Annotated in this window: 56 protein-coding genes, 4 pseudogenes and 2 riboswitches (2 of these 62 cut by a window edge); of the genes and pseudogenes, 44 read left to right on the top strand and 16 right to left on the bottom strand. The window is 38.4% G+C overall.

Annotation, left to right across the window (positions count from 1 at the left end):
• The 3 genes from PCY10_RS08710 to trxA all read left to right on the top strand — a co-directional run.
• Window positions 1-368 carry the 3' portion of an endonuclease MutS2 gene (locus PCY10_RS08710; RefSeq protein WP_021002397.1) on the top strand. 1,966 nt of this gene lie to the left of the window's left edge, so 368 of the gene's 2,334 nt are visible here — the last part of the coding sequence; its start codon lies beyond the left edge, outside the window; the stop codon is at window positions 366-368.
• A 61-nt stretch (window positions 369-429) separates the two neighbouring features.
• Window positions 430-1,851 (top strand): C69 family dipeptidase, encoded by a 1,422-nt coding sequence (locus PCY10_RS08715; protein ID WP_021002398.1) that lies wholly within the window; start codon window positions 430-432, stop codon window positions 1,849-1,851.
• A 104-nt stretch (window positions 1,852-1,955) separates the two neighbouring features.
• Complete coding sequence (trxA, locus tag PCY10_RS08720; protein WP_021002399.1) at window positions 1,956-2,270, top strand: thioredoxin; 315 nt, start codon at window positions 1,956-1,958, stop codon at window positions 2,268-2,270.
• A 161-nt stretch (window positions 2,271-2,431) separates the two neighbouring features.
• Here the strand turns inward: trxA and PCY10_RS08725 are convergent, their stop codons facing one another.
• Window positions 2,432-2,950, bottom strand: coding sequence for a DUF4865 family protein (locus tag PCY10_RS08725; RefSeq protein ID WP_021002400.1), 519 nt, complete (start codon window positions 2,948-2,950; stop codon window positions 2,432-2,434).
• A 108-nt stretch (window positions 2,951-3,058) separates the two neighbouring features.
• Between PCY10_RS08725 and PCY10_RS08730 the strand changes: the two genes are divergently transcribed.
• The 7 genes and pseudogenes from PCY10_RS08730 (at window position 3,059) to PCY10_RS08755 (ending at window position 8,715) form a co-directional block, all read left to right on the top strand.
• Entirely contained in the window at window positions 3,059-3,805 is a 747-nt protein-coding gene (locus tag PCY10_RS08730; RefSeq protein WP_021002401.1) for a LysR family transcriptional regulator, read from the top strand.
• A gap of 100 nt (window positions 3,806-3,905) precedes the next feature.
• Window positions 3,906-4,313: a hypothetical protein gene (locus PCY10_RS08735; protein WP_021002402.1), complete on the top strand. Its 408-nt coding sequence runs from the start codon at window positions 3,906-3,908 to the stop codon at window positions 4,311-4,313.
• A 253-nt stretch (window positions 4,314-4,566) separates the two neighbouring features.
• On the top strand, window positions 4,567-6,006 hold the full coding sequence (locus PCY10_RS08740) for an APC family permease (RefSeq protein ID WP_021002403.1): 1,440 nt from the start codon (window positions 4,567-4,569) through the stop codon (window positions 6,004-6,006).
• Window positions 6,007-6,153: 147 nt separating this feature from the next.
• A complete protein-coding gene (locus PCY10_RS08745; RefSeq protein ID WP_021002404.1) occupies window positions 6,154-7,008 on the top strand; it encodes a mechanosensitive ion channel family protein in 855 nt (284 codons plus the stop codon).
• Between the two features lie 61 nt (window positions 7,009-7,069).
• A pseudogene (locus tag PCY10_RS09695) lies at window positions 7,070-7,207 on the top strand (DUF4352 domain-containing protein); the annotation flags it as partial.
• A 174-nt stretch (window positions 7,208-7,381) separates the two neighbouring features.
• Window positions 7,382-8,284, top strand: coding sequence for a DUF2268 domain-containing protein (locus PCY10_RS08750; RefSeq protein WP_021002405.1), 903 nt, complete (start codon window positions 7,382-7,384; stop codon window positions 8,282-8,284).
• A 62-nt stretch (window positions 8,285-8,346) separates the two neighbouring features.
• Window positions 8,347-8,715, top strand: coding sequence for an EXLDI protein (locus PCY10_RS08755; RefSeq protein ID WP_021002406.1), 369 nt, complete (start codon window positions 8,347-8,349; stop codon window positions 8,713-8,715).
• A gap of 56 nt (window positions 8,716-8,771) precedes the next feature.
• Here the strand turns inward: PCY10_RS08755 and gdhA are convergent, their stop codons facing one another.
• Window positions 8,772-10,118 (bottom strand): NADP-specific glutamate dehydrogenase, encoded by a 1,347-nt coding sequence (gene gdhA / locus PCY10_RS08760; protein ID WP_021002407.1) that lies wholly within the window; start codon window positions 10,116-10,118, stop codon window positions 8,772-8,774.
• A 337-nt stretch (window positions 10,119-10,455) separates the two neighbouring features.
• On the opposite strand from gdhA, the gene PCY10_RS08765 reads away from it, so the two are divergent.
• The 6 genes from PCY10_RS08765 (at window position 10,456) to PCY10_RS08790 (ending at window position 17,793) form a co-directional block, all read left to right on the top strand.
• A complete protein-coding gene (locus PCY10_RS08765) occupies window positions 10,456-11,391 on the top strand; it encodes a dihydroorotate oxidase (protein WP_021002408.1) in 936 nt (311 codons plus the stop codon).
• A 117-nt stretch (window positions 11,392-11,508) separates the two neighbouring features.
• The gene (gene msrB / locus PCY10_RS08770) at window positions 11,509-12,444 is read left to right on the top strand and encodes a peptide-methionine (R)-S-oxide reductase MsrB (protein ID WP_021002409.1); all 936 of its coding nucleotides are present in this window, start codon (window positions 11,509-11,511) and stop codon (window positions 12,442-12,444) included.
• Window positions 12,445-12,514: 70 nt separating this feature from the next.
• Window positions 12,515-12,617, top strand: a riboswitch (purine riboswitch).
• Between the two features lie 122 nt (window positions 12,618-12,739).
• Window positions 12,740-14,008, top strand: coding sequence for a TRZ/ATZ family protein (locus PCY10_RS08775; protein WP_021002410.1), 1,269 nt, complete (start codon window positions 12,740-12,742; stop codon window positions 14,006-14,008).
• An 800-nt stretch (window positions 14,009-14,808) separates the two neighbouring features.
• On the top strand, window positions 14,809-15,105 hold the full coding sequence (locus PCY10_RS08780; RefSeq protein ID WP_041787358.1) for a lactococcin 972 family bacteriocin: 297 nt from the start codon (window positions 14,809-14,811) through the stop codon (window positions 15,103-15,105).
• 59 nt (window positions 15,106-15,164) lie between these two features.
• Window positions 15,165-17,162 (top strand): bacteriocin-associated integral membrane family protein, encoded by a 1,998-nt coding sequence (locus tag PCY10_RS08785; protein ID WP_021002412.1) that lies wholly within the window; start codon window positions 15,165-15,167, stop codon window positions 17,160-17,162.
• Window position 17,163: 1 nt separating this feature from the next.
• Entirely contained in the window at window positions 17,164-17,793 is a 630-nt protein-coding gene (locus PCY10_RS08790) for a putative bacteriocin export ABC transporter (RefSeq protein WP_003077437.1), read from the top strand.
• Window positions 17,794-18,065: 272 nt separating this feature from the next.
• On the opposite strand, the gene PCY10_RS08795 is transcribed toward PCY10_RS08790, so the two are convergent.
• Window positions 18,066-19,244 carry an ROK family transcriptional regulator gene (locus PCY10_RS08795; protein ID WP_021002413.1) on the bottom strand — a complete coding sequence of 393 codons (1,179 nt, stop codon included), beginning with the start codon at window positions 19,242-19,244 and terminating at the stop codon, window positions 18,066-18,068.
• A gap of 172 nt (window positions 19,245-19,416) precedes the next feature.
• On the opposite strand from PCY10_RS08795, the gene PCY10_RS08800 reads away from it, so the two are divergent.
• The 7 genes from PCY10_RS08800 to PCY10_RS08830 all read left to right on the top strand — a co-directional run bounded on the left by PCY10_RS08800 (window position 19,417) and on the right by PCY10_RS08830 (window position 26,164).
• Window positions 19,417-20,682 (top strand): PTS sugar transporter subunit IIC, encoded by a 1,266-nt coding sequence (locus PCY10_RS08800; protein WP_003074590.1) that lies wholly within the window; start codon window positions 19,417-19,419, stop codon window positions 20,680-20,682.
• A gap of 12 nt (window positions 20,683-20,694) precedes the next feature.
• Window positions 20,695-21,591 (top strand): PEP phosphonomutase, encoded by an 897-nt coding sequence (locus PCY10_RS08805; RefSeq protein ID WP_003074588.1) that lies wholly within the window; start codon window positions 20,695-20,697, stop codon window positions 21,589-21,591.
• A 20-nt stretch (window positions 21,592-21,611) separates the two neighbouring features.
• Window positions 21,612-23,303 carry a family 16 glycosylhydrolase gene (locus PCY10_RS08810; protein ID WP_301559002.1) on the top strand — a complete coding sequence of 564 codons (1,692 nt, stop codon included), beginning with the start codon at window positions 21,612-21,614 and terminating at the stop codon, window positions 23,301-23,303.
• Window positions 23,304-23,319: 16 nt separating this feature from the next.
• Window positions 23,320-23,640, top strand: coding sequence for a PTS sugar transporter subunit IIB (locus tag PCY10_RS08815; protein ID WP_003074583.1), 321 nt, complete (start codon window positions 23,320-23,322; stop codon window positions 23,638-23,640).
• Window positions 23,641-23,649: 9 nt separating this feature from the next.
• The gene (locus tag PCY10_RS08820) at window positions 23,650-23,967 is read left to right on the top strand and encodes a PTS lactose/cellobiose transporter subunit IIA (protein ID WP_009567927.1); all 318 of its coding nucleotides are present in this window, start codon (window positions 23,650-23,652) and stop codon (window positions 23,965-23,967) included.
• Window positions 23,968-24,179: 212 nt separating this feature from the next.
• Window positions 24,180-24,749: a TetR/AcrR family transcriptional regulator gene (locus PCY10_RS08825; RefSeq protein WP_021002415.1), complete on the top strand. Its 570-nt coding sequence runs from the start codon at window positions 24,180-24,182 to the stop codon at window positions 24,747-24,749.
• A 62-nt stretch (window positions 24,750-24,811) separates the two neighbouring features.
• Window positions 24,812-26,164: an MATE family efflux transporter gene (locus tag PCY10_RS08830; protein ID WP_301559003.1), complete on the top strand. Its 1,353-nt coding sequence runs from the start codon at window positions 24,812-24,814 to the stop codon at window positions 26,162-26,164.
• Between the two features lie 581 nt (window positions 26,165-26,745).
• Here the strand turns inward: PCY10_RS08830 and PCY10_RS08835 are convergent.
• Both PCY10_RS08835 and PCY10_RS08840 read right to left on the bottom strand, forming a co-directional pair.
• The gene (locus tag PCY10_RS08835; protein WP_117276841.1) at window positions 26,746-27,255 is read right to left on the bottom strand and encodes an HXXEE domain-containing protein; all 510 of its coding nucleotides are present in this window, start codon (window positions 27,253-27,255) and stop codon (window positions 26,746-26,748) included.
• 14 nt (window positions 27,256-27,269) lie between these two features.
• On the bottom strand, window positions 27,270-28,139 hold the full coding sequence (locus PCY10_RS08840) for an AraC family transcriptional regulator (RefSeq protein WP_003077609.1): 870 nt from the start codon (window positions 28,137-28,139) through the stop codon (window positions 27,270-27,272).
• Window positions 28,140-28,250: 111 nt separating this feature from the next.
• Between PCY10_RS08840 and PCY10_RS08845 the strand changes: the two genes are divergently transcribed.
• Both PCY10_RS08845 and PCY10_RS08850 read left to right on the top strand, forming a co-directional pair.
• Window positions 28,251-29,690 carry a glycoside hydrolase family 1 protein gene (locus tag PCY10_RS08845; protein ID WP_301559004.1) on the top strand — a complete coding sequence of 480 codons (1,440 nt, stop codon included), beginning with the start codon at window positions 28,251-28,253 and terminating at the stop codon, window positions 29,688-29,690.
• The gene (locus PCY10_RS08850) at window positions 29,680-30,066 is read left to right on the top strand and encodes a VOC family protein (RefSeq protein WP_301559005.1); all 387 of its coding nucleotides are present in this window, start codon (window positions 29,680-29,682) and stop codon (window positions 30,064-30,066) included. Before PCY10_RS08845 ends, PCY10_RS08850 begins: the two co-directional genes overlap by 11 nt.
• Window positions 30,067-30,531: 465 nt before the next feature.
• Here the strand turns inward: PCY10_RS08850 and PCY10_RS08855 are convergent, their stop codons facing one another.
• Complete coding sequence (locus PCY10_RS08855) at window positions 30,532-31,677, bottom strand: cobalamin-independent methionine synthase II family protein (protein WP_301559006.1); 1,146 nt, start codon at window positions 31,675-31,677, stop codon at window positions 30,532-30,534.
• Between the two features lie 223 nt (window positions 31,678-31,900).
• On the opposite strand from PCY10_RS08855, the gene PCY10_RS08860 reads away from it, so the two are divergent.
• From PCY10_RS08860 to PCY10_RS08890, 7 genes and pseudogenes are all read left to right on the top strand, one after another.
• Window positions 31,901-32,635, top strand: a complete 735-nt coding sequence (locus PCY10_RS08860) for a histidinol-phosphatase (protein ID WP_021002422.1) — start codon at window positions 31,901-31,903, stop codon at window positions 32,633-32,635.
• A 48-nt stretch (window positions 32,636-32,683) separates the two neighbouring features.
• Window positions 32,684-34,045, top strand: coding sequence for an McrB family protein (locus PCY10_RS08865; RefSeq protein WP_021002423.1), 1,362 nt, complete (start codon window positions 32,684-32,686; stop codon window positions 34,043-34,045).
• On the top strand, window positions 34,029-35,360 hold the full coding sequence (locus PCY10_RS08870) for an McrC family protein (RefSeq protein ID WP_021002424.1): 1,332 nt from the start codon (window positions 34,029-34,031) through the stop codon (window positions 35,358-35,360). The genes PCY10_RS08865 and PCY10_RS08870 overlap by 17 nt, the downstream gene beginning before the upstream one ends.
• Entirely contained in the window at window positions 35,357-35,899 is a 543-nt protein-coding gene (locus PCY10_RS08875; RefSeq protein WP_021002425.1) for a GNAT family N-acetyltransferase, read from the top strand. The genes PCY10_RS08870 and PCY10_RS08875 overlap by 4 nt, the downstream gene beginning before the upstream one ends.
• 24 nt (window positions 35,900-35,923) lie before the next feature.
• Window positions 35,924-36,560: pseudogene (locus PCY10_RS08880) on the top strand (family 1 glycosylhydrolase); the annotation flags it as partial.
• Between the two features lie 342 nt (window positions 36,561-36,902).
• The gene (locus tag PCY10_RS08885; protein ID WP_021002427.1) at window positions 36,903-37,580 is read left to right on the top strand and encodes a response regulator transcription factor; all 678 of its coding nucleotides are present in this window, start codon (window positions 36,903-36,905) and stop codon (window positions 37,578-37,580) included.
• Window positions 37,581-37,582: 2 nt separating this feature from the next.
• Window positions 37,583-38,449, top strand: a complete 867-nt coding sequence (locus PCY10_RS08890; RefSeq protein ID WP_021002428.1) for a sensor histidine kinase KdpD — start codon at window positions 37,583-37,585, stop codon at window positions 38,447-38,449.
• A gap of 324 nt (window positions 38,450-38,773) precedes the next feature.
• Here the strand turns inward: PCY10_RS08890 and PCY10_RS08895 are convergent, their stop codons facing one another.
• Both PCY10_RS08895 and PCY10_RS08900 read right to left on the bottom strand, forming a co-directional pair.
• Complete coding sequence (locus PCY10_RS08895; protein WP_048785140.1) at window positions 38,774-39,532, bottom strand: ABC transporter permease; 759 nt, start codon at window positions 39,530-39,532, stop codon at window positions 38,774-38,776.
• Between the two features lie 13 nt (window positions 39,533-39,545).
• Window positions 39,546-40,454: an ATP-binding cassette domain-containing protein gene (locus tag PCY10_RS08900; protein ID WP_021002430.1), complete on the bottom strand. Its 909-nt coding sequence runs from the start codon at window positions 40,452-40,454 to the stop codon at window positions 39,546-39,548.
• 223 nt (window positions 40,455-40,677) lie between these two features.
• On the opposite strand from PCY10_RS08900, the gene PCY10_RS08905 reads away from it, so the two are divergent.
• Window positions 40,678-42,285 (top strand): alpha-glucosidase, encoded by a 1,608-nt coding sequence (locus PCY10_RS08905; protein WP_021002431.1) that lies wholly within the window; start codon window positions 40,678-40,680, stop codon window positions 42,283-42,285.
• Between the two features lie 68 nt (window positions 42,286-42,353).
• Here the strand turns inward: PCY10_RS08905 and PCY10_RS08910 are convergent, their stop codons facing one another.
• The 3 genes from PCY10_RS08910 to PCY10_RS08920 are packed head-to-tail and all read right to left on the bottom strand — an operon-like array spanning window position 42,354 to window position 44,900.
• On the bottom strand, window positions 42,354-43,007 hold the full coding sequence (locus PCY10_RS08910; RefSeq protein WP_021002432.1) for an energy-coupling factor transporter transmembrane component T: 654 nt from the start codon (window positions 43,005-43,007) through the stop codon (window positions 42,354-42,356).
• A complete protein-coding gene (locus PCY10_RS08915) occupies window positions 43,004-44,338 on the bottom strand; it encodes an ATP-binding cassette domain-containing protein (protein ID WP_021002433.1) in 1,335 nt (444 codons plus the stop codon). Before PCY10_RS08915 ends, PCY10_RS08910 begins: the two co-directional genes overlap by 4 nt.
• 1 nt (window position 44,339) lies before the next feature.
• Entirely contained in the window at window positions 44,340-44,900 is a 561-nt protein-coding gene (locus PCY10_RS08920) for an ECF transporter S component (RefSeq protein WP_021002434.1), read from the bottom strand.
• An 83-nt stretch (window positions 44,901-44,983) separates the two neighbouring features.
• Window positions 44,984-45,071, bottom strand: a riboswitch (TPP riboswitch).
• 252 nt (window positions 45,072-45,323) lie between these two features.
• On the opposite strand from PCY10_RS08920, the gene metE reads away from it, so the two are divergent.
• The 6 genes and pseudogenes from metE to PCY10_RS08950 all read left to right on the top strand — a co-directional run.
• Window positions 45,324-47,576: a 5-methyltetrahydropteroyltriglutamate--homocysteine S-methyltransferase gene (metE, locus tag PCY10_RS08925; RefSeq protein ID WP_125121764.1), complete on the top strand. Its 2,253-nt coding sequence runs from the start codon at window positions 45,324-45,326 to the stop codon at window positions 47,574-47,576.
• A 446-nt stretch (window positions 47,577-48,022) separates the two neighbouring features.
• Window positions 48,023-49,168, top strand: coding sequence for a hypothetical protein (locus PCY10_RS08930; protein ID WP_021002436.1), 1,146 nt, complete (start codon window positions 48,023-48,025; stop codon window positions 49,166-49,168).
• A gap of 28 nt (window positions 49,169-49,196) precedes the next feature.
• Window positions 49,197-50,006, top strand: coding sequence for a CDP-diacylglycerol diphosphatase (locus tag PCY10_RS08935; protein ID WP_021002437.1), 810 nt, complete (start codon window positions 49,197-49,199; stop codon window positions 50,004-50,006).
• On the top strand, window positions 49,996-50,511 hold the full coding sequence (locus tag PCY10_RS08940) for a thioredoxin domain-containing protein (RefSeq protein ID WP_009567964.1): 516 nt from the start codon (window positions 49,996-49,998) through the stop codon (window positions 50,509-50,511). The genes PCY10_RS08935 and PCY10_RS08940 overlap by 11 nt, the downstream gene beginning before the upstream one ends.
• Before the next feature lie 177 nt (window positions 50,512-50,688).
• Window positions 50,689-50,922, top strand: a pseudogene (locus PCY10_RS08945) (hydrolase); the annotation flags it as partial.
• Between the two features lie 42 nt (window positions 50,923-50,964).
• Window positions 50,965-51,081: pseudogene (locus tag PCY10_RS08950) on the top strand (hydrolase); the annotation flags it as partial.
• Window positions 51,082-51,161: 80 nt separating this feature from the next.
• Here PCY10_RS08950 and PCY10_RS08955 read toward each other — a convergent pair.
• Genes PCY10_RS08955 through PCY10_RS08965 form a run of 3 tightly spaced genes read right to left on the bottom strand, consistent with a single transcriptional unit; the run spans window position 51,162 to window position 53,510 of the window.
• Window positions 51,162-51,590, bottom strand: a complete 429-nt coding sequence (locus PCY10_RS08955) for a hypothetical protein (RefSeq protein WP_021002439.1) — start codon at window positions 51,588-51,590, stop codon at window positions 51,162-51,164.
• Window positions 51,565-52,470 (bottom strand): phosphodiester glycosidase family protein, encoded by a 906-nt coding sequence (locus PCY10_RS08960; protein ID WP_003074538.1) that lies wholly within the window; start codon window positions 52,468-52,470, stop codon window positions 51,565-51,567. The genes PCY10_RS08955 and PCY10_RS08960 overlap by 26 nt, the downstream gene beginning before the upstream one ends.
• Complete coding sequence (locus PCY10_RS08965) at window positions 52,467-53,510, bottom strand: bifunctional glycosyltransferase family 2/GtrA family protein (protein WP_301559007.1); 1,044 nt, start codon at window positions 53,508-53,510, stop codon at window positions 52,467-52,469. The genes PCY10_RS08960 and PCY10_RS08965 overlap by 4 nt, the downstream gene beginning before the upstream one ends.
• Before the next feature lie 276 nt (window positions 53,511-53,786).
• Here PCY10_RS08965 and rpsF point away from each other — a divergent pair, with 276 nt between their 5' ends.
• The 4 genes from rpsF to PCY10_RS08985 all read left to right on the top strand — a co-directional run bounded on the left by rpsF (window position 53,787) and on the right by PCY10_RS08985 (window position 55,753).
• Complete coding sequence (rpsF, locus tag PCY10_RS08970; RefSeq protein ID WP_003074536.1) at window positions 53,787-54,077, top strand: 30S ribosomal protein S6; 291 nt, start codon at window positions 53,787-53,789, stop codon at window positions 54,075-54,077.
• Window positions 54,078-54,088: 11 nt separating this feature from the next.
• On the top strand, window positions 54,089-54,559 hold the full coding sequence (locus tag PCY10_RS08975) for a single-stranded DNA-binding protein (protein ID WP_003074535.1): 471 nt from the start codon (window positions 54,089-54,091) through the stop codon (window positions 54,557-54,559).
• Window positions 54,560-54,595: 36 nt separating this feature from the next.
• Window positions 54,596-54,835, top strand: coding sequence for a 30S ribosomal protein S18 (gene rpsR, locus PCY10_RS08980; RefSeq protein ID WP_000068664.1), 240 nt, complete (start codon window positions 54,596-54,598; stop codon window positions 54,833-54,835).
• 408 nt (window positions 54,836-55,243) lie between these two features.
• Window positions 55,244-55,753, top strand: a complete 510-nt coding sequence (locus PCY10_RS08985; RefSeq protein ID WP_021002441.1) for a GNAT family N-acetyltransferase — start codon at window positions 55,244-55,246, stop codon at window positions 55,751-55,753.
• Window positions 55,754-55,904: 151 nt separating this feature from the next.
• Here the strand turns inward: PCY10_RS08985 and PCY10_RS08990 are convergent, their stop codons facing one another.
• Window positions 55,905-56,582 carry a DUF1129 family protein gene (locus PCY10_RS08990; RefSeq protein ID WP_003074532.1) on the bottom strand — a complete coding sequence of 226 codons (678 nt, stop codon included), beginning with the start codon at window positions 56,580-56,582 and terminating at the stop codon, window positions 55,905-55,907.
• 15 nt (window positions 56,583-56,597) lie between these two features.
• Window positions 56,598-57,542, bottom strand: coding sequence for a magnesium transporter CorA family protein (locus PCY10_RS08995; RefSeq protein ID WP_003070861.1), 945 nt, complete (start codon window positions 57,540-57,542; stop codon window positions 56,598-56,600).
• Window positions 57,543-57,664: 122 nt separating this feature from the next.
• On the opposite strand from PCY10_RS08995, the gene uvrA reads away from it, so the two are divergent.
• On the top strand, window positions 57,665-57,671 hold the 5' portion of the coding sequence (gene uvrA, locus PCY10_RS09000; protein WP_021002442.1) for an excinuclease ABC subunit UvrA. It continues 2,819 nt past the right edge of the window; only the first 7 of its 2,826 coding nucleotides appear in the window; its start codon is at window positions 57,665-57,667; its stop codon lies off the right edge, out of view.

The raw sequence follows: 57,671 nt of genomic DNA on the forward strand, positions 1-57,671 counted from the left end.
AGACTCAGGTCGGTCTTATTAAGATGACTCTAGAAGAGCAGGAATTTAATCTTCTAAAGGCTGAAAAGGAGCAGCAGCCTAAGCGCAAGCAGGTCAATGTGGTGAAACGAACAACCACAAGCGGGCCAAGGGCTAGACTGGATTTGCGAGGCAAGCGTTATGAAGAAGCTATGCAAGAGCTGGACGCCTTTATTGATCAGGCTCTCCTCAACAACATGGCTCAGGTTGATATTATTCACGGTATCGGGACCGGTGTCATCCGCGAAGGGGTGACTAAGTACCTCCGCCGCAACAAGCACGTCAAGTCCTTTGGTTATGCTCCGCAAAATGCCGGTGGCAGCGGCGCGACGATTGTGGTGTTTAAGTGAAAAGAGTTGGTGAATAAAACAAAACGATTCATAACAAAAAAATTGAAAAGAGGAAATATTTATGAGACAAAAAGGCATACAAGATTCTTGTACAACGATTCTAGTGGGCAAGAAGGCCAGTTACGACGGTTCAACCATTGTGGCTCGTACAGAGGATTCACAAAACGGGGTCTTTACACCCAAGAAATTTGTTGTAGTGGAGGCACAAGAGCAGCCCCGCCATTATCAGTCAGTTTTGACGTCTTTTGAAATGGATTTGCCGGATAATCCAGTCCGCTATACGGCAGTGCCAGACGCAGTACCCAAAGACGGGATCTGGGGAGCAGCTGGGATTAACAGCTATAATGTTGCTGTCAGCGCGACGGAAACGATTACGACCAACAGCCGCGTGCTAGGGGCTGACCCTTTGGTAGCGTCAGGTATCAGCGAGGAAGATATCCTTACGCTGGTTCTTCCCTATATCAAGACAGCTCGCGAAGGAGTTCTCCGCTTAGGGAAAATCCTAGAGGAGTACGGCACTTATGAGTCCAATGGGATTGCTATTTCGGATGTCAATGAGATTTGGTGGCTGGAAACCATTGGCGGCCATCATTGGATGGCGCGTCGCGTACCAGACGATGCCTATGTGACCAATCCAAATCAGCTGGGCAGTGATTATTTTGAATTTGACAATCCAGAGCACTTCCTCTGTCATCCGAATCTTAAAAGTTTTATCGAGGAAAACCACCTCAATCTGAATTATTCAGATGATGAGGGCTTCAATCCACGTTATGCTTTTGGTAGCCAGAAGGACAAGGATTGCCATTACAATACACCGCGAGCTTGGGATATCCAGCGCTTTCTCAATCCAGAAGTGGAGCAAGATCCAAGGAGTTTCTTCATTCCTTGGTGCCGCAAGCCTTACCGCAAGATTACGATCGAAGATGTCAAGTATGTCCTGAGCAGTCACTATCAGGATTCGCCTTATGATCCTTATGGAGCTGAGGGAGACTGCCACAGCAGACGGGCCTTTCGAACTATCGGGATCAATCGGACCAGTCAGACAGCCATCTTGCAGCTGCGCCCTAACCAACCGCAGGAAACGACAGGGATCCAGTGGCTGTCCTACGGCTCCATGCCTTACAATACAGCTGTTCCTTTCTTTACCCAAGTTTCTACAACACCAGCCTACTTTGCCAACACGACGGACAAGGTTTCGACGGATTCCTTCTACTGGGCCAATCGCTTAATCGCTGGACTGGCTGATGCTCATTTCAGCAGTCATGTTGGTGATTTGGATGATTATCAGGAAAAGACTATGGCTTGGGGGCACGAAATGATTGGTCGTGTAGACCGCGCCCTGGCTAAGGGAGAAGCTGTTGACTTTGAAGCTGAAAATCAAGCCATGAGCGATAAGGTACAAGAAGCGACAGATCAGCTCTTGGAAAAAGTTCTATTAGATGCCAGCAATCTCATGACCAACCATTTCTCCTTGAGTGACTGAGGCCTTATCCGTAGCAAATATTTTGCAAATGCTTCTTTTTAGTGTAGAATGATGTCAAGAACGAAATAGAGCGATGACATTAGTCATTGTCAAAGGAGAACAATATGGTAGCAGCAGTTACAGATGCAAATTTTGTAGAAGAAACAAAAGACGGACTCGTTTTGATTGATTTTTGGGCAACTTGGTGCGGTCCATGCCGTATGCAGGCGCCTATCTTAGAGCAGTTGGCAGGGGAAGTCCATGAAGATGAAGTGAAGATCTTCAAAATGGATGTGGATGAAAATCCAAATACTGCCCGTGAATTTGGCATTATGTCCATTCCGACCCTGCTATTCAAGAAAGACGGTCAAGTCGTTAAGCAAGTCGCTGGTGTTCACACCAAAGATCAGCTCAAGGCTATTATCGCTGAATTGAGCTAATATCATAGCTAAAAAAATCGTTACATAGCGTAACGATTTTTTCATTTAGCTGATGACAGTAAAGGTCATACAATTTTGGGAAGAGCAAGTATACTCTCATAGTGTGAAAAATAGCGAAGAAGTGTTTGCTCAGACGTTTCCCTATTACTTATCATAGGTGCTTATTGTGAAATGTGTAAAATTTCAAATGTTGGTAGTTGTGTGTCGGGTTTATTGGTATAAAAAGTAAAGATACATTTTTTCCATTTATCAGGATTAAAAATAACAACTTTGCCGCTTTCGTTGGTTTGCATTTGCTCGTAAATGGTAAAGGATTTTAAACTTTCAGATGCTTCTATATCAATGACTTCTAATGTAGCATATTTACTTGAGTCAAAATGATCAGATATTTCGACTGATGAAGTTATTCCGATTTCAATATTTTGCCAGCCAAACGAATTTAAAATATGATCAAAGTAACCATCAAATATGAATTTTGTCATTCCGTTGGTATTTTTCCAAATATATAGCGGACAGTAACTGTTAAATAATTGGCCTTCAGATTTTTCAGAGATTAAATAAACTTTGAAAAACAAATCGTCGAATCCATCCATCAAATGACCTGTATTTCGGACACGTTGTCTAATGATATCCATATCATAATCTGCTGGTAATTTTATAGTATATTGCATTGCTTGCATTGCGGTACCTCTTTTCTAATTAACTATTCACAGTATAAATGATTTATATCATGTTGAATAATACTTAAAAATGATATAATTATCACAAAAAGTGATAAGGTGTTTTAAATGAATTTTAATGATATGAGCATTTTTGTGACGATCTATGAGACAAGATCAATAAACAAAAGTTCAAAGATATTACAATATGCACAATCTAATCTCAGCGCTAGATTGAAAGTGCTTGAAACTGAATTAGATACGAAATTATTTTACAGAAAATATAATGGTTTAGTCCCGACAGAAAGTGGAGGCTTATTTTATCAATTTTGTAAGGAAACTTCTAACAATTTAGAGAAATTAAAAAAGAAATGTGAAACCTCGAAAATATCCATCTTAATTTCAGAATTGTTATTTAATCACGATATTAATAATTCGCAAACAATTGATTTGGATAAAAGTGAGATTAATATCCGAAAAACTTCGGATATACCAATCATTGCTCATCAGGAAGAATTTGATAAAATTTTTTGCTTTCAAAAAATTGAAAATTTGAAACATTATGATGAGACTATCGGACATGTTGAGTCAGTTTATGCTTATTCGAGCATCATAAAGGCTACTGAGGAAATGCCCATATTCGTTAATAAAGATAAAAATTGCCCTTTTAGAAAACAAAGCTTAATGAAGTTTGCTCATTTAAAATCAGTTGTAGAAATTGATTCTTTTGAGAACATTATCAGCTTAGTTGAAAACGGGAAAGGAATCGCACTATTGCCTAAATGGCTAAATAAGAGAGCGAATATCAAGCCATACGACCAAGACATCATTCTTATCCCATTTTATCAGTATGAAAAGCAGAATCAAATTAAGTAGGCTATTTTAGAAGAAATATTAGTGCTAGAAAGAAAAAACATTTGACAAATATCGTAAATATACTTATAATAAGTATACATGTTATAAAGGAGTTATTGTAATGGAATTTAGTTTCAGTTTAAGCATGAAAGCAGCAAAAGAAGATGTATGGTCCTACTATGAAAATATTGAAAAGTGGTATGACTGGGAAGAAGATTTAAAAAATATTACATTAAATGGTGGATTTAAGACAGGATCTTGTGGGATAATGGAACTCGAAGGAATGCCCTCAATGGAATATCAGCTGACACTTGTCAAGCCCTTTGAGGAATTTTGGGATAAAACAGCGACCCCGTTTGGAGATATCCTTTTTGGTCATCAGATCATTGAGAACGATGATGGCACTGTAAATGTCAAGCACACCGTAGCTTTAGATAGCAAAGATCAGCAACATTTGGAATTTTTAAGCCAAGTTTTCTCAGATGTTCCTCAATCTATTTTTATTTTAAAAAATTGTTTGGAAAAATAAGAATTCTCTACTTAGCTAGAGAATATTTTTCTTTTTGTTAAATTGAAGGGGGTGCAAGATACACTAAAGTTGTAATGTTATTCTTATGTTGCATCCTAACTAAAAAGAAAAAAGCGATAATTAGTTTTTGAAAGCGATTTATTTTATTTTTTAAAGTGTTATAATAACAATGAAATATATTAATAATTTACCTAATTGTTTCCTTTAATATGAGAGACAAAAAGAGTTTTTGGCGATTGGAAGGAGGAATCGTATGGAAGAAAAAGATTCTAAGCAGTTAAGTTGGCTCATGATAGCCTTGATAGCCTTTAATATTGTTTGGGGCTTAGGTAATGTCGTGAATAATTTTGCTCAGCAGGGAATTGTCGTGATTACTTCATGGATCCTGTTGCTGATTATCTATTTTATTCCTTATACACTGATGGTTGGGCAGCTGGGTTCAACATTTAAGAATAGTGAAGGTGGGGTTAGTGATTGGATTAAGTCTACGTCTACTAAACAGCTAGCATTTTTTGCAGCTTGGACCTACTGGGTAGTGCAGATACCATATTTGGCTCAAAAGCCTCAAACAATCTTAATCGCTCTAGGGTGGGCCTTTCAGTGGAATGGACGAATTTTGGAAAGTCTGTCCATGCCAATGATTGTCGGTCTTTCTTTACTAACTTTCCTATTCCTCTTATATATTTCGACCAAGGGATTAAAAGCCCTGAAATTTTTGGGAACACTGGCTGGAGGAGCTATGTTAGTCATGTCGGTTCTCTTTATTCTAATGGCTGTTGGTGTGCCTTTGATTAAGTCAGATCTACAATTGGCCACCCAACACATGGACCGTTTATCAACTTATATTCCAAAATTCGATTTCTCCTATTTTACGACGATTGCACTGTTAGTCTTCTCAGTAGGTGGAGCGGAAGCCATCTCTCCTTATGTTAATAAAGTTAAAAATCCAGCAAAGGGCTTTCCAAAAGGTATGATAGCTATGGTTATCATGGTTGGAGCTTGTGCTATTTTAGGCTCTCTCGCCATGGCTATGATTTTTGATAGCAACCATATCCCAGCCGATTTGATGAGGAATGGTGCCTACCAAGCCTTTGCTGTTTTAGGGAAGCATTGGGGAATAGGCAATTTCTTAGTTACTGTCTATGCTCTTACTCAAGCAATTGGACAAGCAGCTACACTAGCCATTTGTATTGATGCGCCTTTGCAAATCTTTTTGGGTAGTGCGGACAAAGATTTTATTCCAAGCTGGTTGCGTAAGCGTACCAAGTCAGGGATGCTAATTAATGGCTATCTTTTAACAGGAATACTAGTAGCAATTATCATTGTACTGCCACTTCTTGGATTGAAGGAAATCGATGGTCTGGTTGTATGGATGACCAATCTTAATGCTATCGTCTCTCCAATGTGTTTCCTTTGGGTTTTTGTAGCGTATATGTTCTTGTACCGTAGATGGGATAAATTTAAAAACGTCGAATACAAATTTGTAAAAAATCGTAGACTTGGTTTTCTAGTGGGTGCTTGGGGCTTTGCCTTCACTGCCTTTGCTTGTATTCTGGGGATGGCTCCACAAGTAGATATGGCAACTCATCCAACCGAATGGTGGTTTACCCTCATCACGAATATTATCACTCCTATAGCCCTCTTAGGCTTAGGTTTGCTTCTTCCACTGGCTGCTCGTCGAGAGAAGAAATGAAGAGAGTTGGGGCAAGTCAAAAGACTGTCCCAGCTTTTTCTTATTAAGAAATCTAAAAATCCTATCCTTTTTCAAGTAAGGGCTTTGTGCTATAATAGATTATATTCCTTCTGATACTGGAATAAATGAGATTGTATGAGGTAAGCAATGTTTCTTTCAAGCAATATTTTTTCTCGTTATTTTAAACAGTTTAATTGGACGATTATTTTAGATGATGCCTTTTCCAAGCTGATTTCTCTGTTATTTTTATTGATCTTATTTTACATTGCGAAGAAACTTCTTCATGTCTTTGTCAGCAGGATCATTTCTCCATCATTAAAGTTTTCTAGTAGTGATATTGCTCGACAGAAGACCATTAGCCGTTTGATTGAGAACGTCCTCAATTATGCCCTTTATTTCCTTTTAATCTATTGGATTTTATCCATTTTAGGTTTGCCGGTTTCCAGTCTTTTAGCTGGTGCAGGGATTGCTGGGGTGGCTATCGGAATGGGAGCTCAAGGTTTTTTGTCCGATTTGGTCAATGGTTTCTTTATTTTGTTGGAGCGGCAGTTAGATGTCGGAGATAGTGTTCGGCTGACGAATGGCTCAATTAAAATTGCCGGAACTGTAGTCAGTGTAGGCATTCGGACGACACAAGTACGTGATGCGGATGGCACACTGCATTATGTTCCTAATCGCAATATCACTGTTGTGAGTAATCTCTCGCGAGGTAATATGCGTGCACTTATTGATATTCCCCTTTACGCTCAGACGGATTTGGAGAAAGTTACTCGGATTATCCAGCAAGTCAATCAAGATTATGCTGCCAAGCAAGCAGAAATTTTACAGGAACCTGTCATTTTAGGTCCACAACTCGGAGACAATGGACAATTTTATTTTCGTGTCAGTATTACAGTCCAAAGTGGTACACAAAGCACTGTTTATCATCAATTTTACAGATTGTATCATGATGCTCTCTTAAAAGGAGGAATTGATTTGCCAACCATTTATACATTGTCATAAACAGAAAGGAAATTATGCTGGGTGCATAAATACCAGATGAAATAACGATGCTCAGCGGTTACGGTCTATCCGCTTTGACTTAGTTTTTGATGGAAAAGGAAAAGGTGGCGCTGAGGATACCTATACCATAACTTACGAAAATGCCAAACGGCAAAAGGAGAAAAATAAGACAAAGCAAGAGAAAAAGCAGAGGCAATAGGGGGTCACAGCCCATCACTTTAGTGCCTTTTCTAATTTCCAAACGCAACTTCATAGGTGGAAACAATTCATTTTATAAATAAAAGAAGATTTGAGACAAATGTTTCAAATCTTTTTCTTGACTCTGACCTTAGAGGAGGGTGTATACTGGTAAAAATTAGAAAAGGAGATTACTATGCACATCAATATCATTCGTTCAGATAAAGTGTATCAGGAGTTGCTCGAATTACCCTTGGAAAAAAGGGAAGGCTGTTTTAGAGCTAAATTGTTAGCGCCTTTTGCTCCCAAATACCAAACTCAACACATTCCTTTGAAGGCAAAGTATCCTGGAGGATTTGATGCTCTGTTTCTACTTGGCTTTATGAATCAGTTGCCCGCAACTCTCTCAGAAAAGGATAGACCAGCTATTGATGCCCTCAGTTCAGATCAGCTTTGGCAAGACTGCCAGGAAACCATCAAGAGAAGTCTTGGTCTCTTTGAACAAGCTGGTTATGATTTAGAGGTTGAGGATTATCAATTTACTATTTTATTGGGCAATCCAGAAAAACCTATGCTACAACTCAATAAGGGTTACAGCGGAGATGGTGGAATTCCAGGTTATCTCATGTTAAGCATACTGCCCAATGACTATACTTTGCCACGTATTCAAGCGGCACTGGCTCACGAGTGCAACCATAATGTCCGCTTCCAATTTATCAAATGGAACCAGCAGACGACATTAGCAGACTGGGTAGTCAGTGAAGGATTGGCAGAGTCTTTTGCTGCTGAACTCTATGGCAAGGAGCTCATCGGATCTTGGGTTACTTCAACCAGTCCAGAACAATTAGAGGAGATTAAGCCCATCATCTCAAGTCAGCTTCAGCTAACAGGGATGGCGGAAATGGCTCCTTATCTCTACGGTGATGAAATTGCAGAACTTCAAGGTCAGATACCGGTTGGTATGCCTTATGCTGCGGGCTATGCTTATGGCTATCATCTGATACAAGCTTATCTGAAAAGGACAGGCAAGAGCATTATTGAGGCTACAGTAACACCAACAGCAGAGATTTTAGAGGCGACTGAAGACTTTTGGAAATAACACTTTTATTTGAAAATTTGCCAGAACCTGATATAATGTAGGTAATTTCTGGAGGTGACTATATGTACTATAAAAGAGTTGAATTGAAAGTCACAAATCAAGGTATTCATGAGCACAAGATTTTTCAAGGTGTTAAGATTTTCAGCCGTAGCAAGCTGTCCAAAGATCAGAAAAGTATTCTAACACAGAAGATTTACCTGACACCGAAACAAAACATTGTTTACTATCAACGGACAGATGTCAACTATGATCAGAACTGGCAGCATAAGAAGGACTATTATGAACTAGCTTATGACCAGTTGGACAGAGAGATTGTCTTTAAGGTTTGTCAAGATTTTGACGAACTGTGTCCTTTTTTAGAGAGTGAACTGCTGGAGAAGCTAAAAGAAAAGCAGGCAGCAGGAAAATTTTTTGAAAAATTAGATATATAAAAATCCGGCTGCTTTGATAAGCAGTCGGATTTCTTTTGGTTCCCGTTTGATAGTGCTTAAACAATACCTTGAGCAATCATAGCGTTCGCTACGTTTTCAAAGGCAGCGATGTTAGCGCCAGCCAGATAGTCTTTGCCAAGTCCGTAAGTTTCAGCGGTAGATTTAGCTGTGTTGAAGATGTTGGTCATGATGTCCTTGAGACGGCCGTCAACTTCTTCGCGAGTCCATGACAGACGAAGGCTGTTTTGGCTCATTTCCAGAGCAGATACTGCAACACCACCAGCATTTGCTGCTTTAGCAGGCCCATAAAGGAGTCCATTTTCTTTATAAACATTGATAGCATCAAGATCGCTCGGCATGTTGGCACCTTCAGATACACAGATCACTCCTTGAGCTACCAAGCGTTTTGCAGCTTCGCCATTGATTTCATTTTGTGTAGCACATGGCAGAGCGATGTCGTATTTCTCAGTGTAAGTCCATACAGAACCTTCATGGTAAGTAGCACTTGCCCTTTCAGCAGCGTATTCTGTCAGACGAGCACGTCGTTTTTCTTTTACATCAACTAGAAGGTCAAAATCAATACCATCTTTGTCAATGACATAACCATTTGAATCGGATACGGAAATAACTTTAGCACCAAGAGCCGTTGCTTTTTGTACAGCATATTGGGCGACATTTCCGGCACCTGATACAACAACGGTTTTGCCATCAAAACTTTCGCCATTCGCTTTGAGCATTTCTTGTGTGTAGTAAACAAGCCCATAACCAGTTGCTTCCGGACGAATCAAACTACCACCAAAGCCAATAGGTTTACCAGTCAAGACCCCAGCATCGAATTGGCGTAGGCGCTTGTATTGACCATAGAGGTAGCCAATCTCACGTCCACCAACTCCAATGTCACCTGCAGGGACATCAAGAGAAGGGCCGATATATTTTTGTAATTCTGTCATAAAGCTTTGACAGAAACGCATGACCTCGGCGTCTGTTTTGCCTTTTGGATCAAAGTCAGCTCCACCTTTACCACCGCCGATCGGTAGACCGGTCAAGACATTTTTAAAGATTTGTTCAAAACCAAGAAATTTTAAAATCCCTTGGTTGACTGTTGGGTGGAACCGAAGTCCGCCTTTATAGGGGCCAACTGCGGAATTGAATTGAACACGGTAACCACGATTGACTTGCACCTTGCCGTTGTGATCAACCCAAGGAACGCGAAAACTGATGATGCGTTCTGGCTCGGTGATACGTGCCAAGATATTTTCTTCAATGTATTCAGGATGTTTTTCAAAAACGGGTTCGAGCGTGTTTAAAAATTCTTCCACCGCTTGTAGAAATTCTGCTTCGTGAGCATTACGAGCTTTCACCAGTTCAAAAGTACTTTGGATATATTCTTTAGCAGTTGTCATAGACTTCTCCTTAATAAGATATGAGGACGGTTAAAAGTCGTACAAAAATAGGAGGCGGACGCCGTGTTCGATGAACACAAGCAAGCCAATCTTCTTGTTAGACTATTGTCCGAGTTCGATGTATATTATCTTTTATTATGTGTGTCATTATAGCAGAAAAATTTTATACTGTAAAGAAAAAAGTTGAATTTTCTGAAAATTCTAACACATATTTATAACAAGTCATTGCTCAGCAAAAATTTTTTTCCTGATTACGAACATTTTCTTCTTCTATTTCGTTAAAAGAGTCATATTTCTCCTTTTAGTGGTACAATAGAAAAAACTAAAGGAGTATTTCATGGTATCAACTCAAACACAAATTGCTGGTTTTTCTTTTGACAATTGCCTGATGAATGCGGCTGGAGTAGCTTGTATGACAATAGAGGAGCTAGAAAAAGTCAAACAATCTGCTGCAGGAACCTTTGTCACTAAGACAGCCACTTTGCAAGCCCGAGCAGGAAATCCTGAACCTCGTTACCAAGATGTACCGCTAGGCTCTATCAATTCAATGGGGTTACCAAATCATGGACTAGATTACTATCTGGATTACTTGTTAGATTTGCAAAAGATAGAACCTGATCGAACATTCTTTTTATCTCTTGTGGGATTGTCGCCGGAAGAAACCCACACGCTTTTGAAAAAGGTGCAGGATAGTGATTTTAAAGGTTTGACTGAGCTCAATCTTTCCTGCCCCAATGTACCTGGTAAACCGCAGATTGCTTATGATTTTGAAATGACAGATAAAATTTTGAGTGACGTATTTGATTATTTCACCAAACCGCTGGGGATTAAATTACCACCTTATTTTGATATTGTGCATTTTGATCAAGCAGCAGCAATTTTTAATAAATTCCCACTTTGTTTTGTCAATTGTGTCAATTCAATTGGTAACGGTTTGTATGTTGAAGATGAATCAGTTGTTATTCGTCCGAAAAATGGGTTTGGCGGAATTGGTGGGGCGTATATTAAACCGACTGCTCTTGCTAATGTTCATGCTTTCTATCAACGTCTCAATCCTACTATCCAAATTATTGGTACAGGTGGTGTGTTGACTGGTCGAGATGCTTTTGAACATATTCTCTGTGGAGCCAGCATGGTACAAGTCGGAACAACGCTTCACAAAGAGGGTGTAGGGTCCTTTGAACGTATTACAGAAGAGCTGAAGGTGATGATGGCAGAAAAAGGCTATGAAAGTATAGAAGATTTTCGTGGGAAATTGAACCATCTGAATTAATTAGAGGAGACGTTACAGTATTTCTTTGTCATATCATTTTAAAGAAACTTCTAATCAAATCCTTATAATATTTTAGGAATTTGTGAGAAAATAAGAACAAAGAAATGAGGTGTTTTTATGGCAGAAATTTATCTAGCAGGTGGTTGTTTTTGGGGATTGGAAGAATATTTTTCTCGTATCAAAGGGGTGACTGATACAACTGTCGGTTATGCCAATGGACAAGTAGAATCGACAAATTATCAGTTGATTCACGAAACTGATCATGCTGAAACAGTTCAGGTGACCTATGATGACAATCTTGTTACGTTGCGAGAAATTTTGCTTTATTACTTCCGAGTGATTGATCCCTTATCTATCAATAAGCAAGGGAATGATATTGGGCGCCAATACCGCACAGGAATTTATTATACAAATGATACGGATGCACCCATCATTGCCGAAGTCACGAAAGAGCAGGAAGAGCAATTTGGTCAGAAGATTGCAGTAGAAGTAGAACCGCTGCGCCATTATGTTTTAGCAGAGGAATATCACCAAGATTATCTCAAGAAAAATCCCGGTGGCTATTGTCATATCAATGTCAATGATGCTTACCAACCTTTAGTAGACCCGAGTCAATATGAAAAACCGAATGAGCTAACTTTAAAGGAGACACTGTCTGAAGAAGCTTATCAGGTCACCCAACATGCTGCAACTGAACGACCATTCCAAAATGAGTATTTTGCAACTTTTGAAGAAGGCATTTATGTAGATGTGACAACAGGAGAACCACTGTTTTTTGCCGGTGATAAGTTTGATTCTGGTTGCGGTTGGCCAAGCTTTACAAGACCAATTGCCAAAGATGTGATTAAGTATTATCAAGATAAAAGTCACGGTATGGAGCGAATTGAGGTGCGTTCTCGCTCTGGGAATGCGCATTTAGGGCATGTTTTCACAGATGGCCCTCAAGACCAAGGCGGATTGCGCTACTGTATTAATTCAGCAGCATTACGCTTTATCAAAAAAGAAGAAATGGAAGAAACAGGGTATGGCTATTTACTTTCATATATGAGATGAAGAGGATGCGTTCAGTTTATCACTTGTTCTTGTGCTTCAGAACTTGCTATTTAGGACGTATTTTGCTACAATAACTAAAAATTCATGAAAACATATAATCTCCATAATAAGGTTGGAGAGTTTCTACCGTCTTACCGTAAATAAGCGTGGCATAGTCCTTAGTTATGTTGTCAAACACAAATAGAGTATCAGGTTAAATGTTAAGTAGTTGTAGGATAGCTATGTTGTGTTCTACCCTGCCCTGCTCCTAATACAAGACCTGAATGGCTCTGATATTTGCTTTAAAGGAGAAGGAATGAAAGCATTTAAACAGGTGAATTTGGTAACATGTGATGCAGATTTTCACGTCTATCGAAATGGACTACTGGTAATACATGAGGATAAGATTGTCTATTGTGGAAATGAGAGTACTATTTGGGTAGATCGCGCAGATGAGGTGGTAGATTGTGAAGGCGCGTGGCTTATGCCTGGTCTAGTGAATTGTCACACCCATTCTGCAATGACTACACTTCGTGGTATTCAAGATGATAGCAATCTCCACGAATGGCTAGAAGATTACATTTGGCCAGCAGAGAGGGACTTTACTCCAGAAGTGACGACACAAGCGGTTAAGTTAGCGCTTATAGAAATGCTTCAGACGGGAACAACGACCTTTAATGATATGTATAATCCAAATGGTGTGGAAATTGGGCAAATTCATGAAGTTGTAGCAGGTTCTAAAATGCGTTGTTATTTTTCACCAACTTTGTTTAGCTCAGATGTAGAGACAACAGAAGAAACCTTAGCACGTACTCGGATTATTATTGAGGAAATTCTAGCGTACAATGATGAGCGTTTTAAAGTAATGGTGGCACCGCACGCTCCTTATAGTTGCAGTAAGGACTTGTTAAAAGGCAGTTTGAAGCTAGCGCAAGAATTGCAATTGAAATTGCATATCCATGTGGCAGAGACACAAGCAGAAAATGGTATGATTTTAGAGCGTTATGGAAAACGTCCGCTTGCCTTCTTAAAGGACTTAGGATATCTGGAACATGATGGTGTCTTTGCTCATGGTGTAGAATTAAATGAACGAGAAATTGCTGAATTAGCAGTGTCAAATATTCATATCGCTCATAATCCTATCAGTAATCTCAAATTAGCATCAGGGATTGCTCCTGTAACAGACTTAGTTCAAACTGGTGTAATAGTCGGACTTGCAACGGATTCGGTTGCTTCTAACAACAATTTAGATATGTTTGAAGAGAGCCGTACTGCTGCCCTTTTACAGAAAATGCGCACAGGTGATGCAACTCAATTTACCATTGAGCAAGCTCTGAAAACAATGACGATTGAAGGAGCTAAAGCACTTGGTATGGATGATCAGATTGGCAGCTTAGAAGTTGGTAAGCAAGCAGATTTTTTAATCATTCAGCCGAAAGGAAAGGTGCACTTGTATCCAGAGGAAAACATGCTCTCTCACCTGATCTATGCCGCTAAAGGAAATGATGTTAAAGATGTCTATATAGCTGGTGAGCAGGTCGTAAAAAATGGACAGGTTCTAACAGTAGAATTGAGTGATTTATAAGAAAATTCATTACAAGTTATAGTAAAAAGAAGAGACTGGGACACAAGTGATTCAATGCAAAAAAACAACGGTTTTGCTGCCGTTGTTTTTTTGCATTAAATTAGGGATACAGTTGTCTATGTCTATTCCTCTAACCTTTCGAGCTATGCGGAGGGACGTAGAGTCAGATGATGTGTTAGCTTTGGGAGGATTATTGCAGGTTGAGAATTTATACTCTCTAGGGTGTCGATCATTATCGGCTGTTAGTGCGTGGATAGCGTGTTGCCAATGCTTGTAACTATAAAGCGGCTGTCGAATCTGAAACAATTCAAGTAACACCGATTTTAGTAGTGCTAGTTATAGCAGTTATTTATGTGTTCTATTATTGGATAAACATCCATGATTGCTCAAAGTACTATTATAAGTCTGTAAAATAAGCCCCCCTCTCGATTAATACTCTGTGAAAATCTCTTCAAACTTTGTCCGCTTCACTTTGCTGTACTCCAGTATGGCTTGTGGATCGATTCTTAGTGCTGTTTGATTGTTAGTGAAGTATAAAAAATGGATTTTATGAATGATAGTTTAAAGCGACTCTTTCGTATAATTAAGAGTACTTTTTCTTTTTGTTCGCCGGCAAAATAGATAGATTTGTAGAGTTGACAAATAGATATTTGAGGCATATAATAAAAGTGTGAAAGCGCTTCTCTGTAGAAAGGATAGAAAAACGGAAACGATATTCAGATAGCCGCTTGTCAATGATAAAAAATATTGCCTTTTGCATTATTATATTTCATTATTGTATTTATGAAGAAGAAGAAAATATGGTAAAGATACGAACAGTAGTTGTTACTGCATTCACAATCTTAACATTTTCATTAGTGTTGCCAGTTTTTGCAGTTTCACACCTGGATGGCGAATGGAATTATGGCGGCCATCACGACCCAAGAAATTGGGGTGCTTTTTCTAATTATTATCATAGAGATAGGTATCACTTTTCCTATGTTGGAAGCTTAGAAAGAAATAATGAACGTCGACCATCGGTGCAGGCTGGTCATACATCTTATGCTTTTATTAACACTAATTTTGGGGAGAGAGTCACTTTTGATGCTGGTTGGTGAGGTTGTTATAGGCAGGAGGAGACGATTTTCGTCTCCTTTTTAAAGAAAAGGAGCAGAATATGAAACGGATATTTGTAGTGATTTCTAATGTGCTAGTCTGCTGTTTTTTTATATGGGTATTTACTATTATATCAGCTACAGTGGTCTCGCGTTATTATCCATTTGTTGCTGTGAGAGGCAATGCATCGGGTATTCAATATAAAAAAGTAGCTGAAAAGCTGACTAAGTTAGCAAATGAAACGAATAGTTTGATTGCGATACAACACTATGAGGCAGGTTCCAATGGTGATTCTGTGGTTTCATATAATCGCTTTGGCAAAGGGAAATTGCCAAGAGGTTTAGTAGAAAAAGCTGACTCCAAACAGGCAAGAGGCGTTGAATCCAATTACTTTATTTTTAGAGGAAAACTAACGATTGAGCGGTTAAAAGAGGAGCTTAACCAGTTAGGTTTAACGCACTTATCAGTGGTGAAGCCTTTTCTCCTTGGTTCATTAGCGGCTATTTTTGGCAGTGGATTTCAGTTATTGAGCTTGTTTATCTTCTTGCTTTGTTTTGCCGCTCTTAGTGTTATTAGTCAGATTCGGGCTTTGAGAACTGCGGGGATTCGGTTGATTTCAGGTGAGCATCGTTGGAAAATCTTTACTGACCCAATTAAAGAAGATTTCCTAAGTTGTTTGCTGGGAATTTTTCCTGCTCTTTTGGGTGCAGTACTTGCGACCTTTGTCTTTTCTTTTCCCTTTGCTGCATTGTACTTAATGGTTGTAGGAATATTCGTCTATAATCTACTACTATTGGGGATTTCTTTCAATTTTTGCGCTCTATTTGCGATAGGAATTAAAAAAGTTCATCTTATGCAAGTTATCAAAGGGCAGATTCCTGTCAGAGGGATCATCAGTTTGATTTTGATAGGGCAGTTAGTCGCGGTTATCATTGTTTCTTTGGGAATTAATCGAGCTTTCATCTATTCGAAAGCTTGGCAACAGCAAGAGAAAGGAAGACAAGCCTGGGCGCAGGAAAGTCGACTAGTACAGTTGACTCGCAGTCGAGATGGACTAAACATAAAACGTTCTGAGAAAATTGATCCGAAAGAGTGGCGTTGGTTCCAGTTTGTTAAGGAGGCTGTTGCCAAGCATGATGCGTTACTGAGTAAGCATAATTTAGTACAACAAGTTTTTAAACAACCGACTGAAAGACATTCAGATTGGCAGGATTACAGCCCACAGGGAAATGTTTTATTTGTCACGCCGAACTATCTCCAAAAACAAGGTATAAAACTTGATTCAGCCATAAGAGAAAAGATAAACAATTTGCAGCAAGGAGAGTTTGCTTTACTTTTGCCAGAAAGCTTGAAAGCAGAGCAAAAAAAGTACACTGTATTGTACGAAAAAGATGTATCAATGATCGCTTCTCGTCAGGGAGAAGAACAACAAAAAATGAAAGCGATAGTGTCTTATCTTCCAGTCAATCAAATGCGATTTGTGTATAATACAACCCCGATTGCTTATCAGCAATATTTAAAAGACCCCATTATAGTAGTTCTGACACCTCAGTCTACAGGAGAGCAATCTTATGAATTTTGGAGCAATGCGTTACAAAATGATCTTCTTTTGAATGGTGTAAAAGAAACACAAGAGTTGTTGCAAAAATACCAAATTTCTCACTGGGCATCTGAGTTGACTCCCGCTCGACTGGTTTACCGAAGGATAGTCGAGAAACTTCAAATTGAAATCTGGACGACAATTGCAGGAGCTGTCTTAGGAATAGTGACTTCGATTTTGCTCTTTAATACGATGAACTTACTTTATTTTGAGGAATTTCGACGAGATATTTTTATTAAACAAGTTTCTGGATTCACTTTTTGGGAATTGCATCACTCTTATTTATTGGCACAATTATTGGTGTTTTTCCTTGGGCTGTTAGCTAGTCTCTTTTTGACACAAAGCATTTGGCTGAGTTTTATAGTATTTTTGCTATTTACTGGAAATTCTGTAGTATTATTGCAGCTTCAAATGAAGAAAGAAAGTAAAATGTCTGTGATGATTTTGAAAGGGGCATAAGATGATTCGTTTAGAAAAAGTAAGTAAACAATTTGGAGAACGGCTGCTATTTTCGGATATTTCTATTGAATTTAAGGCAGGTAAAACATATGCTCTAATCGGATTAAGTGGTAGCGGCAAAACAACCTTGTTAAATATGCTGGCAAAATTAGAGAGTTATGAAGGTCAAATTATTTATCGTGGAAAGAATTTGAAACAATATAAAACCAGCGACTTTTTCCGCAAGGAACTGGGCTATCTTTTTCAAAATTTTGGTTTATTAGAAAATCAAACGATTGATGAAAATTTAAGATTAGGTTTAATTGGACAAAAGTTGAAAAAAGATGAGCGGCAAAAGAGGGAATTAGAAGCTCTAAAAAATGTAGGGTTGGACTATCTTGACTTAGGCAAAAGGATTTTTGAACTATCTGGTGGTGAGGCTCAGCGTGTTGCCTTGGCTAAAATTATCTTAAAAAATCCGCCTCTTATCTTGGCGGATGAACCAACAGCTGCCCTTGATCCTGAAACATCAAAAGATATTATGACAAGACTGATAGCTTTAAAAAATGACCATAGAGTCATTGTTATTGCAACGCATAATCCTATCATTTGGGAGATGGCAGATGAAGTTATTTCTATTCATGATTTGTAAATGTGAAATAATTTTACTTATATTGCCTTTAGCTTCTTTTGTTGAAATATGAGAGAAACAGAGAGTAGAATAAAAATTAGTAACGCGAGGGGTGTCATTTTATCGCTCTGCCTCCGCAAGAATGGCTAGGTCTGACAAAAGTTGTTACACTAATTTCAGACTATTTAGCAAATACATCTTGTAGTTTATAGTAAAAAATTAGAGGTTTGTGACAGTTGTCCTAACCTCTTTTGTAATAAAAATACGCACTAAGTTCAGAAGTCATAATAAAGTTAAATAGACAAAAATTCTTTTTGCAGACAAAGCGCAACGCCAGCTGTTGCGCCAGTGAAGTCATCGTAAGGCTCGATGATAAGTTCGGGTAAGTCTTTGAAGAGTAATTTTGGCTGTTGGGCAATTTCTTGGTAGAATGCTGCAATGACTTTGTCATCAGTCAGAATGGGGCTGTGCAGATAAATTTTCTTGGCATCAATTATCATACTGAGGTTGAGAAGGGATTGTGCCAGATACTTAAATGCCAAATGCAAGAGATTGAGGACGGATTGGTCTCCTAGGTTGTATGCCGTAAGAATAGTTTGAATCGTGATCTCTTCTTTATCTGTGACAAGTGATTTTAAATGTGTTAACTCGGCAGTTTCAAAGATGATTTTTGCTTTTTTTATCAGCCAGCTTTCACTAGCATAAGTCTGCAAACAGCCTCTGCGTCCACAACCACAGACTTCTCCGTCAGGACAAACGACGGTATGACCAATTTCGCCGATGACAATATTGCTTTTGCCGTAGATTTTGCCATTGTACATATAAGAGCAGTGCATACCCCGTGCAAAATGAAAATAGATAAAATTCTCATCCAGTTGGTAAGCAGAAAAAAGGCGCTTTGCTAGTGCCATGCAATTGACATTATTAGAAAAGTAAATTGGAAAAGAAAACTCGTTTTTAATCTTCGCTAAATCAAATTGTTTCCATGTTTGATTGTTTGTTGTAATCAAATCATTGTGCAGATATCGCCCTGGAATGGCTACTCCTACAGCCTGAATCGGATAGGATACATGTTGAGAAATGAATTGTCTCAGTAAGTGACAAAATGAATCTGCACCTTCTGACAGAATCTTTTCTGAGCTGACAGTTGCTTTCTCTTTATCAATCACATTTCCTGTATTATCACTCAACACAAAAGAAAAATACTTTTCTGATAGTTCGCAGCCGATGAAATAAGAGTGCTGTTTTTTTATACCCAAGAGGATTTTCTTTCGCCCGACTTTTGTGTGTTCTTCATCTTCCCCCAGCTCATACAGCAGGTTTTCTTGGATCAAACTTCCTGTAATCGCACTAACTGTAGCAGGAGTAATGCCCGTCTCTTTTGAAATATCAATGCGAGAAATTGGCCCCTTGGCGTAAATTTTATCTAAAATAATTGTTCGTAATTCAGCTTGTTTTTTCGTTTGATTCATTATCTACCATCCTTCCCTGCATCTATTATATATTGATTATAAAAAATTATCAAATATAAGTGAAAGCGCTTGACTTTTACGAAAAATCGTTTTAAAATATAATTAAAAAGCAAGATAAAGTTGATTTTATCTGCTGATTAATAATATATTATAACCAAAGGAGATTGTAAAGATGGACAAATTTTTACAAGAGAAGTTAATGCCCATTGCCATTAAGCTGGGAAACAATAAAGGCTTAGTGGCAATTCGGGATGGAATTACGCTTGCAGTACCATTACTGTTGATTGGTTCTTTGTTTATGGTTATTGCTAGTTTTCCTGTTCCAGGATGGGAAGCTTATTTGACAAAAATTGGGGTTTCTGCCTATCTATGGAAAGGCGTGGATAGTAGTTTTGGTCTGATTGGTTTGGTAGCCAGTTTTGGGATTGCCTACTATATGAGCCGCCAATACAAAGTGGATGGGATTCCTTCTGGGATTATCTCGCTTGCTGCCTTTATCACAGTGACACCATTCCTTGCTACTAAAACAGGAAACGGTGTTCCCACAGCATTTTTAGCTTCACAAGGTCTTTTTGTAGCAATCATTCTTGGTTTGGTAAATGGTTATATCTATCAATGGTTCATCAATCATAATGTCCAAATTAAAATGCCTGATGGTGTTCCACCGGCAGTTTCAAAAAGTTTCAGCGCCATTATTCCAGGTGCAGTGATTATCACAGGCTGGTTGTTGGTTTATGCCCTTTTAGCAAGTTTAAAACTACCAAATTTGCATGCGGTAGCTCAAACTGTTTTAGGAAAGCCGCTAGGCCTACTAGGTAATAATTTATTCGGTTTGATGATTCTAGTTGCTTTAAATAGTTCATTCTGGTTTGTTGGACTTCATGGAGGCAATGTTGTCAATGCGGTTATGAAACCATTGTGGCTTTCGAATCTCGATGCCAATAAAGTTGCTTATCAAGCAGGGGAAAAACTACCGCATATCTTTACCAGTGTCTTTATGGATAATTTTGTCTTCATTGGCGGTGGCGGCGCAACTATTGGCTTGGTATTAGCGATTGGTTATTTGGCGAAAAAGAGAAAATCAAGCAAACAAATCAAAACACTGGCACCTATTACAGTGGTTCCAGGTTTGTTCAATATCAATGAGCCAACGATGTTTGGTGTTCCAATTGTCTTAAATATCTTGCTTCTGTTCCCATTCATTTTGGCACCGATTGCGAATCTCATCGTTGCCTGGTCATCCATGGCAAGTGGTCTTGTACCGTTAACATATACTGACCCAGGTTGGACAACTCCTCCGATTATTAGTGGCTTGCTGGCAACGGGAAGTTTTAAAGCGTCTATTTTACAAGCTGTTCTTATTGTGATTGATATTTTAATCTATATTCCATTTGTAATTGCTATTGAAAAACGCTTTAAAGCAGAAGAAAATCAGTAGGGAGATGAGAATATGAAACGATTAATTAGTGCAAATCCTTCGGAAATTTTGAATATGACAGCCCAAGAGCTCAAGCAAAGCATTCAAGCGAGTGAAGGGCGGGTTGTCTTATCTGAAAATGTGGTCATTCGTGAAACCTTCATCGGAGATATCACCAATGCTGAAATTGCAAGAGCTTTCGGCGCAGATATGATTTTACTAAATTGTTTAGATGTTTTTCAGCCAGAAATATTTGGCTTAGATTGTAAAAAAGAGCAAATTGTTCACGAATTGCATCGCTTGGTGGGAGCTCCGATTGGAGTGAATTTAGAACCTGTTGATTTGGAAGCTGATATGTTGGAAGAAGTGCAAGTGATTGCTGCCGGTCGGCAAGCTAGTCAGGCTTCTTTTGAGCAAATCGAAAAATTAGGTTTTGATTTTGTCTGTTTGACAGGTAATCCAGGAACAGGAGTTAGCAATAAAGAAATTATTGATGCAGTAAAATTAGCTAAGCAGCATTTTTCAGGTTTGATTATAGCTGGGAAAATGCACGGTGCAGGGGTATCTGAGCCGGTTGCAGACATTCAGATAGCTGAACAATTATTAGAAGCTGGTGCAGATGTGATTTTGGTGCCAGCGGTTGGTACAGTTCCTGCTTTTAGTGATGAAGAAATGAGAGCTGTCGTAGATCTAGTACATAGTAAAAGAGGTTTAGTCTTAAGCGCTATTGGCACTAGCCAAGAGACGTCAGATATTGAAACAATTAAACAAATCGCACTTCGTAATAAAATTTGTGGTGTTGATATTCAACATATTGGGGATGCAGGCTATGGTGGTTTGGCAGTAGTGGATAATATTTATGCACTGAGCAATACTATTCGTGGCATTCGACATACTGTGTCACGTTTAGCAAGATCCGTTAATCGGTAGAAATGTGAGGATGAGTGAAAATGGAGAAAAAAAGATTTTCACTGGTAATACTATTAACCGTGTGCTGTATGTTGTTTGCATCCCATAAGGTCTTTGCAGACACAAATCTCGTAAAGAATTGGGATTTTGAACAGGGTGAAGCCGGCTGGACTTCCAGAAATAAAGGTGAAATTAGTTCTAAAGTCAGCTATGGTAACGGGAAATATTCAGGTGTAGTTCCTGCAACGGCAATTACAAATAATAAAGCCAGTGGCTACATTGGGCAAGTTATTGATGTAAAACCAAATACAACGTACACTGTTTCAGCTTATGCTAAAACAGATACGGAAGGAGCTATAGGTTATTTTACAGCGAGATGGTTTGACAATAATACGCAAGGAGAACTTGTGAAAAACTCTTCAGGAGTAGCAGTTGATCAGAATGTCAACACGACTCGCTGGAAAAAATATACCTTTACTTTTCATTCTGGGAGTCATCGCAAAGTATTACTCCAATTGGTAAAATGGTCAGATGATGAAAGAACGAAAAAGTCTAACATATACATTGATAATGTTGAAATGAAAGCCCAGTCTAATCAACAAAGCTATAAAGAAATTTGGCGTGATGATTTTGATGGCACAGAACTAGATAAGACAAATTGGGGTTATGAATTAGGCTCAATTCGAGGCTTCGAACAACAACATTACGTTAGAAGCAAAGAGAATGTCTTCTTGCGAGATGGCAATCTTATCTTAAGAGCAACCAATCGTGCTCCCGAAGATCAATATGCAAATCCGCGTAATAAAAGCCGCAAGGTTATTTACAATTCTGGCAGCGTGAGAACGCATGGAAAGAAAGAATTCCTCTATGGTCGTCTTGAGGTACGCGCGAAACTTCCGAAAGGTCAAGGAGTTTTTCCGGCATTTTGGACTCTGGGTTCAGATTTTACATTAGATGGCAAGATTCATTCAGCTCAAGGGCATGGTTGGCCTTCAACTGGTGAAATTGATATCATGGAATTAGTTGGAGAACAAAATCCGCTCTCCAGAGGAAATCGTACAGTTTACCAAACACTTCATTATGGTCAAAGAGAAAAAGATAATGGGAAATTTGCTGGAAATGGTACGGCCTACAGTCTTCCTAATGGGACTTTTAATGATGATTATCATACATTTGCGATTGACTGGTATAAAGATCACATTGATTGGTTAGTAGATAATAAAGTGGTTCGTTCAGTTCGTTATAGCGATGATGAAACTGCTAGAAAAATCTTGAACAAACCACAATTTGCCCAATTAAACTTAGCAATGGGTGGTGATTGGCCAGGACCAGTTGGTCAAAACTTAGCAGGTACTGAATTTGCTATAGACTATGTTTCATACTCTCGCAATGCGGAGCAAGAAAAACAAGCGCAAGAATATTATGCGAATGCTCCTAAGTTAAATGGCGTTCGCAATGTGACTATTTCAAAAGGTCAAATTCCTGACTTATTAAAGGGAATTACTGCAACACCAGGTTATCAGGTGGATTACTCAATTGACAATGAGCAGTCATTCCAAGATAAGGGTGGTAACACTTCGGTTGATTTATTGGTAAAAGGGCAAGCTGAAAAAAATAAAATTGCGCAATTGAAACCAGGAGTGTATAATATTCACTATAGCGCTTATTCGTCAAATATGACTTATGAATCAAAAGTTGCTAGAAAAACGGTGACTTTGACAATTACTGAATAGAAAGGAATAAAAAACCATGGCTAAAATAACCATTATGTTGGCATGTGCTGCAGGTATGAGTACCAGCTTGCTTGTTACAAAAATGCAAGCTGCAGCCGATGAAAAAGGATTAGATGCAGAAATTTTTGCAGTTCCAGCACCAGAAGTAGATGATATCCTTTCTGAGAAGAAAGTAGATGTCTTGTTATTGGGCCCGCAAGTGCGCTATCTTTTAGATCAATTTACAGAAAAGTTAGCTCAAAAGAATATCCCAGTTGGAGTTATCCCAATGGTGGATTATGGCATGATGAACGGTTCAAAGGTGCTAGCGTTAGCTGAGGAACTGATCGGAGGCTAGAAGGTTGATATGGAAAATTCAAATTTAGAAAGTATCATGTCCCTCATTATGTATGGTGGCGAGGCGAAGAGCAATGCTTTTGAAGCGATTCAAAAAGCTAAAAAAGGCCTTTTTGAAGAAGCACGTGAAAAGTTAAAAGCAGCAGATGAGGCATTAGTTTTAGCACACAAGTCACAGACAGAAATGCTGACACAGGAAGCTCAAGGTGAAAAAATTGAGTTTAGTCTTTTAATGGTGCATGCTCAAGATCATTTGATGACTAGTTTAACTTTTATTGATTTGGCAAAAGAAGTTGTTGATATACATGAACGTCTAAGCAAGATATGACTGAAGTGATTGAGACGAAAACCTCTTTACCTTGGTAGAGCAGAAAAGTGCTTTACCAAGGTTTTTTGTTTGAAGAGGTTTATCCCTACAGCTTTCTATACACAGAAAATATTTAAAAATATGATTTCAAATTGTAAAATGCAAGCTTGACAAAAAAATCTAAAAGTAGTATTATTTCATTACCGACGACATAGTCTATAAGGAGTTGGATCATGGAAAGAAAAAGATTAAGTAAAGAAAAAAGAAGAAAACAGATTAAAGAGATTGCCTTGAAACTTTTTGTGGACAAAGGGTATTCAAAAATTACTATGGAAGAAATAGTACAGACAGTAGGGATATCCAAAGGTGGAATGTACCATCATTTTTCCAATAAAGAGGAGATTTTCTTAGAACTTTTAAGAGATGGTGATGAGTATAGAAAAGATATTGTGCAAAAATCTATGAGGGAAAATTTATTAAGTCGAAGAGACAAAATTGTGGACATTTTGTTGGAAAGAATCTTGGATAAAAATCCGTATAAAGATTTATACACTGTATTTCTTATAGAGATGCAGGGAAATGATAAATTTAAAATGTTATTTGAAAAAATATATGACGAAAGTCATGATAACTTTGTGGAATTTATTAAAAAGGAAGGATTGGAGGAATACAATGCAATAAGTAATCGTGAATTTACTTTTTTGATGAACTGTTTGTATATGGGCATTTATCTGTTTGATAATGTCGATAGAGCAAAACTGAAAGAGATGCTTAAGCTTATGTTTGAGGCTTATCTAACATAATTCTAGTTAGAGACTATATTTAAACTTTAAAGGCGTGAAGAAATGTTTGAAAGGAAAAACATGTGAATAAAGAAAAAGAAATGATATTAAATGAAGATTTATGGAAAGTTTGTTATAAGCTTTCACTACCGGCTATTATTGCCATGATTTTATATGGGTTAAACGTCATTTTTGATGGAATATTTGTAGGTAGATTAGTAGGAGAGACAGCATTTGCTGGAATATCCATCGTTTATCCTCTTACACAATTGAGTCTAGGATTAGGTTCATTAGTAGGTGTAGGAGCGGGTTCTTACCTCAGTATTTTATTAGGTGAAGATGACAAGAACACTCAGGGAAAAATTGTCGGAAATGCAAATTTGATTTCCATAGTAGTTACAGTGATTATAATGTTTTTCGGGTTCGTGTTTATGACACCTTTACTCACATCCATCGGAGCTGAAGGAGAGGCCTTGTCCTACGCTGTGACTTACTTCAGGATTACCCTGATAGGGAGTTTCTTTTGGATTATAGGTCTTGCATACAATATGATAGTAAGAGCTGAGGGCAAGATGCAGACAGCTGCCATTATGATGGGAATAGGTCTTGTGGTGAATATCATATCAAATTATATATTGATGAAGGTTTTCAATATGGGTGTCGCTGGAGCGGCATGGGGTACAAATATAGGTATGTTTGTTTATGCGTTCTTATTTGTAACCTATTGCAAGAAGGGAAAAGCGAGTTTTAATGCAAATATATTTACCATAAGAGCCGATAGAGAAATAATCAAAAAAATTATTTCTTTAGGAATGCCATCACTTATTATGAGTGTAATGGGTATTATACAAGGCGTGATTATTCTAAGGGCATTGAAAGCCTATGGAAGTGAGCTTGATATTACTTTTTATGGAGCTGTATTTAGGATATTTAATTTTTCTCTTACACCTATTTATGGACTTATGAGAGCGTTGCAACCGGTGGCAGGTATAAATTACGGAGCTGAAAAATACGAAAGAAGTATAAGTTCGTTTAAAATATTTTCTTTTGTAGCATTAATCATCATGTTGCCATTTTGGCTTTTTTCGATGATTAGTCCAGAGCTTGTTTTAGGAAGTATGTTGCCGCAAGTCAATTTTGACTCTAGCTATATTTTCAGTTTCAGAATATTTATGTCAATTGCTCCACTGCTTTCTGTTACTATGACAGCCATGACCTTCTGGCCGTCAATAAAAAAAGCCACTCCTGCAATGGCAATCGGACTTGGGAGACAGTTGTTTTTGTATATTCCTCTTATGATTGTATTACCAAAAATTTTTGGTATCCAGTCCATATACATAGGATCATTTGTGATAGATATATGTCTCTCGGTAATTGTAATAGTGGTATTGTCTAAAGATTTTAAAGATTTGAGGCAACTTAAAACTATGAAGTAATTTGTTTCTAAAAAGGTTATAGTTTGCTTAAATTGATTAGGAAAGAGAACGATTTATAGTTAGTATAAATAGACTCCTTGTTAATTATAGTGGGAAAGTTATAATTAAATATGAGAGAATCAGATTGGTTCTCTCTTTTGTGATATTCAAAACAAGTTGTGTTCCATCTTCAAGTGGCTAATTTCATTTTAGAACTTTCGTTGGTTTCGATTTAATAATGGTTTTTAAAAGTTCTAGAAATCGTTTATAATGAAATGAAGTTGCGCTATCCTAACTTATGGATTGTTAGTGGTCATGTAGGCAAATACGAAATAGAAAGTAGGGGGACTACTTTCTATTTGATGTATGTTTAGGTTTTTTGTCACGGTTGTTAAATATTTATATGTGCAAAATAGCCTAAAAATTAAAAGAGAGCTATTATGGCAAAAGATTATACTGACTTAGTTCAGGAATTGTTGTTCGTGTTGGTGGGAAGGAAAATATTATCAAGTTAGTACATTGGGATGCGTCTGCGCTTTTCTCTGAAACCTGAGGGAATGGTAGATACGGTTTAAGCATTATTTTATACATTCAAAATGGCTTTAGTTTAACCGGGCAGAAAATTGTTTTCCTAACCAAAGTGCAAAAAATAGGTTGACGATAACGATAAGAATACCAATGAGACTGAAAACAAGAAGTTCAATTGTGTTGACATGAAGTAAAGCGGTGGTTTTCCAAATGATGATACTGCTAACCGGTAAACACAGGATAGAGGTTGCAAGCGCTGGTATATAGCGCCTAAGCCAGATAGCTTGCAGGATATGAAGCACCAGATGAAGAGCGAAAGCGACGAATCCACCCAACCAGATGAGGTAAAGGAAGCGAGTATGGTAAAAAAGAGCCAAGAAAGCGACAAAGAGCACCACGACAAATTCCTCTGCCACAGCTAGTGCGAACCCTTCTGTGGATAAGTCTTTGTGGGTCTTTAGAATGGCCGTGGCTTTTTTGGCCAGTAGCCGCTCATTCCGCTGTAGCCATGGTATGAAACCAATGATTTCTTCTAAATCATGAAAAATGAAAAGCAGTGGAAATAACCAGATAATATCTTTCATGGAGTCCCTCCTTGTTATTTTTTACGATATTGACTAGGAGTTAGTTGGTAATACTTTTTAAACTGCCGATTGAAGTTAGAGAGGTTGTTAAAGCCAGATTGGGCAGCAATTTCTAGGACGGGTAAGGTAGAATGCTGCAAGAGTTCAGCCGCTTTTCGCAAGCGAAATTGAATTACATATTCTATACAAGACACCCCCAAATGTTTCTTAAAGAAATTCATGAAATGCGTATCGCTGTAACTACAAATTTTGGCAAGTTGGTCAATAGTGATTTCTTCTTGATAATGAGCGCTGATATAGTCAATAATGGTACGGATTTTTTCTTCCTTGCGATAGCCTTCTAAGGTTTGCTCTTTTGAAATGACATAACCATTTTCAAATAAAAGATAAAAGAGTTGATTGAGCTGGGCTTTGAGTTGAAATTCAAAATATTTTGTGCGATAATAGCCTATTTTCATAGCATCAAGTAAACATTGCCGAATGTCTGTATAGGCTGGTTGATTAGGCTTGATGACGTGTACAAAATCTAATTGTCCATTGTAAAGTGGCTGCAAATAGTTAATACTGGCTTGGTCCATAGTAGAATAGCCCATCAAATCCAAATGAAAGTTGAGAGCATCCATGTAATGGCGGCGATTTTCAATCGGGTGAATCGAGTGAAGAGCATTGGGACGAATAAGGATAATATCACCTGCTTCACTATTAAAGTAATCATAATCAATGTGAAACTGTGCTGTCCCCTCATGGACGTAAATCAGTTCAATATCCGTATGCCAATGAAAGAGAATGTCTGGTTGACCATTTCGGGTAATGGTTCGTGTGAGAGAGTACGGAGTACCTTGGTTTTTGTAAACGATATCTTTATGTAATGTTCCCAGATCCATAAGTGTTGCCTCTTTCGTAGAATAATAGCAATTTATAGAAGAATTGTGTTAGAAAATATTCTTTCTTAAGATTATAATATAATTGAGTAAAAAATAAAAGAGGTAGAAGCCATGGGTAAATTTCCAACAGATTTTCTTTGGGGTGGTGCAACCGCTGCTAATCAATATGAAGGTGCTTATAATTTGGATGGTAAAGGTCTTTCGGTTCAAGATGTGACGCCAAAAGGTGGTCTATCGTCTAACGTGGGTGATCTCAATCCTTTAATTACAGATAAGCCAACAGCTGACAACCTCAAATTGGAAGGAATTGACTTTTATCATCGTTACAAAGAAGATATTGCCCTTTTTGCAGAAATGGGCTTCAAGGTTTATCGTACTTCTATTGCTTGGTCACGAATTTTTCCAAATGGCGATGAAACGGAGCCAAATGAAGCAGGGCTAAAGTTTTATGACGACCTTTTTGATGAATTGGCCAAATATAACATTGAACCTTTAGTGACTTTATCGCATTATGAAACACCTTTGCATTTGGCGCGTCAATATAATGGTTGGGCAAATCGTGATTTGATTGGCTTTTATGAGCGCTATGTTCGTACTGTCTTTACTCGTTACAAAGACAAGGTGAACTATTGGTTGACCTTTAATGAAATCAACTCTGTTTTACATGCACCGTTTATGAGTGGAGGGATTGCAACTCCAGTAGAAGAATTGTCCAAACAAGATCTTTATCAAGCTGTTCATCACGAACTAGTGGCATCAGCTCTTGCAACTAAAATTGGGCATGAAATCAATCCAGATTTTAAGATTGGGTGTATGGTGCTAGCCATGCCGGCTTATCCAATGACGCCAAAACCAGAGGATGTACTGGCTGCCCGTGAGTTTGAAAATCAAAATTATCTCTTTTCAGATATTCATGTGCGTGGTAAATATCCAGCTTATATGAACCGCTTCTTCAAAGAAAATGACATTGAGATCCAATTTGTACCAGGTGATAAAGAATTGATGGCAGAGCATACCGTGGATTTCATCTCCTTCTCTTATTACATGAGCGTAGTTGCTGCGCATGACCCAGAAAGTTATTCTTCTGGGAAAGGAAACGTTCTAGGAGGTCTACAAAATCCTTATTTAACAGCTTCAGAATGGGGGTGGCAAATTGATCCAATTGGTCTGCGTTTGGTTCTCAATGCTTTCTATGACCGTTACCAATTACCACTCTTTATCGTAGAAAATGGTCTTGGGGCTAAGGATGTTTTGATAGATGGTCCTAATGGTCCAACTGTTGAAGATGACTATCGCATTGATTATCTGCAACAGCATTTACAACAGGTTGGTGAAGCCATTGAGGATGGCGTTGAACTCTGGGGTTACACCACTTGGGGCTGTATTGACCTTGTGTCTGCTTCAACAGCTCAGATGAGTAAACGCTACGGATTTATCTTTGTTGATCGAAATGATGATGGGACAGGAACTTTAGCTCGCTACAAGAAGAAATCATTTGATTGGTATAAAGAAGTTATTGCAACGAACGGAGAAAAACTCTATGAAGATTGAACATGCAGCCCTTTATGTTCGAGATTTAGAAGGGGCTAAACGCTTCTTTGAAACGTATTTTGAAGCAAAAAGTAACCAGCTTTACCATAATCAGAAAACAGGTTTTCAGTCTTACTTCCTCAGCTTTGACGAAGGAGCAAGATTGGAAATCATGACCCGAAAGGAAGGTTTAGCAGATAACAACCAAGAGCTTCTCTTTTTGGGCTATCATCATTTGGCTTTTAGTCTAGGAAGCAGAGAAAAGGTAGATGAATTGACAGCTAGGCTCCAAGCAGATGGTTATCAACTTTTAAGCGGTCCACGCCTGACAGGTGATGGTTACTATGAAAGCTGCATTCTAGGTTTAGAAGGCAATCAGATTGAATTGACAGTATAATTTGATAAATTTGCTTCTTATAAATAGAAAGTGGTACAAAAATCAGTCATTCGAAGAATTTGATTTTTCAGCAAGTTCTAGTTTCTAGTTGCTGATCTAAAACACCTCTGCACAGTTGGTTAGGATAGTTGTTATCACCGATATAGCAAGGGGTAAGGCTATCCTAACAACCACTGCGTCTTGCAAGCTAAACGATAAAATGCATGAGGCTGGGAACTTCTGTCCCAGTCTCCTTTTTCGTGTTAAACAGATGAACTGAAAGTTGTAACATAGATATCAGGTGGAAAATATCTCAGTGCAGCTCTCTGCTGTTTTTGCTTTAAAAATTTGCCAAATAGAGCAATCATTTTTACTTTACTCTTTTTCAGTCGTATTTATTGCCAAAGACCAAAAAAGACAAACCTCAAAAAGAAGTTTGTTTTCGCGTTTTTGTCAGTGTTCGCTAAATAGTCATGTGCTTGCAGTTTAACCCCAAAATTTCTTAGCGATTTCTTGGCCTTGTTTGATTTTAGCCCATTGCTGCGGGATAGCCAACTCATTGCCAGAATCACAAGAAGCAAAACCGCATTGATGTGACAGCAGCAAACGTTCCTTAGGCAAAATGGTGCTGGCTTGTTCTAATAACTTGAGAACACGTTCTTCATCATCAAGATCAGTTGTCTTACTGGAAAGGAGTCCAAGAACAACCTCAGCATCTTTATCTTTAAGAGAAGCAAGAGCCTTCAAATCACCTGAGACGTCACTGTCCCATTCTAAGAAGAAGCGGTCATAGTGTTGATCACGCAAGAATTTTTCCGCAATCGCTTCATAAGTTCCGCCTGAGGCAGAACGGCTTTCATAATTTCCGCGGCAGTTATGTGTCCAAACTTTGAGTCCTAATTGATGCCCGTAATCAGCTACCTCGTTATTGATCGCAATGAATTCATCAGCTAAATCAGCCAGCGCAGCATTGCCATCAGCAAAAAACGAAGCAGGATTTGATTCATCAAAAAGTTCCCAAAGGCAATCATCAAACTGGATAATCTCACCGCCAGCTTCCTTGTATTCTGTCAAGAATTCCTTGTAGGCCTTGATAAGACCAGCTTTTAATTCGTCATTGGTTTTGTAAATTTGCCCTTCACCAGCAAGTTTATCAAAGATAGTCAGTTCAGTATAAGCATGCGCAGGTCCCCAAATCGTTAATTTTGTTTGCCTATCACCAGCTTCTTCCTTGAGCAGTTTGTAAATATCTAAAAAATGATGATTTTTACCTGAAAGTGGCTGGGTAATGCGAATACCGATGTCTTTACGTGTTTCGTACTGTCCGCCATCATGGTCTTTAAAAGTGTAGCCGTGGTCTGCAATGTAACGTTCAATACCTTTAAGTCCCCAAATAAAATCTAAATGCCACATGGACTTAGAATATTCACCATCTGTCAAAATATCAATACCGTTTGCCTTTTCATCAGCAATGACCTTTTTAATCTCTGCTGTTTCTGTTTCACGATAACCCGGAAAACTATCATAAAAAGGATACTGAATGTCATCACGATGTTCAATTTTATTTTTATAGTCAAGCAGATCAGCTGGACGAAGAAGAGATCCAACAAGTTGGAATTTTGATTGTGTCATGTACATGCCTCTTTCTAGATTTCTTGCTTTTTATTGTACAAAAGCTGAGCACTTTTGAAAAATAGTTAATTTAGAGAAAAGCATATAGTTTTAAACTATAACTAAAAAGACAGTTTTTGCCTAAACACAAACGCCTTCTCCTCATAGAAATGAAAAAGCAGTTTTCCCTATCTCCGCCTTTTTTGGTAAAATAGAAGAAAAAACAAGGAGCAACTTATAACCGATGCGCGATAACCATTTACACACCCATTTTTCCTATGATTCTGACGCTAGCTTTGAGGACTACCTGACTCACTATGATGGGGAAATCGTCACAACTGAGCACTACGACCTGTCCAACCCCTACACTCAGCAGGATGATGTGCCTGATTATGAGGCTTATTCTAAAGAAATAGCCGAGCTTAATGCGAAATACGGCAACTGCATCAAGCGAGGCATTGAAATTGGCTATTACCAGCCCCGTGAAGCGGACATTCTCAGCTTCCTAGCTGACAAGGACTATGATTTGAAATTGCTCTCCGTCCATCACAACGGCGTCAATGATTATCTGGATGATGAAGTGGCAGATATGGACAAAGAAACCATTATCCAAGAATACCTAGACAAGCTGGAATACGCCATCGGGCGCGTGGAAGCTGATGTGCTGGCGCATTTCGACTATGGCTTTCGCTTGTTTGACCTGACGGTTGATGAATTAAAGACTCATGAAGCCCAGCTGCGCCGCATTTTCCACAAGATGATCGACCACAACCTAGCCTTTGAACTCAACAGCAAGTCCATGTACCTCTATGGACACGAGCATCTCTACCGCTATGCCTTAGGCCTAGTCAAAAACTTAGGTTGTCGCAAATACTCCATCGGATCCGACGGTCACAAACTCGAACACTTCCGACTGGCCTTTGACAAAATTCAAGACATCTTAGATGAGTATGGAATTGAAGAGGGGGAGATAATTTAAAAAGCAGTGGTGGGTTGCTGATAGATAAAAATGGAAGGAAATCTAACGATGTCAAAATATAGTGAGTTTAAAAATTTATTGAACAAGTTCGTTCAACAAGCAAATATTAATATTAAGAGAGGAGCAGAGAAGAAAACAAAATTAAGTGGTATAGAAAAAACGTATCCTGCAGTGACTATTGATGGTATTGATTATAAAATTCAAATGTTTATATATGGTAGTGGAACTGGTTATGGACCTAAAGAAGGCCGAGGAAGTGTTAAAGCACCTTACTTTGGTTATGAGTTAAATTCAGATTTTTGGGTTAACGTCAGAATAAAGTTTGAAAATTTTGAAGTAAAGACATTAAAAATTGTGAAATGGAATTCTCATACAAATAAGGATGTCGAAACTATTTTAGAAGTTGACATCAGTGATTTAAATTTAGATTCAACGTCTACTTCAAATAAAACACTTGAAAAGTTTTATGATCAATTTATAAGTTTTAAAAATGGTAGTAAAATGAAAGAAGAACAAAACGTTGTAGAAGAACCATCATCTAATTGTATTGGAGATAGTAAATACGCTCAGGTTTTGAAAAACTCCAAAAACCTCATCCTCCGCGGTGCGCCGGGTACTGGAAAGACTTATCTGGCTAAGCAGATTGCTGAGGAGCTGACTGGTGGTAATGAAGAGCAGATTGGATTTGTTCAGTTTCACCCGTCTTATGATTACACGGATTTTGTAGAAGGGTTGCGTCCTTCTTCGGGTGATGATGGTCAGATTGGTTTTAAGTTGCAGGATGGGATTTTTAAAAAGTTTTGTAAGAAAGCAAAAGAAAATCCAAATAAAAAATTCGTCTTCACTATCGACGAAATCAACCGCGGGGAGATTTCCAAGATTTTTGGTGAACTGTTCTTCTCTATTGACCCAGACTATCGCGGGGAAAAGGGAGCCGTTTCAACGCAATATGCCAATTTACATGAAACGGATGAGAAATTTTATATCCCTGAAAATGTCTATATTATCGGCACCATGAACGATATTGACCGGTCTGTTGATACCTTTGATTTTGCCATGCGCCGTCGTTTCAGGTTTGTTGAGATAAAGGCAGCAGATACTATGGGAATGTGGGAAAATAATGACGAATTTGATAATGATAAAATTGAAGAAGCTAGAAATCGTTTAACAAACTTAAATAAGGCTATTTCAGATACTGAAGGTCTCAACAGTCATTACCACATTGGTCCAAGTTACTTTCTTAAACTACCTAGCGTAAATTATGATTATGATCTTCTCTGGTCTGATTACTTAGAACCGCTTTTAAAAGATTATTTGCGCGATTCCTATGATGAAGTAGAAAAGCTAGCTGAGCTGAAAACTGCTTATGATAATAAAAGCAAGGTAGAGGCTGATGAGACTGACGGATAACCAGCAGATATTCTTAAAATCTGATTTTGAAAATGAATTTCATAATTTATCAGCCCAGCTTCTGGACAGAACCTTAGAAAGTCTTTCCCAAGAGGATAATATCCTTATTTTTCCGCATGATTTGCTGGATTCTCCTGATTTGGAAAAGGACGGCAAGGTGCTGGAGACGGTTAATGGTCAGATTAAAACGCAGAATATTATTGGTTTTCTGGGCTGTGGGGATGAGCGTTTGACCATCCATTCCCGTTTTGCTAATGAGGACGATGACTATTTTTTGCATTATATGCTGCAAAAGGTGCTGCAGCTTAACCTGACCAGTCTGGATGTTGGTTTATCTCAGGAGGATAGTTGGTATCAGTTCTTGATTTATCTTTTTCCAAAGTATCTTCAGGCGGCTTTGCGCAAGGGACTTTACAAGGAATACCAGCGTTTTTTCTATAATGACAGCCATGTCAAAGGGACGATTGAGGTTGCTCGACATATTAAGAAAAATGTTCCTTTTACAGGGAAAATCACTTATTCGACTAGGGAATTTTCCTTTGATAACGCCCTCATGCAGCTGATTCGGCACACGATTGCCTTTATTCAGCATACTGTTCCAAATGGCAGAGCGCTTTTGTCCAGTTCAGCATCTGTTAGGGAAAATACAGCTGAAATTGTGCGCGTGACACCGTCGTATAAATTTTCAGATCGGGCAAAGATTATCCATCTTAACCAGATCCATCCCATTCGACACACTTATTACCATGAATATGGCAAATTACAGCAGCTTTGCTTGATGATTTTGCATCAAACAAAGCATGGGCTGAATCAATCCCAGCAAAAGATTCACGGCCTTCTCTTTGATGTCGCTTGGCTCTGGGAAGAATATCTGGCGACCTTGCTTGGAGAGGATTTTGAGCACCCGCAAAATAAGGAGAGTAAAGGTGGTATTTCTGTTTTCCAAAGTGGCAATGGTCGAAAAGTTTATCCAGACTTTTACAGCCGTCCGTTAGGTGTGGTCTTAGATGCTAAGTATAAAAAACTGGAAACGACTGAAAAGGGTATTGCCAGAGAGGATTTGTTTCAGCTGATTACTTATTCTTATATTTCAAAGGCTCAGCTAGCTGGTTTGATATTTCCAAGTACGGGAAAAGAAATTGATAACGATATCGGAACTCTTGAAGGCTATGGCGGCATCTTGAAAAAATGGTCACTCTTAATTCCCCAAACCAGCAGCAGTTATGATGATTTTGTCAAGCAAATTCAAGAATCGGAAAAAATATTTCAAGAAACTATTCAAAAACTCCTAAACGAAAGCGAGTGCACATTATGACCGAAAACTTAATCCTAGTCCGCCCCAGTCTTGATTGGGAAGAGGAATTACTGGCTTATAAGGAAGCGTTTAAAAGTGAGCACATGTATGGCGGAGCTGGGCTTTATAAATTTGATAGGTTGTCTGATTGGCTGGTTTACCTAGACAGGCTCTCAAAGGATAAGCCGGCAAAAGAAGGATGGACAGCAACGGTTTTTCTCTGCATTCGTCAGTCCGATAAGCGAATAATTGGTATTTGCAATGTCAGACATCATCTAAATAGTTTAGGTTTGCTTAATGTTTCAGGCCACATTGGTTATTCTATTCGGCCTGATGAGCGTAAGAAAGGCTACGCTAAAGTGCAGCTGCGCCTAGCATTATTAGAAGCCAAGAAATTAGGCATTGACAAAGTTTTGGTGACCTGCGCAGACTGGAATATTGGTTCTGAACGTACTATCCTCGCAAACGGAGGTGTCTATGAAGACAGCCGTTTGGATGAATCAACGGGGAACATGATGAAGCGGTACTGGATAAATGTGACTGAAAGGAACAGCATATGAAACTAGTCTTTTTGCATGGTTTGGGACAGGAAAAACTATTTCTTCATCGACGTGCAGGCGCGTGGTGAATATCCCAACTATGCTAAGAAAACTTGGGAGTGCGTGGGTATCACTGTCGAAATGACAGAAGAAGACCTGCAGCTGCTCAAGGAGCATACGGTGGACTTTATTTTACTCTAGTTGGGTAGCTTCGGGCGATCCTAAAGTCAATGAGCTAACAGAGGGCAATAGCTTTGTTTCTCTCAAGAATCCTTATTTGAAAAGCTCTGAGTGGGGCTGGCAGATTGATCCTCTGGGCTTGCGCCTTACGCTAAATACCATCTGGGATCGCTATCAAAAACCCATATTTATCGTGGAAAACGGTCTGGGTGCAGTGAATACTTCAGATGAAAATGGCTATGTGGTTGATGATTACCGGATTGACTACTATGTAAAGGCTATGCGAGAAGCTATCAATGAAGACGGCGTAATTCTGTGGGGCTACATGGCCTGGGGCTGTATTGACCTGGTACCAGCTGGCACTGGCGAGATGAAGAAGCGCTATGGCTTTATCTATATTAACCGAGACAATGAAGACAAGGGAACACTCAAACGCTCCAAGAAAAAATCCTTTGACTGGTATAAGGAAGTCATCGCGACTAATGGAGCATCTGTGAAATAGAAGAGCTGGAGTGTTCCAGCTTTTAATATTGAAAATATTAATCACTTTATGGCTCTGGTGCAAAATAGTACCCAGACATTTTGTATAGTTTAACATCCATAATTAACACTTTAGTTGATTGTTGGAGATTGCAATAGACAAAATATTGTTTATTTCATCAGGTATTCTTTTGAATTTGAAAAACAAATAACTTTGAACGTCGCTGATACGTTGCGCATTTATTGCAAGAGCAGTGTCAGTTAAAGGCACTGTTCTCCCTAGACTCTGTTTGACTTTCCGTTGACTTCCGTCTTTTTCCTTGTTACACTAAGGATAAAAGATTTCATTAGAAATGGAAGAAATATGGCAAATATTTTAATCATAGAAGACAACAACGATATTCATGAACTTTTAAAAGATTTGTTTCAAGCTGAACATAGAGTCTATTCAGCTTATTCTGGAACAGAAGGATTGCTTGTATTTGCACAGCAGAAGATTGATTTGGTGCTGCTGGATATTATGTTACCGGGAAAAAATGGTGATCAAGTCTTAGCAGAAATTCGCAAAAGCAGTCAGATTCCAGTGGTCATGCTGACTGCTTTAGGTGAGAAATCACTGGTCAGTCAATATCTGTTAAATGGTGCCAATGACTATATTGTTAAACCGTTCAATCTGGATGAAGTTTTTGCACGTGTGACGGTGCAGCTGCGAAGCCACTTTTCACGAGATCAAATAGATGAGATACAGCGAGTTAAAAATATCCGCCTTTTACCGGACACATTTGAAGTAGTTAAGGGAGACAATCGAGTTCGTTTAGGGAGAAAAGAGTATCAAATCTTGCAAACGTTGCTTTGTCATCCTAAGAAAATTTACACAAAAGAAGAATTATTTGAATTGGTTTGGGAAGAGCCCTATCTGCAGGGAGATAATACGCTGAACACTCACCTTAGCAATCTTCGCAAAAAATTAGCCCAACTAGATCCGACTGAAGAATACATTGAAACAATCTGGGGCTTAGGTGTGAGAATTAAGGAGGACTAAGAATGCTGGTTTGGATACTAGTTGCATTAATCAGTCTGCTTGGACTCGTGCTATTGCGTTATCATATTGCAGTCCGTAATCTTTCACAACAGATTCGTGAGAAACGAGAAACTGGTAGTCAGATACGCTTAACACCTCAATATCATGGTCAAACAATGATTGAGGTGGCAAATGAAGTGGAAAAACTCTTTCAAGAAGTAGAACAAACACGTTTTATTGCTCGCCAGGAGAAGAAAACTTTGGATATGGCTATTAGCAATATTGCTCACGATATTCGCACACCCTTGACCATCGCTAGCGGTTATACCCAACAGCTTATGAAGGAAAAAGAAGAGAATGAACAATTATTGAAAATTGCGACCAATCTATCTGTTGTTTCCAATCGTTTGGAAGCCCTTATGGAATATCGCCGACTTATGGAAGGGGCTGTTCGACCGCAGTTTCGACAAATAGATATTTCTAAACTGATAACAAACCAAACGCTTTCTTTTTATGATGCTTTTCAAGAAGAAGGAATTGACTTACAGGTGAATTTGCAAGAAGGGTTAGTGCTAGAGACAGATCCAGAAATTTTGGAACGAATTGTCCAAAATATGTTAAGTAATGTCCTCAAGCATGGCAAAGAAACAGCTCAGATATCTTTGACACGTACAGATAGGTCTATTCTTTTAAGCGTAAAAAACGTTGTTCGCCAACCCATTCAATATTTGGAAAAATTAACCAACCGTTTTTATTCTGAGAATCTCTCAAATGCAGAAGAATCCTCTGGCTTAGGGCTTTATATCACCCAGCAGTTGGTGGAAATCCTGCAAGGGCAGCTAGAAATGAAGGCAGAGGATGTATGGTTTGAGTTGCTTATTCGTTTGTAAGAGCTTGATACAGAAAGGCGGTGGGACAGAACTAAAAATTGACTATTTTTAGCTTCGCTCTCTTGTTTCTAGGTTCAGGTTTAAAAGGTCTCCCAGACCCTTTAAATAGTCCCAGCCTTGTGAAGTGATGGATAAAGAAAACGAAGTTTTTGTTAAATAAATTTTTGGGAATCTAAAAGACAACTAAAAAATGAAAGTAACTTGCTTCGAAAGCCTGATCTGCAACCTCAACAGCCATTGGCTGTTGAGCAATCAGTGACCATGCTAAGAACTTTCGATCATAATAAAACGAGGCTAGGATCTTTTTCCCAGCCTCTTTGTATGCTATAAATCTTTTCTTTTAAATACTTGTAAACCACTAAATGCAAAGAAAAGTGTGATGAGAAGGGCAATTGTTATGGTTTTGAAGACCATATCTTGCTTAGAGACCATGTCAAAATAGAATTGCATGTCCAAGTATTTCAACCAATCAACATCTGGATAAAAGATAGTTGGCAGGCTTAGCAAGGAAACACCGACAAAATAGGTGAAAATAGCAGCTATAATAGAGTTAGTAGCATATAATGTGAATGAAACAAGACTAACCCAAGCAAAGGCACAGATAAATTGGACGCCAATCATAATGAGAAAATTCGAAAGGAAATGTTTTGGTGCTGTTCCAATGCCATTGATGAGGGTAGCTGGAATAAATGCAGAATAGGTTAGAATCAATTGAAACAAGATGAGACTAGCCAGAACAAAGAATTTAGATAAATAGAATTCTGTTCGGGAGATACCGCTAGTAATAGAATTTTTATATAATTTTTGAGTAAGATCAATTCCAATTAATAAAACAACAAGGATGATAATAAAAATAATGGTATTACTAAAATTACCAGAAGTTTTAGTGATGGCTTCAAAACCAGTCCAACCACTCTTCTTCTCCAATGCGTTTAAAGCTTTTGTGTCTGTATGTACCCCTACATTCCCCATAACACCATAGAGCACACCGGATAATAGTGTGATGATAAAGAAGAACTCCGTAATCCAAAAACCCTTTGAGCGAAAGAAACGATAAAAGTCTGCTTGAATAGTATGAATCATGATAAACCTCCCTCTATTTTACCAAATCTGTAAAGTATTTTTCTAAGTCTTGGCGTGCATAGTAGATTTCGTTGATAGCAATATCCATCTTTCCTAATTCTTGAATGATAGTGTTAATCTCATGCGAATGAGTAAAAATGTGTATCTCATCTGTTGCATTCACGACTTTCAGACGGTAGCGCAGATGATCGTGGAGTATGTTGCTTGCCTTGGCAAGATTATTTGTTTTCAAAACAATATAATCTTCACTTTCTTCTTCAAACTCTGCTTTAGTAATTTCTTTGATGAGTTTCCCATTTTCGATGATTCCGAATTTTGTAGCGACTAAATAAAGTTCACTTAAAATATGGCTAGAGATAATGAAAGTCATATCCAATTCGTCATTGAGCTGCTGCACCAGTTGTCGGAATTCTTTGATTCCGACAGGATCAAGTCCGTTGATTGGTTCATCTAAAATCATCAAATCTGGTTTTGACAGAAGTGCAATAGCGATGCCTAAACGCTGTTTCATTCCAAGAGAAAAATCTCGAAATTTTTTCTTCCCAGTATTGGTTAGGCCGACATAAGAGAGAGTTTCTTGAATAACCTTATTTGCATTGGGAATATGTCGTATTTTGCAGCAATAGTTTAAATTTTCATAAGCGGTCAGGTGGGCATAAGCCGCTGGAGATTCAATGACAGAACCGACTCGCTTGAGTGCATGTATCCATTCAGATTTGGTGGAAGAACCAAAGAGAGCAATCGTACCACTATTTGGCTGAATCAACTGGGTAATCACTTTGATGAGTGTTGTCTTACCAGCTCCATTTTTCCCAATTAGACCGTAAATTTCTCCTTGTTTCACAGTAAGACTAACATCATCTAGAGCCAGCTGTTGACCAAATCTCTTACTGATGTGTTTCACATTCAAAATAGTTTCCATAATGTGACCTCCATTTTTTCTATAGTAGAGTTTCTCCTCTCTTCAAGGATTAGTATACAAAATGCTTGTCAAATAAGTCTCAAGTAATTCTCAAATATTTCTAAAATTTACAGAGTTAAACTTTTTACGTGTAAAAAGAAGACTAAAATATAACGCAAACGCTTGCAAAGAAGTGAAAAATTATATAGTATGGAAGGTGAAAAAGATGAAAGTGAGATGCATAATGCAAAGAAAATGGTGGCATGATGCCGTAATTTATCAGATTTATCCAAAAAGTTTTATGGATAGCAATGGAGATGGAATTGGAGATTTACAAGGAATTACAAGTAAATTGGATTACTTGAAGAAACTTGGAATTACCGCTATTTGGCTTTCTCCGGTTTATAAGAGTCCGATGGACGATAACGGTTATGATATTGCTGATTACGAAGCAATTGCAGATATTTTTGGCTCTATGGAGGATATGGAGGAACTGATCGCAGAAGGAGAGAAGCGCGATATTAAAATCATTATGGACTTGGTGGTCAATCATACTTCTGACGAGCACGCTTGGTTTGTAGAGGCGCGAGAACATACAGATAGTCCAGAGCACAGTTATTATATCTGGCGAGACAAACCAAATGATTTAGACTCTATTTTTGGCGGTTCTGCTTGGCAATATGATAAAAAAGCTGGTCAATATTACCTACATTTCTTTAGCACAAAACAACCGGATCTTAATTGGGAAAATGAAGCTCTACGTCAAAAAATTTACAAGATGATGAATTTCTGGATTGACAAAGGAATTGGTGGCTTTCGCATGGATGTGATTGATATGATTGGAAAGGTACCTGACCAGAAAATTGTCAATAATGGTCCAATGCTGCATCCTTACTTGCAGGAAATGAACCGTGCGACTTTTGGGGATAAGGATTTATTGACAGTTGGTGAAACTTGGGGAGCAACTCCTGACATTGCAAAACAGTATTCAGACCCAAAGAATCATGAATTATCTATGGTTTTCCAATTCGAGCACATTGGTCTTCAACATAAGCCGAATCAACCAAAATGGGATGTAGCAGATGAATTGGACGTACCAAAATTAAAAGAAATTTTTACCAAATGGCAAAATGAACTAGGTGTAGAGGAAGGTTGGAATTCGCTCTTTTGGAATAACCATGACCTTCCGCGCGTTGTCTCCATATGGGGAAATGATACGAAATACCACGAGAAGTCAGCGAAAGCTTTAGCAATTCTGCTTCATCTGATGCGTGGGACTCCTTATATTTATCAAGGGGAAGAAATTGGTATGACCAATTATCCTTTCAAGAACTTAGAAGATGTTGAAGACATTGAATCTCTCAACTATGCCCGCGAAGCCCTTGATAAGGGTGTGCCGCTTGATGATATTATGGGCAGTATTCGTACGATTGGGCGGGACAATGCTCGCACGCCTATGCAGTGGAATGCCCATCAGCATGCTGGTTTTTCAACTGGTCAACCGTGGCTGGCTGTTAATCCTAATTATCCAAGAGTCAATGTTGAAGCAGCTTTGGAAAATCCGAATTCTATTTTCTATACTTATCAACAATTGATTCAATTGAGAAAGAGCAATGATTGGTTGGTGACAGCAGATTTTAAACTACTTGAAACGGCTGATAAGGTGTTTGCTTATTTACGAGAAACGACAACAAAGAAATATCTGATCGTGATGAACTTCTCAAATGAAGAGCAAAGTTTTGTCTTGGAAAATACTGTAAAGGAAGTTTTGATTGCTAACACAGATGTAACTAAGATACTTCAAACCCATAAATTACAAGGCTGGGATGCTTTTTGTGTGGAAATTGAGTAGAAAGATTGGCAAGAACAAAAACATAAAAAATACTGTGAAAAATTCCACAGTATTTTTTGTGTCGAGTTCTATCTTGGGATCAAAAGGGTCAAATTGATAAGGAGGAAAATCAAGAAGCAAGTAAGACTTGCACTTTTGGGTGTTTCCAATTGTCGGTAACAACTTCGCTTGATTGTTTCATCAAATCCGTGGGCGTACATAGCTTCTATGTAAGAATCTCGCCAATTAAAAGCGATAAAAATAGCTTTGATATAAAAGAGTGGTGACCAGAAATGAAGTGTTTTTCCTCGCAGGAGACTCGCTTCTCGGACAGCTTGGATTTCTTTTTGAATGACTGGAATGGCGTTTAGCACAACGAGCAGTCCATAGGTGAAGTGACTTGGAAGGCCTTTTTGATGCCAATAGCGCAAGAGCTGATTGAGATGAACGCTATATAAAAAGGTCATTCCCAAAGCTGCTAAAGCAAAAGATCGGGTAAACAGTATCATTGCTTGACTGTTATCTCCGTGAAGTTGAATAGCCCAGTAATTTGCTAGTGCTGGTAGCAAAGGTAAGAGCAGTGTCCAGAAAATGCCCCACCATTTCTTTAGGCAAATGAGGTGGGAGAGTACTCCTACGACAATCGCACAGTTGAGCCACGTTGATCGGATAAAGGAGATTTCTAATGTCAAGGCAATGAGAAGGAGCACAAGTGCGAAGACATTTGTTTCTTCTTTTTTCATAGCGACCTCCTTTCTGTCAGCCCGTCGGACGTCAGCTCTACCAAATGATCACTAATACCATCCAATGGTTCTAAACGATGAGAAATAATTATAAAGCTTTGCTGAGCAGCCTTGGCTTTAATCCAATTGGCAAAAAAATCACAGGCCTTTTTATCTAACCCAGTAAATGGTTCGTCCATGAGTATGACAGGGGTTTCCAAGGTCAGGATAGATAATAATTGAATGATTTTTTTTTGCCCACCACTCAAGTGGAAAAGACTAGAATCCATTTTCCTGTCTAAACCAAACAAAGTTAAGGCTTCTTGTGTCTTTGCTTGGTTTTCACTGGAAAGAGAGGGCAGGTTTAATTCCTCTGCGGGGGTCGTCCGAATGAATTGTTTTTCAGCATCTTGAACAACAGCCGTAATATGGCGATATAACTTCTTGTTCTTCTTAATTTTTCGGCCCTGATAACGCATGCTGCCTTTGTATTTTTGCAATTGCAAAATGGCACGAAAGAGAGTTGATTTACCAGTGCCATTGGCCCCGATGAGAGTCGTAATACCTTTCTGAAAAGCAAAGTCTTCAATTGTAAAAAGTGTATTTTGGTCAAATTGGCAGGAGACATGTTGCAGTTGTAAGAAAGGGCTTCGCTGAGTATGTTCGCATACCAACTGATAGCTTGGAGGGGCCTTTTTTAAAAGAGCTACATCTTGTTTAAAAAGTTTCCCATTTTTTAATTCAACAAGGCAGTCGACATAGTCAGCATAGAGGCTACGATCATGGTCACATAAAATAACAGTCTTCCCCATTTTTGTCAAATCTGCTAATAAATGAATCAAGCGTTTGCGTGCTACTTGATCGACAGAAGCAAAGGGTTCATCTAACAAAATAATTTGTGAATCCATAGCTAGCAGAACGGCTAGAGAAACTTGTTGTTTTTCTCCGCCAGATAAGGTCAGAAAATTACGATGGAGCAGGTGTTCTACTTTCCCAAGAGTGATAGCATACTTGATTTTTGCATCAATCTGTTCAGCAGGCGTTTGGAGATTTTCCAAGGTAAAAATCAATTCCTCATAAAGGGTTGTCATGGTAAATTGACGGCTTGGATTTTGAAACATCATACTAAGATAGGTAACTCGTTCATGAATCGGTAAATGAGACAGCAATGTATGACCTAACTTTACCTCTCCAGCGAAGTCTAATTCATTGAAATTTGTTAAAATCCGGAAAAGGGTTGATTTGCCAGCACCGGTATCACCAATCAAGAGTGTCATTTTTCCGGTTTCAAAGGTAAAGGTTAAGTCTTCAAAGACATCTCTAAGATAAATATGCTCTAATGTTAATCCCATATTATTTACCAGCGGCTTGGTTAATCTTGTTGTAAAGATTCATAATGATTTTAACCAGAACAGCACAGAAGAAGAATACCGAAAGAAAACGAACAACAAACAATGCTAAAACAAACTCAGGTTTGAAAGCATAATAACCAATTTTAAAATATTCATAGGCAAAGCTCAAACAGGTCGTCCCTATGGTACTATAGATCAATGATAGCCAATCATATCGTTTGTATCGTGTTGCTGCAAAACCAAGTTCACTCCCAAATCCTTGAATGAGTCCAGAAATCAAAGTACTCAGCCCAAATTGGCTTCCGTACAGAACTTCAGCGAGGGCTGCAAATACTTCTCCAATCGTAGCGCTGCCCGCTTTACGAATAAGCATAGATGATATAGGAGCCGCCATACACCAGAGCCCAAATAAAACTTCATTAGCAAATGGCTTTAAGCCTGCCGGTGCTAAAATAGCTGTTAAAATGTTATAAAGGAAACCGGAACCGACAAAGATTCCTCCGAATAAAACAGCTAAAAGAGCTAAGAGGATAACATCTCGTAAACTCCATTTTTGAAACATAAAAAAACTCCTTCTAACAAAGCAGATGAGGAGTTTTGGCACGACAAAATAAAATCTAATCACACAAATGATTAGAACGTTTTGGTCTTTCTTATACATTTCCCTGCGGCAGCATTAACTGCATCAGGTTCAATGGGTATAATCTCAGCCTCAGCACCCCAAATGTTCTTTGTTTTTTATTATGTTGTTATTCTAACATCTATTCTCAAAAATAGCAAGAAAAGGATTCCAAAGGTTTCGGTTTGGAGAGCGTTATCACTTGAAACGCTATAAAATGTTAAATGATATACTGTAAAAGTAACCTGTAATAAGTTTAAGCAAGTTTGCTATAGTTTATCATTATAACACTCCATATAAATTCTAATTATGCAGAGAGACGATTTTCTGATAAGATAAAATCAAGAAAAATTTTGGAGGACGTTTATGTCAACGACTATCATTGGTTTTCCGCGTTTGGGTGAATTCCGCGAATTGAAATTTACAACTGAAAAATACTTTAGACATGAAATCTCAGCTCAAGAACTCTTAGCTGCAGCTAAAGAGCTGCGCGCTAAGCACTGGAATATTGTTAAGGAAAAAGGAATTTCAGAGATTCCGTCAAATGACTTTTCACATTATGACAATGTGCTAGATGCAGCTTTTCTCTTTAACGTAGTACCGTCATCTGTGCAAGGGTTAGAATTGACTGACTGGGAACGTTATTTTGCCTTGGCTCGTGGCTATCAGGGCGAAAAAGGGGATGTCCGTGCTCTTCCGATGAAGAAATGGTTCAATACCAACTACCACTATATCGTTCCTAAATTTGAAAAAGAAACCCAAGTCAAACTGGCTGGGCATAAGATTTTTGATGAATTTGCGGAAGCTAAGGAGTTGGGCTTAGTAACCCGTCCAGTTGTGGTCGGCCCATTCACTCTCCTGCAAGTATCTGACTTTGAAGATGGTATGGCGCCGGCTGACTTTGTAGATGCTCTGGCTGCAGCATATCAAGAAGTTTTTGCCAAATTAGCAGAGCTGGGTGCAGAGCGTATCCAGCTGGATGAGCCAAGCTTGGTCAAAGATTTGTCTGCAGAAGAAAAAGCTCTCTTCTTGGACCTTTATAAGAAGCTTTTGGCAGACAAGAAAGGTCTTGAAGTCTTGGTTCAAACCTACTTTGGTGATGTTCGTGACACCTATGCAGACCTTATAGAGTTGCCAGTAGATGCAATTGGTCTGGACTTTGTCGAAGGTAAGAAAACACTTGAGCTTGTCAAAGGTGGCTTCCCAGCTGATAAGACTCTTTATGCAGGGATTGTCAATGGCAAGAACATCTGGCGCAATAACTACGAAAAGAGCTTGGCAGTGCTTGAGCAAATCTCAGCTGAAAATCTTGTTTTAACAAGCTCATGTTCGCTGCTCCATGTGCCATTTACAACGGCTAATGAAGAATTTGAACCAGCAATTTTGAACCACTTTGCCTTTGCAGTTGAAAAATTGGAAGAACTGCGTGACTTGGATGCCATCCGCAACGGTCAAGGTGCAGAAGCTCTTGTATCCAACAAAGAACTCTTTGCGACTGAACGTGTGGATGAAAATGCTGAACTTCGTGCGCGTATCGCTGGCTTGACGGATGCTGACTACACTCGCCTGCCAGTCTTTGCAGAGCGTGAGGAAATCCAGCACAAGGCGCTCAATCTGCCACCGTTGCCAACTACGACAATTGGCTCCTTCCCTCAAACCGAAGAAGTCCGTGCCAAACGCTTGGCCTTCCGTAAGGGTGAGCTATCAGCAGAAGACTATGATAAGTTCTTGGCTGAGCAAATCGATGACTGGATCAAGTGGCAAGAAGAAGTCGGCTTTGACGTGCTGGTGCACGGTGAGTTCGAGCGTAATGACATGGTTGAGTACTTCGGTCAAAACCTGTCTGGTTACCTCTTCTCTAAGAACGGTTGGGTACAATCATACGGTATGCGTGGGGTGAAACCACCAATCATCTGGGGTGATGTAACCCGTCTCACCCCAATCACTGTCAAATGGTCTAGCTATGCGCAAAGCCGTACAGACAAACCTGTCAAAGGGATGTTGACTGGACCGGTTACTATCCTCAACTGGTCATTCCCGCGTGAAGACATCTCTATTAAGGATTCTACTTTTCAAGTCGCCCTTGCAATCAAGGATGAAGTGCTTGACCTTGAAGTTGCAGGCGTGAAGATCATCCAAATCGACGAGGCTGCTCTTCGTGAGAAATTGCCACTCCGTCGTAGTGACTGGTATGAAGACTATCTGGACTGGGCAATTCCAGCCTTTCGTTTGGTACATTCAACAGTCGCTCCAGACACGCAAATCCACACTCACATGTGTTACTCAGAATTTACCGATATTATCCCTGCTATCGACAATATGGATGCGGATGTGATTTCCTTTGAAGCTAGCCGCTCTAACTTGGAAATCCTGGATGAGCTTAAGGCTAAGAACTTCCAAACAGAAGTAGGACCTGGAGTTTACGATATCCACTCACCGCGCGTGCCAAACGAAGGCGAAATCGACCATACAATCGAAGCTATCTTGGCTAAAGTACCAAGCAAGAAAGTTTGGATTAACCCTGACTGTGGTCTTAAAACTCGTGGTATTCCAGAAACCAAGACTAGCTTGGTGCGCTTAGTAGAAGCAGCCAAAGCAGCTAGACAACACTTGAAATAATCCTCCTCGAACCTCAAAAGTTGATTTTGATGTCAGATTCATTTGCTGTTTAGTGGTTTTTGTTTTTTATATAATAATATTATAATTTCGGATAAAACCATAGGAAAAACGTTTACAATTATAATATTTAGAGGTATAATAAAATAGATAAATGACAAAAGCTAATCATTTTATAATAGAAACTTATTTGAGCTTAGGGATATTATTTGCTTTGATAAGAGTGTTATTCCCCTATTTTTAGATTAAAGTAAATTATCATTTGACAAATTATTTTTTTTGAAGGGAGGAATAGATGAGTTAGACAGAAAATTTGATTACCAAAGTAAAGCAAAAAGGGAGGTGTAAATTAAGTAAGATATAATAATGTCTAATAAAATATATACAACCTGCGTCTATTCTATAATGAAAAGTTTAAGTTATTGTTATCAATTAGAGAGGGCTTAATAATGAAACGTGAAAATTTAAAATGTCTGAAATACCTGCTGATATTTGGTATGATGGGTATGAGCTTGCTAAGCTTTAGCAGTTTTACTGTCTCCGCAGAAATCAATGAAGATGGTCTAGAGCTCGCAAAAGATCTGACGCCTTATAAGGCTTCTCCATATAATGATGAAGAGAAGGGACAGTGGCTAAAAGAACCTGGCTCAGAGGAAAAATCTAAAGATCCTTATGCTGGCAGAAGTTACCGTACGATTGCAGAATTAGAATCACAGTTGAACAGGCAATATCAGGACACGCGAAGAGAATGTGCTTATAATCAAGCAGCGTACGAATGCTCTGGCCTATTGATGAGAGGGCTATATACACCAGGCGGAACGTACTATGTACCTTGGTCAGTATCTCCGAAAGCAAAACAAAGAGGGAACGTTCTTTCCTTCACATATTTAAGGAAAGACTTAGGTTTTAAACGCTTCCCATTCACTTATACTGCAGGCTTCATTGCTTATCCAACAAGTAGAATGCCTCAAAAACCTAACAAGCAAATTTCTTTGCGTGCCTTGTGTCAATTTCCAATTGATGGCTATACTGATTATCGAGATGAATATGGCTGTGGAAAAACAAATAAAGTTGTTTTAAAAGATCCTAAAGGTATTGAGAAGGTAAATACAGACTTTTCCGAAAGATGCCATCTTATTGATGTAAAAACTTTCTACAAATGGAAAAGACACTATAATAAAAGTCACAGCAAATTGTTCTATCAAGAACAATGTGGTTTTGATTTGAGAAACAAACGGTATGCTGCTCATAATTCATTCATTTCCATGCGAGCAACTAGATATTTCCAAAATGTTACAGGAACATTTAGACATTCTGAAATTATCACAAGTGGCTGGCCAGCAGAGGATCAGGGGTTGGATGTTAAGAAAGTTCCGTTTATGAGTTTCTTCTTTATTGAAACTGAAGATGCTAACAAAACAAAAGAATCCCTTGGAGCAGCACAAAGAATGCAGAAAGATTATTATGATAAAACAGGTTTCTTTGTTCCAGTTTCTGCTATCAAATTACCAAATGATTCATATGATGAAGCACAAATTAACGTAAAAAAAGAACACCAACACCCTGATTTAATTGCCAAAGGGATAGTTCGTTAAAATATTTTTAGAGATAGGAAATTATTATATGAAGAAACGCTTATTTAAAACTTTTATAGGACTTGTAGTTCTGTTTTCTAGTGTAAGTGTACTAGCATCAGAAAATTCGCTCATTCCACCTCAAAAAGTTAAATATAAGCTGGTAAAACTAGTTAATAAATGTGTGTATGCTGAAAAAAATCATCAGTCTTGGCCGAGATTTTGCTCAAAAGTATCTGTGCGTAAAGATACCAACTATACCATTTTAAACTCTAGAGATGGACTTGCTAAATTACTATTCTTACCTAATGATAATATTCACGGTGTAGAAGATAGTATTTTGTTCAGTCGCAGAACGCCCAGTTATTTCAATTTAGCGTGGGAAAATCGCTTCTTGATGAATAAAAAGCTCGCAAAACGGCTAGGTCAAAGAGTGAATTTAGAAGACAGGGATTACTTATTTTCAGTCAATGCAACCCAATCTCGGACACAGGATCGCTTGCACATTCATATGACTTGCATGAAGAAAGAATATAAAAGAAAATTTTCAGATCCTGAAAATATTAAACAATACACATTTGACTGGAAAAACCTTCCTTTTACTGTAGAAAATCCTTTCACAAAGCAAGCAATGAATTTTGTTGCCCGAAAAGTAACCATAAATGATGTGCGAAAAGGTCGCTTACATCGAATGATTCAAGGATTGGCTGGAGAAAGATATCCGAATTTCGGAATAGCACTCTGGCCATTGGATCAAAGTACATTTTTGCTGATGGTAACAGATGATCCAGTTTTAGCAGCCCCAAATAGAATTTTAGCAGATCCTAATTGTGCATTCGGAGGAACAAGTGAAAACTAGACATATAGGTTATAAAAAAATAGTGACTGTTGTATTGTTGCTCGTCGTAACAATTGGCTGTTTGATTTATGGTGTAAAACTGATGACATCAGGAAGACATTCTTCAAAATCGAATCGATCAATTGAGAACGTTCAGCAAAGTGGTGAGCAGACTCAGATTTTAGAATATGAAAAAAATACCCAAGATTTTGTTAAAATTACTGCAAAAGATATTCTAGAAAATAAAATAAAAACACCACTATTTCTATATGTTGGGAAAAAAACTTGTCCACATTGTCAAGAGTTTGTCCCGATTTTAAAAAAGACTGCGCAAGATTTGAAGCTTAAGATTTATTATTTAGACTCAGAGAAGGCTTCTACTGATGCCAAACTCAAAGAAGTTGGAAAGAAGTATCAAATCGAGGGCGTTCCGACCTTATTAAGGATAGACTCAGATAATCATTTTGAAATGTATAGTGGTGATTCAGATGAAGAGTTACTCCAATGGATGAAAGGAGAAAAGTAGTTTTGTGCTTTTTACAAGAAAAAGTACGAACTTGATAATACAAGAAAATAGTTATGTTGGGCGGAAAGTGATTAGAAATCATTCTAATCACTTTTTGATTATCAATTGTTAATAAAGCTTTTCTTGTTATTTCTAGTGAGAAAGATCTTTCATAGAATAGTACCAATATTTGTGAGGATTTCAATGGAGGCAGAAGAAGCCCTTCAGGACTTGGTTTATGGTGGGGAGCTCTATCGGGATGACCTGAACAAAGTCAGCTTTATTCTCAAAAACTACCAAGGTCATCTAGACTCTAAGGCAGCTTTTCCTGTGCTCAAGGCAGGTACTTGGGGAGGCAAGGGCGAGCATGCTCTTTTTGGTGATTTGGGAGTCAAAGATATTACCAAGGCGCATGCCATTGAGGTTCTCTTATAACATCTGCATGCTGGCAGGAAGGATACTCTGGCTTTGGGTGAGCCCAAGGTGCGCTTTAGCAACTGTGCTATCTGTCATTCCCATTATGGCCAGGGACATTTTAAGCTAGTAAAAGTCATTGATCTACTGACAGGAGACGTTTATGACTGTGAATGAAAAAAGTCTGGGAAAATAAGATTTCTCAGACTTTTGTTTTGTAAAGAGAGGGAACCATGATGCTTTAAGTTCTGTATGTGTTAATCCTTTTTGGTATCTTGTATGTCTATCTCCCATACGCTTCTGGTAAAAATCATTGAGAGTAGAGCTAGCCCGGCTAATACAAGTCCAACATACCAGTAAGGTAAATCTAGTGTGGTAGAGCGACCAGATAGATTGACAATACCGCGAAAAAGAACGCCAGCGGCAATGGTTGCGACTGCAGAATTCCAAAGATTGAGACTGAGTCGCGAAAGATTAGGAATAAGTTTTTGAAAAATAAGGAGCACAACCCCGCCTATCAGCGGTACTCCGAAGAGCCAGTGCATATAGACTGAAGTCTCTCCAAAACTGAAGTGTTCGTAAATGCGACTAAAGATAAAGAAAAATACTGTAATTAGGGTATAGACCACCACTGTCTTTTTAAAACGTTTGTTGTTTGTGTTAGTAACCAATGTAGACAATGTCACTCACCGCCCTTTCTGAAATTGTTCCGTTAGTCGTTGGTTTATTGACGACTTTTCCATTAAAGTAAAGAGTAGACGAACCACCTCCATCCAGATTGTAAGCAGTTTTAACACCATAGGATTTCATCACCTGAGCTAGTTGGTAAAGAGACAGGCCTTGACTTTCAGATGTTCGGCCGTCTGATACAACGATGACATAATGGTTTTTATCAATTATCCCAATAGCTGTACGTGGATTAGAAGCCATGGATTGCCCCACTTCCGAATTACTTGAAACAGTAATCTTACCGTTGTTAACTAAAGTAGGACCAAAGGCAAGAAGGTTTACAACACCATTTTTAACCAAGTCTTCAGCAGAAACATCATTTTCGTAAACAATTCCGAAACTCCCATCTTTATAAATTGCTAGATCACCATTACTAGCATCTTCACGAACGGTATTTCGATAGACAACACCATTGCGGATGACGTAACCAGTTGTATTTGCTCCGTAGAAATCACCGTTGATAGCCAGAATGGCATTGTTAGTGGCTGCTGTAACCGAAGTCTTAGCGGTTACGTTATTTCCATATGTATTTTGTGCTAGAGCAGTTTTAAGATATTTGGGGGAGCTGACCGTAATATCTGCAATGTACACTTTTGTGTTGCTGACGGTTTTTGTAGTTAGGTTAATGGAAACATTATCGTCCTTATAGCTTGTATTTGTCTTTGTCGCATTTGTTGCTGTTTTAGCACTTGTTGTGCTGGTTGAGGTAGAAGAAGATTTGACCGTTGTAATAGCTTCTGATAGAACAAAAGTTTTCAACATTGAGTAGGTAAACGCCCCTGTCAACAACATACCAAAGAGACTAGCATAAGCATAGGATTTTTTGAAAAACTTCATGATAAAGTATGCGTCCTTTCTTTGAAAATAATTTTTTTTTGAACGAGCCAGAATAGGCAAAAGAGTAGAGCTCCAACAATGATTTTAACAATCAGCAAATGAAGCCCAAAGATTGCATAAAACAGTCTGATTAGAAGGGTATCGAGGATAAACAAGCCCAAGGCTAGCCCGAAATAACCAGCCCCTGTTTTTGAGATACTGTCTCTATTTCTAAAGACCAGCTTTTTATTTGCTGAATAATTGAAAATTGAACTAGTGACACGAGCGACTCCATTTGCTAGTAAAACTTTAAGACTAGTTGGCGTCGCAGCGAGCACTAAAAGTGTCAGAGCGTAAACAATATAGTCAATCAAAAAGCTACTGATGGAGGAGAGAGCAAATTTAAACATATCTTTGTAAATCATGAGCCCGTCGCGTATTGGTCTAAAGTGAGAAGCTTGATTTTCATTGATATAAATGGTTTCAATTGGAACTTCGATGATAGGATATTTTGTAGAAGCAGATAACAGCATATTCATTTCGTATTCATAACGCTGTCCTTCAATCTCCAACATAAATGGAATCATATTGGTTGTAAAGCTACGAAGTCCGGTCTGAGTATCTGTCACAGAAACACCAGTCTGTCGCTGAAATAGAAATCGTGTTACTTTATTTCCAAAAGCCGATCGCAAAGGGACCTTTCCCGAAAAAGAACGAACTCCCAGAATTAAGTGGTTAGGGTTTTCTTGAGCTTTTTTGCTCACGCGAAAAATATCCCATACGTTGTGTTGACCATCTGCATCAGCTGTAACTACTGTCCCATATTGTCCTAAGGCATCAATATAAGTAAAAGCATTTTTCAATGCCTGTCCTTTTCCTTGATTGCTTGGATAGCATAAAATGGTGGCACATTTCTGAGCTTCTTGAAAAATCGAATTATAGCTAGCTGGGCTACCGTCATTAACAACAACGATGTGCAAGGAACTCTTTGCCTTCACCCTTTGTAAAAGATGAATGAGAGTGAGGTCAGGTTTGTAAGCGGGAATGACTAAAAAATCCATGTGCGTACTCCTTTCTTAGACGAATGATAGAAAAGATACACATTAGTATAGAGATGCTAACTTAAAGCTAACTGATATCAGCTTTCTTTAAGGTTTTGGAGTAGGAAATGTAAGGAAAATGTACTAAAAAAGAAGATATTAGAGAACGTTTCAAAAAACACATACGGGTTTTTCTTGCTATTTCTCAGAAAGTTTAGTATAATAGTATCTCGTGAGCATCCCTCACTTACCCCTTGTAAAATCTAGGGGTCATTAGACCAAAAGGAGGAAAAATCAATGGCTAAATACGAAATTCTTTATATTATTCGTCCAAACATTGAAGAAGAAGCGAAAAACGCTTTGGTAGCACGCTTTGACTCTATCTTGACTGGCAATGGTGCAACTGTTGTTGAATCAAAAGACTGGGAAAAACGTCGTCTTGCATACGAAATCCAAGATTTCCGTGAAGGACTATACCATATCGTGAACGTTGAAGCTGAAGACGCAGTTGCTTTAAATGAATTTGATCGTCTTTCAAAAATCAACGCTGACATTCTTCGTCACATGATTGTCAAGCTTGACGCATAAGAAGGGTTACTATGATAAATAACGTTGTACTTGTGGGTCGGATGACCCGAGATGCCGAACTTCGCTATACGCCGCAAAATCAAGCGGTCGCAACTTTTACTCTTGCTGTTAATCGCAACTTTAAAAATCAAAGTGGCGAGAGAGAAGCAGATTTTATTAACGTTGTAATTTGGCGCCAACAGGCAGAAAATCTTGCAAATTGGGCTAAAAAAGGAGCTCTTATCGGAGTTACTGGTCGCATTCAGACACGTAACTACGAAAATCAGCAAGGTCAACGTGTCTATGTGACAGAAGTCGTAGCGGATAATTTCCAGTTATTGGAAAGTCGCGCTAGTCGTGAAGGTCAATCTTCTGGCGGCTATACTTCTAACAATTTTGGAAGTTCACCTTCTGCCAACCAAGTACCCAACTTTTCTCGTGATGAAAATCCATTTGGGAATACCAATCCAATGGACATCTCAGATGACGATCTACCATTTTAATGGGTAAACAGAATAATGATATAAAGGAGAAAGAATATGGCTCAACAACGTCGTGGCGGATTTAAACGCCGTAAAAAAGTTGATTATATCGCAGCAAATAAAATTGAATATGTTGATTACAAAGATACTGAGCTTCTTAGCCGTTTTGTTTCAGAACGTGGGAAAATCCTTCCTCGTCGTGTAACAGGAACTTCAGCTAAGAACCAACGTAAAGTGACAACAGCTATCAAACGCGCTCGCGTAATGGCTTTGATGCCTTTCGTAAATGAAGATTAATAGAAAATTCCCTGTCGTTGGCGGGGATTTTTCTATATCTCCTGGTTTAGTTTACCTAGGTGGAGAAGGGCATAGAACTTATATTCTGAGAAAATCAAAATAATCCTTCCTTTGCGAGCACTAGCTGCAACTTTAAAACAGTATTTCGCGTTATGTTACGTCTCTTTGTTGAATCCTAATTTCATTTTTGCCAGCTTGTCTTGCTAGCTTGTGATTTTTTACAGTATTAGAGGTATTGGTGCCACTCTAAGTTAGAACTGTACCTTAAAATAAATTCGAAGGACAGTCAAAAGTTTTAGTTCAGGTTAAGAAAGGGACACAGTCTGTGACTAGTCTCCTACTTTGTTGATGGTTCTATTGAGTATACAATATGTTATAATGGAGAAAAATCCAGTAAAGGAAGAATGTATGAAAGAATATTTATCCATTAGAGAGATGGTCTTGGCTGATATAGACATTTTATCTGAAAGCTTTATGGCTCAAGGCTGGCCCGGTCGGAAGGAAATTTTAAGAAAATATTTCCATGAACAAGAGGAGGGCAAGAGGCAAGTGTTGATTGCTGAGCTAGGTGCCGAGTTAGCAGGCTATATCACAATCTTGCCAATTGCAAAACACGGCCCTTTTGCCGGACGTTATCCTGAATTGGCAGATTTCAATGTTTTTGAAAAGTTTCAAAGCAAGGGAATTGGAAGAACTTTGCTGGAAAAGGCAGTGCAGGAGGCAGAAAAATTCTCCAATGTAGTGACTCTGGGAGTTGGTTTGCATCATGGTTATGGAGCAGCACAGCGTCTTTATATCAAATCCGGTTTTATTCCAGATGGTTCTGGTGTCTGGTATAACAACCAATTGCTTACAGCTTATGCTCCATGTGAGAACAATGATGACTTGGTGCTGTATTTATCCAAAAAGGTAAAGTAAAAAGTTGGAGACAACATTAGCTGGCGCTCAAGAAATGTTTGCGTTGATTGATTAGGCTTGACAGCGGTTGGATACAATAGAATACAGCGAAAGAGAACTCAAAAATCCACTTAATTCAAAGTGGATTTTAACTATTATCATAAATATGATACTAAACCTGTCTTGGTGAGGTAAGAGCGCTGCGGATATTGAATTTCTTCTTGAGATAAAAACGGAGTGCCAAAGTTCCACCACCGAACACAAGGATAAATAAGTTTGGTAGTTTTGGATTTAAAATGGCTGGTAATAGGAAGGTTGTTCCATAAAGAACAATAGCCCATAACATCGTAGCAGCTGAAATGATAAGGAGTGATTTGAAAAATGGTGGTTTTTGACTTTGATCTTGATCAGTATAATAAAAGCGGTAAATAAAGTAATACATTCCGTAAAATACGAGTGCCCCCACCGCGCTACCAAGTACAATCGTCACAATACCATAATTGCTAGGATTTTTGGAGAATAAGTTAACACTACTATTTAAGATAGCAAATAAACTAAAGACAAATAAGAAAGCATCCATAATCATGAGATACGGATTGGTATTTTCTTTGATAGTTTGAGCTTCTTTTTGTTTTGCTTCTGAAAAATTCGCTGCCCAAACAGTAGGTGCTCCATAAAATCCGCGGGCGGTAATTCCTTTTGATTGATTTTCAAGAATCGTGGGAATAATTTCTTCTAGTAAAACTTTAATTTCTTCGTCTGTCTTTCCATCTTTGATGAGTTGGTGCGTTGCGATACGGATAAATTCTTGATTTTTTTTACTGAGTTTAGCCAAAGAAATGTGTGACATAAGATCTCCTTTTAATTAGAATAATTTTTTGTGAATGAGATAGACTGTTAAGGAAACACTGATTGCAAAGGCGATAAAAATAATAATCCAAAAAGCATGTGGTTCCCCATTGAGTGGTAAGTCATTATTTTTGAAGTTCATTCCATAGGCTGAGAAAATCATAGTTGGAATGGACATGACAATCGTCACTAAAGCTAGAGCTTTCATGATGTTATTTTGATTGTTTGAAATAATAGAAGCAAACGTATCTGTCATACTGTGCAAGATATTTCCATAAATATCTGCCATCTCAATTGCCTGTTGAGTTTCGATGAGTGTGTCTTCTAGCAAATCCTCATCTTCCAAATATTTTTTGATATTACTTGTAGCGCTGGTTAATTTTTTAATTACACGCTCATTGGTTTTTAAGGACGCTTTGAAATAGACAATCGTTTTTTCAAGTTCCATGAGTTCAATTAGTTCTTCATTCCGAGTTGACTTGTGTAGCTGACTTTCAATTTGCTCACTTTTACGATCAATGGAACGAAGCGCTGTCAAATACAGCTCGGCGTTTCGATAAAGAATTTGGAAAATAAAGCGAGAACGCATAAATGTATAGAAATTACGTAACCGTCGATTAATAAAAATATCGAGCAATGGAAGTTTTTCCAAACAGGTAGTAATAATCGCATCTTCGGTAATAATAATCCCTAGAGGGATGGTTACATAGTAAGTCTGATTATTTCGCTCCTCTGTAATTGGAACATCCACGATAATCAAAGTATATTCATCTTCGATGGTAACACGAGACATTTCCTCTGCATCAAGGGGTGCTCGTAAGTCCGTAATATCAATGTCAAAGGCATTGGAAATTTCAGTAGACTCACTTTGAGAAGGGTTGACTAAATTAATCCAAGTCCCCGACTCAAGCGTATCAATTTCTTTAAATTCAGTTGTTGTTGATAGAAAGACTTGTTTCATGTTTGCCTCCTTCAGTTATTTGCACACCGTACTATTATACTATAAAATTCCGAGTTTTTGGGTAAAAGATTGTAGAAAATTTTGTTATAATAGAAAGAAGTCTAAAATAAAGTGTGGTAAGAATGCAGG

The sequence above is a fragment of the Streptococcus sp. SI1 genome (assembly GCF_030439945.1).
Lineage (GTDB): Bacteria > Bacillota > Bacilli > Lactobacillales > Streptococcaceae > Streptococcus > Streptococcus intermedius.

Coding starts and splice junctions, on each gene's coding strand:
- PCY10_RS08715 (WP_021002398.1), top strand. CDS start 430: ATGAGACAAAAAGGCATACAAGATTCTTGTACAACGATTCTAGTGGGC.
- trxA (WP_021002399.1), top strand. CDS start 1,956: ATGGTAGCAGCAGTTACAGATGCAAATTTTGTAGAAGAAACAAAAGAC.
- PCY10_RS08725 (WP_021002400.1), bottom strand. CDS start 2,950: ATGCAAGCAATGCAATATACTATAAAATTACCAGCAGATTATGATATG.
- PCY10_RS08730 (WP_021002401.1), top strand. CDS start 3,059: ATGAATTTTAATGATATGAGCATTTTTGTGACGATCTATGAGACAAGA.
- PCY10_RS08735 (WP_021002402.1), top strand. CDS start 3,906: ATGGAATTTAGTTTCAGTTTAAGCATGAAAGCAGCAAAAGAAGATGTA.
- PCY10_RS08740 (WP_021002403.1), top strand. CDS start 4,567: ATGGAAGAAAAAGATTCTAAGCAGTTAAGTTGGCTCATGATAGCCTTG.
- PCY10_RS08745 (WP_021002404.1), top strand. CDS start 6,154: ATGTTTCTTTCAAGCAATATTTTTTCTCGTTATTTTAAACAGTTTAAT.
- PCY10_RS08750 (WP_021002405.1), top strand. CDS start 7,382: ATGCACATCAATATCATTCGTTCAGATAAAGTGTATCAGGAGTTGCTC.
- PCY10_RS08755 (WP_021002406.1), top strand. CDS start 8,347: ATGTACTATAAAAGAGTTGAATTGAAAGTCACAAATCAAGGTATTCAT.
- gdhA (WP_021002407.1), bottom strand. CDS start 10,118: ATGACAACTGCTAAAGAATATATCCAAAGTACTTTTGAACTGGTGAAA.
- PCY10_RS08765 (WP_021002408.1), top strand. CDS start 10,456: ATGGTATCAACTCAAACACAAATTGCTGGTTTTTCTTTTGACAATTGC.
- msrB (WP_021002409.1), top strand. CDS start 11,509: ATGGCAGAAATTTATCTAGCAGGTGGTTGTTTTTGGGGATTGGAAGAA.
- PCY10_RS08775 (WP_021002410.1), top strand. CDS start 12,740: ATGAAAGCATTTAAACAGGTGAATTTGGTAACATGTGATGCAGATTTT.
- PCY10_RS08780 (WP_041787358.1), top strand. CDS start 14,809: ATGGTAAAGATACGAACAGTAGTTGTTACTGCATTCACAATCTTAACA.
- PCY10_RS08785 (WP_021002412.1), top strand. CDS start 15,165: ATGAAACGGATATTTGTAGTGATTTCTAATGTGCTAGTCTGCTGTTTT.
- PCY10_RS08790 (WP_003077437.1), top strand. CDS start 17,164: ATGATTCGTTTAGAAAAAGTAAGTAAACAATTTGGAGAACGGCTGCTA.
- PCY10_RS08795 (WP_021002413.1), bottom strand. CDS start 19,244: ATGAATCAAACGAAAAAACAAGCTGAATTACGAACAATTATTTTAGAT.
- PCY10_RS08800 (WP_003074590.1), top strand. CDS start 19,417: ATGGACAAATTTTTACAAGAGAAGTTAATGCCCATTGCCATTAAGCTG.
- PCY10_RS08805 (WP_003074588.1), top strand. CDS start 20,695: ATGAAACGATTAATTAGTGCAAATCCTTCGGAAATTTTGAATATGACA.
- PCY10_RS08810 (WP_301559002.1), top strand. CDS start 21,612: ATGGAGAAAAAAAGATTTTCACTGGTAATACTATTAACCGTGTGCTGT.
- PCY10_RS08815 (WP_003074583.1), top strand. CDS start 23,320: ATGGCTAAAATAACCATTATGTTGGCATGTGCTGCAGGTATGAGTACC.
- PCY10_RS08820 (WP_009567927.1), top strand. CDS start 23,650: ATGGAAAATTCAAATTTAGAAAGTATCATGTCCCTCATTATGTATGGT.
- PCY10_RS08825 (WP_021002415.1), top strand. CDS start 24,180: ATGGAAAGAAAAAGATTAAGTAAAGAAAAAAGAAGAAAACAGATTAAA.
- PCY10_RS08835 (WP_117276841.1), bottom strand. CDS start 27,255: ATGAAAGATATTATCTGGTTATTTCCACTGCTTTTCATTTTTCATGAT.
- PCY10_RS08840 (WP_003077609.1), bottom strand. CDS start 28,139: ATGGATCTGGGAACATTACATAAAGATATCGTTTACAAAAACCAAGGT.
- PCY10_RS08845 (WP_301559004.1), top strand. CDS start 28,251: ATGGGTAAATTTCCAACAGATTTTCTTTGGGGTGGTGCAACCGCTGCT.
- PCY10_RS08850 (WP_301559005.1), top strand. CDS start 29,680: ATGAAGATTGAACATGCAGCCCTTTATGTTCGAGATTTAGAAGGGGCT.
- PCY10_RS08855 (WP_301559006.1), bottom strand. CDS start 31,677: ATGACACAATCAAAATTCCAACTTGTTGGATCTCTTCTTCGTCCAGCT.
- PCY10_RS08860 (WP_021002422.1), top strand. CDS start 31,901: ATGCGCGATAACCATTTACACACCCATTTTTCCTATGATTCTGACGCT.
- PCY10_RS08865 (WP_021002423.1), top strand. CDS start 32,684: ATGTCAAAATATAGTGAGTTTAAAAATTTATTGAACAAGTTCGTTCAA.
- PCY10_RS08870 (WP_021002424.1), top strand. CDS start 34,029: ATGAGACTGACGGATAACCAGCAGATATTCTTAAAATCTGATTTTGAA.
- PCY10_RS08875 (WP_021002425.1), top strand. CDS start 35,357: ATGACCGAAAACTTAATCCTAGTCCGCCCCAGTCTTGATTGGGAAGAG.
- PCY10_RS08885 (WP_021002427.1), top strand. CDS start 36,903: ATGGCAAATATTTTAATCATAGAAGACAACAACGATATTCATGAACTT.
- PCY10_RS08890 (WP_021002428.1), top strand. CDS start 37,583: ATGCTGGTTTGGATACTAGTTGCATTAATCAGTCTGCTTGGACTCGTG.
- PCY10_RS08895 (WP_048785140.1), bottom strand. CDS start 39,532: ATGATTCATACTATTCAAGCAGACTTTTATCGTTTCTTTCGCTCAAAG.
- PCY10_RS08900 (WP_021002430.1), bottom strand. CDS start 40,454: ATGGAAACTATTTTGAATGTGAAACACATCAGTAAGAGATTTGGTCAA.
- PCY10_RS08905 (WP_021002431.1), top strand. CDS start 40,678: ATGCAAAGAAAATGGTGGCATGATGCCGTAATTTATCAGATTTATCCA.
- PCY10_RS08910 (WP_021002432.1), bottom strand. CDS start 43,007: ATGAAAAAAGAAGAAACAAATGTCTTCGCACTTGTGCTCCTTCTCATT.
- PCY10_RS08915 (WP_021002433.1), bottom strand. CDS start 44,338: ATGGGATTAACATTAGAGCATATTTATCTTAGAGATGTCTTTGAAGAC.
- PCY10_RS08920 (WP_021002434.1), bottom strand. CDS start 44,900: ATGTTTCAAAAATGGAGTTTACGAGATGTTATCCTCTTAGCTCTTTTA.
- metE (WP_125121764.1), top strand. CDS start 45,324: ATGTCAACGACTATCATTGGTTTTCCGCGTTTGGGTGAATTCCGCGAA.
- PCY10_RS08930 (WP_021002436.1), top strand. CDS start 48,023: ATGAAACGTGAAAATTTAAAATGTCTGAAATACCTGCTGATATTTGGT.
- PCY10_RS08935 (WP_021002437.1), top strand. CDS start 49,197: ATGAAGAAACGCTTATTTAAAACTTTTATAGGACTTGTAGTTCTGTTT.
- PCY10_RS08960 (WP_003074538.1), bottom strand. CDS start 52,470: ATGAAGTTTTTCAAAAAATCCTATGCTTATGCTAGTCTCTTTGGTATG.
- PCY10_RS08965 (WP_301559007.1), bottom strand. CDS start 53,510: ATGGATTTTTTAGTCATTCCCGCTTACAAACCTGACCTCACTCTCATT.
- rpsF (WP_003074536.1), top strand. CDS start 53,787: ATGGCTAAATACGAAATTCTTTATATTATTCGTCCAAACATTGAAGAA.
- PCY10_RS08975 (WP_003074535.1), top strand. CDS start 54,089: ATGATAAATAACGTTGTACTTGTGGGTCGGATGACCCGAGATGCCGAA.
- rpsR (WP_000068664.1), top strand. CDS start 54,596: ATGGCTCAACAACGTCGTGGCGGATTTAAACGCCGTAAAAAAGTTGAT.
- PCY10_RS08985 (WP_021002441.1), top strand. CDS start 55,244: ATGAAAGAATATTTATCCATTAGAGAGATGGTCTTGGCTGATATAGAC.
- PCY10_RS08990 (WP_003074532.1), bottom strand. CDS start 56,582: ATGTCACACATTTCTTTGGCTAAACTCAGTAAAAAAAATCAAGAATTT.
- PCY10_RS08995 (WP_003070861.1), bottom strand. CDS start 57,542: ATGAAACAAGTCTTTCTATCAACAACAACTGAATTTAAAGAAATTGAT.